The organism is Cyclobacterium salsum (assembly GCF_010119245.1).
Taxonomy (GTDB): Bacteria; Bacteroidota; Bacteroidia; order Cytophagales; family Cyclobacteriaceae; genus Cyclobacterium; species Cyclobacterium salsum.
Genome location: NZ_WNKG01000004.1, coordinates 230,686 through 288,356 on the forward strand (window position 1 = coordinate 230,686; position 57,671 = coordinate 288,356).

Sequence of the window (57,671 nt, forward strand, 5' to 3'; positions counted from 1 at the left end):
TCTTATTATCCGATCTATCTTTTGATTTCCTTTCGGGAGGGGGTGATTTCTTCTCTTCCGCCTTAAATGGCTTTTCTGCTGCCTTTTTTGGCTTATCTTCTTTCTCGGGCGCGTCCTTTTTTTCTTCCTTAGGAATCTCGGTGACGTTCTGTCTTCTGAATTTGGGCTTTTCTTCATTTGCAGCCCTCGTGTCTGTGGATACATTCGAACTACTGTCCACCGTTTCCTCTTCTACCTTTGTGGGTTTCTTTTTTGGAAGCGATTTCTCAGGCGTAATTGCCTGCTGGTCCAAAATGGCATAAACCAAATCTTCTTTTTTTAAAGACTTGAAATTTTTAACCCCCAACTCCTCTGCGATTTCTTTTAATTCAGACAATAGCCTGATTCTTAATTCTTCTATGTTATACATAAAAAACGTGTGAATGTAATTCTAGACTGTGTAAATGATGAAATGGTATGTATCTTGATTGGTATAAAAAGGTATACAGACAATACTAAAATCTCCAGGATGGTGATCTTCTGCTTTTCTTGACGTTACAATATTACATCAATCGCCACTAATACGCAAATTTTTAGCTAATTGTTATTTAAATCGTCATGGTCAACCCGCTGCACATTCCTTGCCAGAATTTTGGTTAAGTAGTTGCCTTATTCTTAATTTTAACTACCAAACCCATTTTCACAACATGGAACCAACCAAACCCCACCCCATTCAGTTGACCGCTTATTCCTTACTTTCCGTTGCGTTGGCGCTATGGCTCATGCATGTCGGCTCTTTTATATTGGTGCCTTTGATCTGGGGAGTGTTTTTTGCCTTTGCGCTTTATCCTATTACCGAGTGGCTGGAAAATAAGCGATTTCCCAGATCCATGGCCATCACGTTGAGCATTGCGATGATCAGTATCCTGGGTGCCGGCATTATTTACGTTTTGGTGAACCAAATGATCTTACTTATTGCGGATATTCCTGAGATAGGTACCCGGCTGAGCAACAAACTGACCCTTTTCCAGGCAGAAGTAAGTAAGGTGTTTGGGTTTACAGAAACAGAAGGATTGGAACGTTGGAATACTTTCAACTGGCTGCCACTCGACAATCTTAATAATACGATTTTCAGTACCGGTAAATCCCTGACCTTAATTGGTATAATTCCTCTTTACATTTTTTTATTGCTGTACTACAGGGATTTTTTTGTAGCCTTTTTGCTAAAAGCTTCTTCCAGAAGCAATGAAGCCATTTTAGCCTGGGTTAGCGATTCCGGAAAGGTCATTCATGCCTACCTGGTGGGCATGTTGAAAGTGACCTTTTTAGTCTCCATTTTGGCAGGGATCTATTTTTACTTTATTGGGATCAACTATTACCTGCTCTTTGCCCTCTTTATTGCCATTATGAATCTTATACCTTATATAGGAGTGATTGTTAGTTCCGTTCTGGTGATTCTGTATGTATTTCTTACCACGGACACCTTTTTACTTCCTATTATTACCTTGCTGGTATTATGGGGCATCCAATTGCTGGAGAATAATCTAATCACCCCACTGATCGTCGGATCTAAGGTGAAGGTAAATGTACTGGTAGTCGTATTAGCGATTTTAATAGGGGGTGGCATCTGGGGAATATCCGGGATGGTACTGTTCATCCCCTTGGTGGGAATACTCAAAATAGCCTTCGACCGCATTCCCGGTTTGCAGCCTTATGGCTACTTATTGGGAGATGATTTCCCCGTATTAGAAAACAACCAGAATTTTATCAAGCTCCTACGGAAAAAATGGAGCAAGAAATAAAACATGTGCGCACGAAAGGATTCGAACCTTCACACCCGAAGGCGCTGCCACCTGAAGACAGTGCGTCTACCAATTTCGCCACGTGCGCATGTGAATGCAAAAATGAAAAATAAATTGATTTTCCGCAATGAAAAAGGAATTTATTCCCGCTCTATCAGACCGTTTATTTTTTCATCCCTGCTATCAAACAAATCAACCCACTCAGAATCAATTCAATGCTTGCTTATTAGTTACCTGGCAAATGGTAGTTGGTCAAATAATGATTTATCTACCTTAAAAACAGTCCCGTGCCGGCTATCCACCGGAAAGTTTATTCGGTTGGATATATCAATCCAGTTTTCCAAATCGGAGGACATCACGGCACCCATGTCCTTCTCTATGTATTTATCAAAATAAACCAACCAATAATCTCCCACTTTGGTGACCGTTGGACCTTCGGCCCAGTAATTGCCGGTAATAGGCACTCCGGCAGGACCATAAGGCCCCGTTAATTTTTCGCTTTTGGCTATTCTTATGTTTTTTCGGGGAGGTTCTCTTGTCTCGTCTTTAACAAAAAGCAGGTATTCCCCATCCACTTCCTGGATCGTCCCATCAATGACATTGAATCCCGGTTCGTAGAAAAGCTGGGTTTCGGAAAAGGTTTCAAAGTCTTTAGTAGTGACATAATATTGCCGGTGATTGTATCCGTCTTCCTCCTCAGATTGAGTTTCCGGGTAGAGGCCACTGATGGTGGTCGACCAGTAAATCAAATACAGGTCCTCTTTCTTATCATAAAACACTTCCGGAGCCCAGGTATTTCTGGCATTCGGCTCGTGCGCCATCACCGGAATAAATTGCTGTTCCGACCAATGAACCAGATCATCCGAATAGGCATGCCCCAAGCCCTTTTCATTCCAACTAACCGTCCATACCATATGAAACCGCCCGTCTCTCCCTTTAACAATACAGGGATCCCGCATTAATTTATCCTCCCCCACTGTGGGGATTAGCAGTGAATTGCCCTTTTCAAGCGGCTTGAATTGGTATCCATCCAGCGAGTAGGCCAGGTGCAGGCCATCCTCTCCATTTCCAGTAAAATAGGAAAACATAAACACTTCCTGCTTCGCCTGATAAGCGGTGGAGCTGCAGGATGGAAGAAAAGCAACACAGCCCAGAATCAGGACAATGAGGGAAAGCCTTAAAAGAGTAAGCATCATTTTATGTTTGGATTTGCTGGGAATAGCCAGAAACAAAGATAACAAATAATTGGTCCCTGACTCCCGGCAGACACCTATTCATAATAACATGATAAAAATCAGTTGCCACCCATCTACAAATCAGCGCAGCTAATCCTTAAATCGCCCCTTTTATAAAATAGTATTGGGTAATAATAGCCTAAAACATCCCATAATATTCATAAGCAGGATAGTACAGGATAGAATATTTGTAAAAGGTATGGAAATTTATATTAAAATATCACAGTACTAATTTAGTTTTAAAATTTAAATTTATTAAATCAATTAATCAATAAACCTAAAAGTTATGGAAAAATTTTTCCTTGAAAAATTAAAGTACGGGATAGCCGTGTTCGCCTTTTCGCTGCTCATGATCGGCGGTCAGGCAATGGCCCAAGGGCAACGGACCGTGTCGGGGACAGTCCTGTCTCAGGAAGATCAGGAATTAATTCCGGGTGTTTCTGTATTGGTAAAAGGTACTACCCGCGGAACCGTCACCGACATCGACGGTGAATTCAGCCTGGAAGCAGCAAATGGAGAAGTGTTGGTCGTCAGTTTTATCGGCTACGAGACCCAGGAAGTAACCGTCGAATCGGGAATGGACCAGATAGAAATTTTCCTCAACTCGTCCTTTTCTGATTTATCAGAGGTCGTGGTAGTAGGATACGGAACCCAGAAAAAATCCGATCTGACCGGAGCCGTTGGTTCCGTGAGTTCCGAAGCACTACAGGAGCGACCGTCTGCCTCATTAAATCAGGCACTGTCCGGAAGAATCCAAGGTGTGAATGTATCGGTAAATTCAGGACGTCCCGGAGGCCGGGCAAATATACGTATTCGAGGCAACACCTCAGTAAGTATCGCAAACGATCCCTTATATGTCATTGACGGGGTGATTATCCATGCAGCCGGTCTGGCTAATGGTAGTACGCCCATTGACTATATCAATCCCAATGACATTGCCTCTGTAGAAGTGCTAAAGGATGCTTCTGCTACCGCCATATATGGCGCAAGGGGAGCCAATGGTGTCATATTGGTCACCACCAAAAGGGGTAGTACCTCCGGAGGAGTCATCACTTTTGACACGGATGTGAGTGTGGGAGTCCTCCCCAAAAAGATCCCCTTACTGAACTCCGAAGAGTTTTTGATGGTAGAGGATATCGCGTACCAAAATGCCCAGAAATACGACCCTTCAGGCTGGGAAAACGGCATTTACAGGGATCCTCAATTAAAAAGGACCGACCCACGTTTATTTGATGCCAACGGCAACCCCTTGCACGATACCGATTGGCAAGATGAGTCCTTCAGGCAGGCTGTCACCCAAAATTACCAATTGGGATTGACCGGTGGCAATGAAAAAGATTCCTATGGAATTTACGTAAACCACCGAAATGAGGAAGGCCTGATGCGTGGTTCTTACCTGAAGCGCTATGCCGGAAGGTTCGTTTTTGACAGCCAGATAAAAGATTGGCTAAAAGTGGGTGGTACGCTTAGTTATACGGATCAGAAAGAAAGCCAGGTAGACCCCTTGGGCGCCGGAGGCATCATTGCCATGCGGCAGGTACTGGAAGCCTTACCCATTATCCCGGTCAAATACGATGATGGCAGTTGGGCCGGAAACGAAGATTACCCGGGCATGGAGGGTGGCAACAACCCGCTTCATGTAGTGGAAGACCGGGTGTACATGGTGAATACCCAAACCATGCTTGGAAATCTGTACGCAAACTTTAGCCTGGCACCCGGACTCGAAATGCGTTCTGTTTTGGCCACCAATATCATTAATCAGCGAGTCGACTATTACGGAGGTCGCATGCTTAACTACATTGCCAGAAACCAACGGGGAGATGCGTCGGTCATGAACGACCGGTTGAATTCCTGGCAGTTCGAAAATTACCTGACTTACAATAAGGATATCGACGAAAACCAATCGATAAACGCACTACTGGGGATATCCTGGCAGCATGTGGACCGATTTAACAGTACCGCCAGATCACAGGATTTTCAGGATGATTATTTCAAGTTTAACAACCTCGGTGCTGGAGCCAATGTATTCCAGACGCTTTCCGGCACCTCGGCCTATGGATTGAATTCCTATTTCGGAAGGTTTAATTATAACCTTAAGGAAAAATACCTGCTGACCTTTACCGGACGGATAGACGGTTCCTCCAAGTTTGGAGAGGCCAACCGATATGCCGTTTTTCCTTCCGCTGCGCTGGCCTGGAGAGTTTCGGAGGAAGATTTCCTTAAAGACAACAGCATCATTTCTAACCTAAAACTAAGAAGTAGTTACGGGGTGACAGGTAACTCTGAAATCCCAGCCTACCAGGCACTTGCCGGTATGGGAAACTACACGGTGATTTTCAACAATTCCAGATCCATCGGTTTGGGTATCAACCGACTGGCGAACCCTGACCTGCGATGGGAAAAGACCTTCCAAACCGATATAGGCTTAGAACTTGGCTTATTCAATAATCGGCTCACGTTTGAATTGGACCTTTACCGCAAGCTGACTGAAGACATGTTGCTAAACGCTCCCGTACCATCCAGTAGTGGCTACACTCAGGTCACGCAAAACATTGGAAGTATGGAAAATAAAGGGGTGGAGTTTGCTTTGAATTCCGTAAACATGGTTAACAAAGATTTCCGATGGGATACCCACTTCAATATATCCAGAAACCAAAACGAGGTGTTGGAGCTAACAGGAGGCGCTGATATTTTCTCAGGATCCACCATCATCCGTGAAGGCGAGCCTGTGAGTTCATTCTTTGGGTTTGTCCATCAGGGAACCTGGGATACGGACGAAGCCGATCTGGCCGCTCAGTATTTTAAATTACCGGGAGACATCAAGTACGAAGACGTGAATGGTGACGGAGCCATCAATGATAATGACCGGGTAATCATCGGCCAGGGTATTCCGAAGGGATTCGGCACCCTGATGAATACCTTCCAATACAAAAACTTCGAACTGATGGTAGACCTTCAGTTCATGTATGGCAACCAGGTATTATGGAGAAGCAAGCACTCCGCAGAAGACCGGCAGGGAATTGCCAATAGTTTCCGAACGGTATTAAATGCCTGGACTCCGGACAATCAAAACACGAATATCGCACAATTGAGGCCCCTGACTGCTGGATACAACACCTTTAATGATTCGGACAGGGCACAGGATGGATCCTTTCTACGAGGTCGAAACCTGCTATTTGCCTATACGTTCGAGCCGGATTTGATTCAACGGATCAAATTAAACCGACTTAGAGCCTTCGTATCGGTACAGAATTTCTTCCTGAGCACCAAATTCCAGGGATATGACCCCGAGGTTTCCACCTCCGGATCGCCTTTTGACCAGGGAGTCGATCTGTATTCCTACCCGAAACCAAGGGTATTTATGCTGGGGGTAAACATCGCTCTGTAAAACGTAACGCTTGAAAAAAATGAAAATCATGAAAAAATATATCATAAAACTTAGCCGGGTATGTATCATCGGCTTTCTGATACTCACGGCCTGGGGATGTAACGAGTTTCTGGAAGAAACCGACAAATCCAATTTCACCCTTGAAAACTATTTTACCCGCCCCGAACATGCCACCAGCGTGGTGAATTCGATTTACCAAAGCCTGCAGCCAGTCATGCAAAGTGGTTTCGGCGGAGGTCCGTGGATGATGCTGGAATTTGCCACTGGACTGGCCAATACCGAATTGGGACAGGCTCAAAACAGCCTCTTTGTTCGTAACCTGATCAATAACTCGGACAACGGCTACGGCCAAACTTACTGGACCAGTTCGTATAGGGGAATTGCCAATGCCAATCTGGCGATTGAGAAAATACCGGAAATAGACATGGACAATGCGGACCAGAATCAATTACTGGGTGAGGCTCGATTTTTCAGGGCCTACTATTACTTCAATTTGATTCGGATTTTCGGAAATATTCCATTGATTACCACCTCCATTGACCTGACCAGCCCGGAACTTTATCCGGAACCGGCAAGTACAGAGGCCGTTTACAACCAGATTGTTGCGGACCTGGAAGTGGCGGAGAATTCAGGCTTGCCCTGGAGGAATGTAAGCGGCAGGGTTTCTATGGGGGCTGTTAAATCGCTCTTTGCCAGCGTGTACCTGACCATGGCGGGATACCCGCTTCAGGGTGGCGATCAGTATTACCAACTTGCCGCAGACAAGGCCGATGATGTCATCCAGTCAGGTGTCTTTGGCCTTTTTGACGATTACAGCAAGCTGCATTCGGTAGAAGATAAAAATCTGGGGGAGCACATTTTCATGACCCAGTATGCTGCCTTTACGGTACCCTCCTCCTGGCAGGTTTCCATCATCCCCTACAATAGGGGTATTTCTGCCTATAGCGCAGAAACAGGTGGAATATTTGCCAATCAGGAATTTGTCGAATCCTTTGAAGCCGGAGACAAAAGAGCCGAGGAAAAGGAGTTTTTCTACACGGAGTACAGTCTGGAATCTGACAGAAACACGATCATGGAGTTGGGAGACTATTACATCTGGAAGCATTTTGACGAAGAGGCACAGCTCAATACGACTAGCAGCGGCCTCAATTGGCCCATTTACCGCTTTGCTGAGATTCTCCTGATTTATGCGGAAGCCATGAATGAGGTGGACGGCCCCACCGCAGAAGCCTATGATGCCGTTAACAGCATTCGTGAAAGAGCCAATCTTCCCGACCTGGAAAACTTAAGTCAGGACCAGTTCAGAGAAGCTATATGGAGAGAAAAATGGGTGGAACTTTGCTTTGAAAATAAAACATGGTATGACATGGTGCGCTTAAGAAAGGCTTTTAATGTTGAAACGCTTCAATTTGAGGATTACGTAGGACATGAGTTTTCCTATGGACCAACGCTTCGGGAAAGGGAGCTGCTTTTCCCCATTCCTACAGCAGAGATCAGAAATAATGATAAGCTGACTCAGAATCAGGGATATTAAACCACAGCTTAGAAATAGATGAATTACAAAGGGGCGAAACGGGCAACAAAAACCCGGTTTGCCCCTTTTATCCTATATTAGCACATTAGATCCCCTTTCATTAGGGAATGTTCCAAACAATTTGCTTAATTTAAATCTCCAAACAACTTATTTCCCAGATGAAAGCACCGCGTGAAATCACCTCTACCAACACTCTTCTAAAACTGGCATTACTGATTATTTTTGCCTTTAGCAGTAGTCTCTCCATCGCCCAGCAGGAAAAATTGATGCTTCACTTTGAAGGCGGGAATGGCCCCGGTAATGGGAAGAACATCGTATTGATTGCCGGAGATGATGAATACCGCTCGGAAGAAGGACTTCCGATGCTGGCTAAAATTCTTTCCACCCATCATGGTTTTAACACCACCGTCCTTTTTCCCATCAATCCGGAAAACAACGAGGTAGTCCCCAACTATAAGAGCAACATACCTGGGATGGAAGCGCTGGAAGATGCCGATCTGGCCATCATTCTACTACGTTTTCGAGAGCTACCGGATGAACAGATGCGTTATTTTGATGAATTTCTCAAAGCTGGCAAACCACTGCTGGCACTTCGCACTTCTACCCATGCCTTCAATTACGGCAACGAAAGCACGAGTCCCTATGCGAAGTACCATTGGCAAAGCAAATCTCCCGGCTGGGAGAAAGGGTTTGGAAGGAAAATTCTAGGAGAAACCTGGGTGGCTCACCATGGGCATCATGCGGAAGAAGGAACCCGGGCCTTGCTAGACGGCATTCAGGCCGCAGCCAAAAACCCAATATTAAACGGGGTAAAAGACATTTGGGCGGCTTCTGATGTGTATACCGTCACGAATATTGGCGAAGATGCCACTGTATTAATTCACGGCGCTTCTACCTCAGGAATGACCCCTGAATCCCCCATCAACTGGGAGAAGTCCCTCATGCCGGTTGCCTGGACGAAATCCTATGCCCTGGAAGGAGGAAAAATGGGGAGGGTTTTTGCCAGCACCATGGGGGCATCGGTAGATTTGCTTAGTGAAGATTTACGGAGGTTAATTGTAAATGCCACCTATTGGGGTCTGGATATGGAACCGCAAATTCCGGAAAAAGCAAATGTGTCCATCGTAGGAACCTACGAACCTACCATGTTCGGATTTGATAATTTCCAAGAGGGAATGAAAGTATCCGATTTTGAATAGTATAGATAGAACCTGGTTTTTTTTACCCATTATTAACAACACATCATGAATAAAATTGGATTTAACGTACTAGCCTGGTCTGCAGTCGTTTCAGATGATTTAAAGCCCATTATTGAGCGATTAAAAACCATCGGATATGACGGAGTAGAATTTTTTGTGGGATCTCCTGACGAAAAAGCGTATCAGGAAATCGGAAAGTTTGCCCGCCAGACCGGCCTGGAAACGACCACAGTCTTCGTGTTGGGCCCCGATGAAAACCCAATAGACCCGGATGCCAAGGTCAGGGGCAAGGCACTGGAAAAAATTAAATGGACCATCGACCGCTCCCACGATCTGGGAGCCAAGGTTATCTGTGGCCCCTTCCACTCCGCCTTTTCCACCTTTGCGCAGCGATCCCCGACAGCGGACGAATACAATTGGAGTGCCGAAGTTTTACACCAGGCAGGAGACCATGCCCGGCAGGCAGGCATCACCCTTACTCCGGAAGCGCTTAACCGGTTTGAATGCTACCTTTGCAACACCATGGACCAACTAATACAGTTGGTTAGAAAAGTAGACCATCCCAATGTGAAAGCCATGTTTGATACGCATCATGCTAACATTGAGGAGAAAAAACTGGGCGAAGCCCTTCGAAAAGTAGCACCCTACCTGGGTCATGTGCATATCAGTGAGAATGACCGGGGAACACCCGGATCCGGCCATGTGCCCTGGGACGACACCTTTTCTACCCTGGCCGAAATCAACTTTGGGGGCTGGCTGACCATTGAAGGTTTTACCAGAAATGATCCCGATTTCGCCAATTCCATCGGTGTCTGGAGGGAGTTCTCGCAGCCCTGGGAAATGGCCGAAAACGGTTACCGTTTTATTAAGGAAATGGGAGAAAAACACGGATTATAACCCATTTTTCACAGCCGAAATAAGAATCTTTTACCAAAACCTTAAACCAATACCTAAAATGAATACCTTACCTTTTCGCTTCGGAGCCGAGGTCTACACCTGGTTTATGAGCAATAATGGGGAAACCTACAAAGGCCAGTTGGGCCATATGATCGAGGTGATCTCCAAAGCTGGCTTTACCGGAATACAGCCCATTTTTACCTGGATGGGGCCTTTAGCGGATGCCAATCTGTTGGAAAAAAAACTCAAGGAGCAAAACATAGAACTGGCAGCCGTCGCTCTCGCCCTGGATTGGAATGGGACCGAAGAGACTGAGGAAGAAAAAAAGATCGCTGACGAGGCTATTAAGCTATTGTCAAAATTTCCAGGATCGGTACTCTGTACCGTTCAGATCCCCACTGGTCGACACGACCTGGTACAGCGAAGAAAAAACCTCGTCAATATTGTGAACACCGTTTCTTCCCGAGCAACTGATCAGGGGGTAATCAGCAGCTTTCATCCTAATTCTCCTCATAGTTCCATCACCCGAACAGAGGAAGATTATCAGGTCATTCTGGAAAGCCTGGACCCCAAGGTAACCGGCTGGTGCCCCGATGTGGGGCATATTATCAATGGAGGCATGGATCCGCTGGCCAAGATGAAAGAATATAGGTCCCTGATCAATCACGTGCATTACAAAGATTGGGATGGAAATCCGGAATTCACCCTTATGGGGAATGGAAAAGTAGATTTTACCAGCATAACTCAATGGCTGAAAGACGAGCAGTTTAATGGCTGGATTATCTGTGAAGATGAGGGGCAGGAAGCCTTAAAAGATCCTGATTTTGTAACCCTCCACGATGGAAAATGGGTTCATGAGTCATTAATCCCTAGCTTAAAATAGATGATGTCAGTGGTACAAAGTAATGGAATTAACCTCCACTATGAGGAGAGGGGATCCGGCGATCCGCTATTATTAATCATGGGCATTACTGCCCCTGGGGCTGTGTGGGAAAAACACGTGGCGTATTGGGAAAAAAGCTTTCGATGCATTTTGGTTGACAACCGGGGAGTGGGATTATCCGACAAACCTCCGGGGCCCTACAGTTCGGCACAAATGGCCGATGACTGTGCGGGTTTGTTGAAACACCTGGGCCTTTCGGATGTACGGGTGGTGGGTGTCTCCATGGGTAGCATCATCGCCCAGCAGTTGGCCATTCGGCACTCAGAGCTGGTAAGATCGCTTGTTCTTATGTGTCCCTGGGCCAGATGTGACCGCAAGGCGAAGGACATTTTCAGACACATGATGGACTGCAAAGCCCGGCTTAGGCCGGAGGAGTTTAGCCTCTACGTACAACTGTTGATTTTTTCCAAAGCCAGCTTTGATGACGACTCAAATTACGAGGACATGGTAGCCGATCGGGAAAATGCGGCGTTGGATCCTACTCCCCAACCGCTGGTTGGCCTGGAAGGACAGGCGGAAGCCTGCATACACCACCAGGTGCTGGACCTGCTCCCAGACATACAGCAGCCTACCTTTGTACTGGGTGGTGAGGTGGATGCCTTTACTCCTCAGTGGATGACCCGGGAGGTTGCCGGAGCCATTCCCAATTCCCAATTACACATCTACCCCGGAAGCGGACATGCCTTCCATTGGGAAAATCTGGAGGATTTTAATAACCGGGTCAACCAATGGTTGCTGGAAAATTAAAATCGAATCGATTTGGTAATCGCTTTTTATTTTCGGCCTCCTTCGTTTTGTTTCGAGAAGAAAAAAGAAAGTATCCTTTAAATTAGAGCATTCCGCTGGTTAAGGCGTTTAAATTTGTTTCTCATACAGGATAGTGCAGGATACTTTTTACACTCAATACCCTACCTTTCAGCTATGATTGGATATGTAAGTATTGCCTTATCGTTGGTTTTTCTCAACGATGACCCCAAACCGGTAACGTTTGAAAAACAGCTGATCGCTATGGAGAGTGCCGAATCCGTAGGTGTATTTGATGTAGATGGAGATGGAGTCCCTGATCTTGTTTCCGGTAGTTATTGGTACAAAGGGCCTGAATTTACCAAAAGACAGCTTATCGGGCAGGTAAAACGGGTAAGCGAATATTTTGATGACTTTTCGACCATTCCCATGGATGTAAACGGAGATGGCAAAATGGACTACATTACCGGAGGTTGGTTTGGCAAAACCTTGTTTTGGGTAGAAAACCCCGGAACAAACGGGGAATGGACGGTACACGAGATTGCCAATACGGGCAATGTAGAAACTTCCCGGGCCTGGGACGTAGATGGTGACGGATACCTGGACATTGTTCCCAACACGCCCAATCAGCCCCTGGCCTACTATACCTTAAACAGAGATGCCGAAGGAAAGGGGACTCAATCATTTGCAAAGCACCCGGTCACCGATAAACATGGCCATGGATTGGGTTTCGGAGACATCAATGGCGACGGAAGAGGGGATTTCATCGTTCCCGAAGGTTGGTTGGAGGCACCCGAAGACCTGGAAACAGGAACCTGGAAACGTCACCCCGCCTTTGAATTAGAAGGAGCCAGTGTACCCATCCTGGTGGAGGATGTGAATGGAGATGGCTTGAATGACCTTATTGTCGGTCAGGGTCATGATTACGGGCTCAATTGGTACGAACAGCGGCGTGAGGGAGGCCAAATTACGTTTACGAAACGCCCCATTGATCCTTTTCAGTCCCAGTACCATACCATGGAATGGGTGGATATTGACAATGACGGGCAAATGGAATTGATCACCGGAAAGAGATACCGGGCTCACAATGGAAACGATCCCGGAGCAAACGATCATTTAGGCTTATATTATTTTAAGTGGAATGGAGAATCCTTTACCAAAAACATCATTAGTTATGGTCCTTTCGGGGAAGGCAAGGGGGCAGGGTTGTATTTTTCAGTGGAAGATCTGAATGGAAATGGGCTTCTGGATATCGTCGTTGCCGGGAAGGATGGACTGGTCGTCTTTCACAACAAAGGGTCCCGATGAGTGGCAACTCCTGGGAGGAAACCGGAAAAAATACGGATTCGAAACACTTAAAAACGTAACGTTAATTTAATCCTTAACCAACCCCTGTCCTATTCAAATGAATTAATTTAGGCCTCTATAAAAAAAGCCAACCACATGAAAAAATTTATCATCTTATGCTGGTCCCTTGCTATCAGCGTTCAACTCCTGGCCCAGGAGCAGGTATCGGGAATCGTATATGAAGACAGCAATAAAAATGGAAAGAAAGAACGTCGCGAAAAGGGTATTCCTTCGGTAGCCGTCAGCAATGGCGTTGACGTAGTACTCACAGATGAGGAAGGTAAGTACACGCTTCCACTTGAAAACGATCAAATCATTTTCGTCATCAAACCCACTGACTATGCAGTCCCTACCGGAATGGACAAGTTGCCCAAGTTTTATTATATTCATAAACCGGAGGGATCTCCGGAACTTCAATACGAAGGCGTAGCACCAACCGGAAAACTGCCCAAATCAGTCAATTTTGCCCTGTACGCCCAGGAAGAACCTGAGGAATTTACGGCCATGATTTTTGGAGATCCCCAGCCTTATACCCAAAAGGAATTGGAATTATTTGCTCAGGGAGTCGTGGAAGAAGCGAAAAATGAAACGGGTATCAGCTTTGGAATTAGCCTCGGAGACCTTTCCGGTGATGACCTGGACCTTCACCCCGGTTATGTTGAAATCCTCAAACAAACCTCCTGGCCCTGGTACAACGTCATGGGAAACCACGACATGAATTACGATGCCACCATAGATGCCCATGCGGATGAGTCCTTTGAAAAAACATTTGGCCCTTCTGCCTATGCCTTCAATTATGGAGGAGCTCACTTTATCGTATTGGAGGACATTTTGTATCCCGACCCCAGAGACGGTCAGGGCTATTGGGGTGGCTTCCGCAAAGACCAGTTGGACTTCGTAGAAAACAACCTCAAACAGGTAGACAAGGATCAGCTTGTTGTGCTTTCCTTTCACATTCCCCTGCTTCACCAAAATGAAAACTCCTTCCGGGACAGCGATCGGAAGCGTTTATTTGACTTACTGAAAGACTACCCTAACCGCCTGGCAATGTCCGCACATACTCATTTACAGCGACACAATTTCTACACGGCAGAAGACGGCTGGGAAGGCGAAGGAAGATTTCATGAATACAACGCCGGAACCACTTCCGGGGATTGGTATTCCGGAAAACTAAATGCGGAAGGTATACCCATCTCCACTATGAGGGACGGTACCCCTAAAGGCTATGCCCTACTGAACATAGCCGAAAACAGCTATTCCATCGACTACAAGGTAGTAGGTAAACCCCGGGATTATCAAATCGGGATATACAATCCCCGTGTAGTCGCCAATAACAGGGGAACTTCCTCCGGAATATTTGCCAATTTCTTTATGGGGGACAAAGACGACCTGGTAGAATATAAAATAGACAATGGAGAATGGCGCCCCATGAACTGGATAGAAGCACCGGATCCTTCTTTTATAGCTGATGTAATGGAATGGGATTTCATGAAGGAACTCGAACCGGGAAGAAGACCTTCTAATCCCGTCAACTCCACCCACCTCTGGAGAGGAAGTATCCCTACCAATCTTCCTGTAGGTACCCATACCATTACCGTCCGTGCAAAAGACATGTTTGGACGAACACACACCGCTACCAGTGAATATAGCATTGCAGAACCGGTACCTTATTAAAACCACCAACCGAATCTGCCTAAAAAAGGGGCCTCCCGGTAATGGGGATGGTCCCTTTTTTTAGTATGCCGGTGTTGTCTTCGCTTCAAACCTTACCGGCTCAATTTGCTTTTCGCGTCAAAAACGGCTGGTTTTGGGTTAGTGAATATCCATTACCAGGTTTCACTTCACTTCACCCCAAACTGGGCCAACTCCTCATCAATTTTTTTATTCCATCTTTCCTGAGCCCTTCCGTTTCGTCCATGGGCCGTTTCCCTGTCGTATTGTTCCTGTAGCCGGTTCATCTCCCGATAGGCCTCCAGGTAATGAAAGGAAACGTTGCGCTCATAATTATGTGGCTGGAGGTTCAGTTGCCGAACGCGCTCCTTAAGCCGCTCCACCACAATTTTCGCAATATCAAAATGCCGCTGTTCGTGGTTTAGCCCATAACTATTATTATCACCTTTTACCCAGGAAGAGCTTTTCAGCATATAGGTCTTGAATGTCAGGTCCACGATCACCTGTCCTTCTTCAATCCAGCTATTCCCTTCGTACCCGATACTGGCAAAAATGGAAGCTGCGTAATTGCTAAACCGGGGTCTTCCCGTGAAATCCTCCCAGGTAAGGGGCCTTTTGGGATCATAAAATACCGTGTCATCTTTCATATCCTGCTGATAATCCCGAATCCGAATCGTTACATCACGAAGCAGTTTTATGTCTTTATCTGATTCATTTTCAATCCAGTCATTGAAATACTTCAGGGAGTTATTGATGGACCTTTTGAGTACCGGTCCTATCAGGTAAAACTGGCGAACCCCTCTCTTATAACTTGCCCCTCCCTGGAAATCCAACAGGTGAACCAATTCTCCGTCCCGATCCAATTCAAATGAAAAATCAAGAAATACTTCACCGGAGACCACTCCGTTACCGGTATCCTGTAGAGACTCTACAATTTTCAGATCATTAACCCGGACGATTATGGGTCTTAATTGATCGTTTTGGGGAAGTACTCCAAAAAGATAATTCTCTAACGCGTTCATCGCTCCGCCTTCCAGGTCCACGGTTTCTAATTGGCTACCGCTCCTGGCATTTGGAACCAAAAATGCCACAGGAGACCGGTCGGTGCGGTCATCTATCAGGCCTTTGATATAGTATTCCTCCGGAACAAACAGTTGTGAGGTCACCTTCAGGGAAATAGGATCGATCGATGGCGACTCTTGCAGGGCTAGTCGGGGATAAGCCACTAACGAATGCAGGTAGATCAGGGTGAAAAATCCTGCTACCTTGCTGATAAACCGGTAAAGCTGCCACTTTCTCATGAGCGATTTTCCTTTCTACCTGCCCTAACGCCAATTGGGTCGGGCAGGTTCTGTATCCAGCCTAATGAAGCGGAATACCCAGGGATGCCGATATTGCTTCCAAATCGTTAACCACCGGCACCTGTAGGGGAATCCCTTCTTTCATCCGGATTTTATAAGCAGCCCATTCCGGATCTCCGGGGATCTTCACACTGGGATTTTCCGGCAGATGGGCCGTTGCTCTCATGGTTCGTATCCATTCATCCATCTCCTGCTTGAATGCCGCCAGGTCCCGGAAACCCTCCACATCCCAGGCTCCAAAAAAATGTCCGATCCCCTTCCCCACTTGTTTTGCTGATTGCGGAGAATCAATGGCGAAGGGAATGGCATAAGGACCCCAGTTCGCACCACTAAGGACCGCACTCATAATATCCACAATCCCTCCCAGGCAATAGCCCTTATGACCCGAACCCTCCCGGGTACTACCCAAGGGAAGTAAAGCCCCTCCGTTCATCATTCGCTCGGGGAGTTCGGTGGGCTGCCCCTTTTCATCCAGGCACCAGCCCAACGGCACCTTCTCTCCTGCCCGATGGGCAATTTCCAATTTGCCGTAGGCAACTGTACTGCTGGCAAAGTCCATCAGCACAACGGGCTCCTTTCCTGTAGGAAAACCCATGGCCAGTGGATTGGTTCCCAACATCTTTTCTATCCCGTTGAAGGGCGCTACCCCTTTGGTGGTATTGGTCATGGACATTCCAATAAAATCCTGTTTCACAGCCATCAGAGGATAATATCCGGCCGCTCCGTAATGGTTGGTATGACACACGGAAATAGAGCCCTGTCCATGAAGCCCGGCTTTGGTTATAGCCATTTCCATGCATTTGGGGCCGATGACCAAGCCCAGACCGTTATCCCCATCCAGGGTCGCCACGGCATGCTTTTCCCGGATTATCTTCAACCTTGGCCGGGGATTTATCTTTCCAACCTGCAACAAATCCACATAGGTCTTTAGTCGGGCAATACCATGGGAATCAATGCCATGCTCATCGCTATAAGCCAGGACATCCGTAGCCAGAAGGGCATCTGGCTCCGGTATACCGAAATGCGCAAAAACCCTGAAGGTAAACTGCCTCAAGTTCTCCGGGTCAAAATGTATCCGTTTCTCCTTGCTCATTATTTTGGGTTAACTAAAAACACCCGACTCCCCTTAGCGGAAAACCGGATGTCAGAGTAAGATGCTGCCTGTTTTGGTTTACTTTATCAGGGAAGCGGCTTGATCATGATATCCTTGTAATGGATTACACTTTTCGGATCATGTGCCTGCAAGGCAATGGTGCCGCTGCTTAATTTCTTTTGACTATCTCCAATGTCTCCTCTATGCTGTGCCTCGGTAAATTCATTAATAACCTCACCGTTCACTTTTACCGTTACCTGGTCTCCTTCCACGATGATATGTTGGGTATACCACTCTCCGTCCGATACAAAGGTTTCTTTTACATCTTTGAAACTGTACACGCTACCCGTTTTTCTCCAGTCTCCGTGGGTCTGATTAACCTGGATTTCATACCCTTTTTCGGGCCATCCACCTTCCTGATAGGCGGTATGGATAAAAATACCTGAATTGGCATTGGGCATGGTCTTAACCTGCATCTTCAGTTCGAAGTTTTCAAAATCATGATCTTCTACTTTACCGGTATAGAACAAATGGGCCCGGGGTCCATCGATCTTAATGACTCCATCTTCTATGGAAAAAGATTCCGGATTTTCACTGATGGTCCAGCCTTTGAACGATTTGCCATTAAAAAGCTTGATCCAGCCGTCTTTATCGGCTTTCTGTGCGTATAGGGAAATAGAAATGAAGGCAAGGAAAACAATACAAACTATTTTTTTCATCGGGATAAGAATTGGTTTATTGTTGTAGTAATGTTGAAAATTACTACAATATACGGTATTATTCAAGTATGTTCTTTGTTTCGGGTTTTTAAAAATTCCCTGCTGATTCCCGTACGAAAGAATATCGTTGCGAAATTCGAAAATGTAAAATTATAATTATCCTTTTCAGTAGTTCCAAACCGGAATTAAAATTATATGCAGTAAGGAAGCATAAACTCCATTTACTACCGTATAAATAAAAAATAATAGATTTTTGATTTTGGAATAGTCACTGTATTTTAGGGAAATTTTTAAACAGAACCGTAGTATGAGCCAGGAAGAAAAAACCAGTTATTCCAAGGAGGAACTTCAGGAATTTGAAGTTCTTATTAATGACAAGCTTGCCGTAGCCAAAGAGGAGCTTTTGCAACTGAAAAGGTCACTTAGCAAACAAAATGACAGTGGGACAGACAATACCGCATCTACTTCCAAAATTCTGGAAGATGGAGCCGATACGCTGGAAAGGGAAAGTCTTAGCCAACTGGCTGCCCGTCAGCAAAAGTTCATTATTAACCTGGAGAATGCCCTTCGGAGAATTAAAAACGGCACCTATGGGGTATGTGTCGACACCGGAAAGTTAATCAGTAAGGAACGGTTACGGGCGGTGCCCCACACCATGCACAGCATTGAAGCCAAATTAGCCAAAAAGTAAGTTGGATTTTCTGCATCGACATATTGAAGCCCTGGTATTCTGCTCTCCCGATCCCCTGGGCTTGGAAGAGATTCAAAAATGCCTGTCAGAAATGTTTGAATCAGAAATCCCGGTCGAACATTTGGAAGATGCCATTTCTGCCTTAGAGCAGAAGTACCAGGATGAAGCGCATGCATTCAGCCTGGAAAAATTAGCAGGTGGCTACCAATTTTTAACCAAGCCTGCCTATCAAACCAGTATTGCCATTCTGCAAAAACACCAATCCCAGAAAAGGCTTTCTACGGCCCAATTGGAAACCCTTTCTATCATCGCCTACAAACAGCCGGTCACCAAATCGGAAATCGAGCAAATCCGAGGCGTAAACTGCGATTATTCCGTTCAGAAGCTCCTTGAAAAGTCTTTGGTGGCTATCAAAGGAAAATCCGATGGTATCGGTAGGCCACTTCTATATGGCACCAGCACCCGTTTTATGGAATATTTCGGCATCGATGACCTGAATGAACTGCCACAACCAAAGGATTTTAAGACCGAAGAAAATGAAATCGGTGATCAAAAGGAATGAATTTTCATAGATAATAGTAACATCCCAAAAAAAAGCGTAATTTTGCAGCCGCTTTGACCAGGACAAGTCTCTAAAAGTCAGGGATTACTAATTACAACTAGCATAAAATACAGCAGAGATGCTGCAACGTTCATGAAAAAATTCAATTCTTCCAATGGAGATCCCTCCAGGAAATTCGACAAATATAAGCGCAATTCGGATAACAAGTCGCGCCCATCCGGAAACAAACCCCTGAAAACCGAAAAAAATGAACTCCCGGAAAAAAGGGAATACAAAGGCAGGGGGAAAAACGAGCGGCCCGTGTACGGAACCGTAGAGGAAAAAGACCAAAAAAAGAAGCCCTTCAGAAAGCCCTATTCACCAATTAAGAGAGCAGGAAAACCCGGTAAAGGTAAATCCGACAACCAACCGGAGTACAATTTGAATGCCATTCAGAAGACACCTCGACCAGAGGAGGCCGAAATCAGACTGAATAAGTTTATCGCCAATGCCGGTATTTGCTCCAGAAGAGAGGCGGATAGCCTGATCGAGAAAGGGGAAATTACAGTCAACGGAAAATTGGTGACCGAACTGGGTTTTAAGGTATCCCGAAAAGACAAGGTAACGTTCAAAGGAAAGTCCATCCGGCCAGAAAAACCCGTTTATCTGTTACTTAATAAACCGAAAGATTTTATCACGACTACAGACGATCCGCTTGAACGGAAAACGGTCATGCACCTGGTAGAAGGTGCCTGCGAGGAACGCCTGTTTCCAGTGGGTAGGCTCGACCGAAATACCACCGGATTGTTGTTTTTTACCAACGATGGAGAACTTTCCGCCAAGCTCACGCATCCAGCTTACGAAATCAAAAAAATCTATCAGGTAACGTTGGACAAACCCATTGCCAAAAACGATGTGGATGCCATACGAGAAGGGGTAACGCTGGAAGACGGTCTTGCCGAGGTGGACGATTTACAGGTCCTTTCGCTGGACAAAACCATTTTGGGACTAGAAATCCATTCGGGAAAAAACCGGATTGTGCGCCGAATCTTTGCTCATTTTGGATACGAAGTGACTGCCCTGGACCGGGTGGCATTTGCCGGTCTGAGCAAAAAAGACATCCCTCGGGGAAAATACCGGTTCCTCAATGAAAAAGAGGTAATCAACCTAAAATACCTGAACAAAGGTAAAAACAAAAAGCGGCAAAAATAAGCCGCTTTTTGTTTTTAGCAGGGATTTGGCTAACTTATTTCGAAAAGATGCCAAACCCTATGAAAGCCATTTGGAAAAATAAGATCCTTGCCCAGTCTGACGAGACATTGATAATAGAAAACAACCACTATTTCCCACCTGAATCCTTAAAAAGGGAATTTTTTGAAATTTCAGACACCACTTCCGAATGTCCCTGGAAAGGAAAGGCCAGTTATTATCACATTCGAGTTGGAGATGACAGCAACCGGGATGCCGCCTGGTTTTATCCCCAACCCAAGGAGGCTGCAAAAGAAATTAAAAATCACGTTGCCTTCTGGAAAGGTGTCAAGGTAGAAGAATAAGCCCTTATGGAAAAATTCGATGCCATCATTATCGGCGCCGGTCAATCAGGCATGCCCCTGGCTAAAAAAATTGGCGCGAAGGGCCTGTCAGTTGCACTTATAGAAAAACGAGCCATCGGTGGCACCTGCATCAACGACGGTTGCTCTCCCACGAAAACCATGGCCGCTTCGGCACGCGTAGCCCATCTGGTCAGTAGGGCAGGAGATTTTGGGGTGGACGTTGGAGCCTATACCGTCAATCAGAAAAACGTCAAAAAACGAAAGGACTATATCGTCGACCTGTTTCGGGGCGGAGCATCCAGAGGGTTGGAAAAATCCGAACAGATCACCATCATTATGGGAAAAGCTGTCTTTCAATCAAATCGAAGTGTTCGTGTAGAACGGGAGGGAAAATCAGACCTGGAACTGGAGGCAGATAAAATTTTTATCAATACAGGATCCGCTCCCCGAATTCCCGAAATCGAGGGACTGGCAGAATGCCCCTTTCTGGACAGCACGAGCATTATGGAGCTGGAAGAAACGCCCAAACACCTGATCGTGTTGGGAGGCGGGTATATCGGATTGGAGTTTGGCCAGATGTTCCGCCGTTTTGGAAGCAAGGTCACCATTATGGACATGGCTTCCCGGCTCGTTCCCAAGGAGGATACCGATGTTTGCGAAGAGATATCCCGTATTTTCAAAGAAGAACAGATCGATACTAAAGTAACTATTGAAGCCAAAAAAGTCAGCTTTACGAATGGGAAGATTACAGTAGCCTACGAAGATAAAGAGGGGAAAGGCAGCGTCAGTGGTTCCCACCTACTGGTAGCGACCGGCCGAACTCCAAGCAGTGCGACGCTGAGGCTGGAAACCATTGGAGTGACCCTGAGTAATAGTGGCCATGTAGTCGTTGACGAAAATTTTGAAACCTCCGTGCCGGGTGTTTATGCGCTGGGAGATGTGGCAGGAACTCCGCCCTTTACCCATATGGCCTACCACGATGCCTACCTGGCATTTAACAGAATTTATGAGGGAAATACCAGCCTGTCTAAAAAGGATCGCCTGGTGCCCTACTGTGTCTTTATCGATCCCCAACTGGCGCGAATCGGGCTAAATGAGGAGCAGGCAAAAGCAAAAGGCATCCCTTACCATACAGGCAAGTTTTGGATGAAACATGCCGGAAGGGCCCTGGAAACGGATGAAACAAAAGGCTTTTTTAAGGTACTGGTAGACCCTGAAACCCGGCAAATTCTGGGAGCCACCATCCTGAGTATGGATGGGGGTGAAATCATGGCCGTGCTGCAGATGGCCATGGTAGGCAAGGTGCCCTATGATCAGATCCAACACCTGCCCATTGCCCATCCAACCCTGGCCGAAAGCCTGAATAATTTAATGGGGCAAGTCAAAAGTACCGATTGATAGTTCAGGCCGAATGCCAATGGTAAGAAAACCTACCTTTGAAAAGTACCTTTATATCCTTTATCCTAATGAATGTAAACCCCTCCGTTTCTTCTATGAAATTATCTTTTTTTCTGCTGTCTTTATTAGTGCTTCAAGGAATTGCTCCTGGCCAGGCGCAATCCATTCACACCTTTAACGAGGGGCTCTATGTTGAAAATGTCCATCGCTATGGGCGGGAGGTCCGTTTTACAGATCCACTAGCCCATGCACTGGCGGTTGGAACTTTCCCCTCTCCGGCGGAAGGACAACCCTTTATCCAGGAAGAGGGTGAAGTTTGGAAATCCCTTTCGGCAAATGAAGAAGGAAGATTTACAGGACGAATCCGCAGCGGATACCTTTCCCTCAGCTATCATTCGGCCAAGTCCCAAAAGGCCTTGTTGAAAATCAGTGGAAATAGCATGGTCTATGTAAATGGCATCCCCCGAGCCGGGGATATTTATGGAGACGGTTGGCTGTACCTTCCCGTTTCCCTTAAAAAAGGTAAAAATGAGATTTTGGCGAGGTTTAACGGACTTTGGTCCGGGATCAGTGCCGAATTGCAGTTGGATCCAAAGCCCGTTACCCTGCAGGTCGCCGATGCCACCCTGCCAGACAAAGTTCTAGGTAGCGGGCAAGGCCAGATGACTGGCGCAGTGGTGGTCATCAACGCTACGGACCGGCGCTTGCAAAATGCAAGGATGGAGACCAACCTTAACGGTCGCCTACAAATGGTTGATTTACCAGAAATCCCTCCCATGACTTTCCGAAAGGTACCTTTTGAGGTGGATGCCAGTACCCTGACCGAAAAAGGGGAATACAACTGCTCCCTACAACTCCTTGTCGGCAAAACGGTCTCCGATACTCAGGAGATAACCCTGTCCGCACGGGATGAGGCCGAAGAACATTACAAGCAAACCTTTATCAGTCAGATTGACGGGAGCGTGCAATACTATGGAGTAGCCCCGCAAAAAGGCGGACCGGACGAAAATCCAGCACTTTTTCTCTCCGTTCACGGGGCCGGCGTGGAAGCCATTGGTCAGGCCCGGGCATATTCTCTTAAGGACTGGGGCGTATTGGTGGCCCCAACCAACAGAAGACCCAGGGGCTTCAATTGGGAAGATTGGGGGAGAATCGATGCGCTGGAGGTGTTGGAAATCGCCAGAGAAAAATACCGACCAGATCCCGAACGCATTTACCTAACCGGCCATTCCATGGGAGGACACGGTACCTGGTACCTGGGCGCCACCTATCCGGGCAAATGGGCAGCCATCGCCCCCTGTGCCGGCTATCCCACCCTCATGGGCTATGGTTCGGCAGACGGTAGAATTCCGGAAAACGCATCCACAGACACGGAAAAAACCCTGCTTCGGGCCAGCAATCCAAGTGATGTCATTCAACTGGCGCATAACTACCAGGCTTCGGGGATCTACATCCACCATGGAGATGCCGACCGGGTGGTTCCGGTAACTTATGCCCGGCAAATGCGTGGAATACTGGCGGCGTTTCATCCGGACTTCAGTTATTACGAATACCCTGGAGGTAGCCATTGGTTTGGCAGCGAAAGCGTGGACTGGGCACCCCTCTTTGACTACTTTCGCTGGCACCAAATTCCAGCAGATTCCGCGGTAAACACCATCGAATTTACCACGGCCAACCCAGCCGTTTCCGATTCCTACAAATGGGCGCGTATCCTGCAGCAAACGGTACCCCTGGAATACAGCCGGGTCAAACTTGAGCGAAACCCGGATCAAATGGCCATCAGCGGGACCACCGAAAATGTTTCCATCCTGGGCCTGGATGTCAGCAATTACCCACTGGATTCGATTATTAACCTGGAACTGGATGAAACGCAGTTGGAATGGAAAAAAAATAGCGATACCCTCTTGTACCTTCACAGAAGCCAGGAAACCTGGAAATTCGGTCAGGCACCCGACCCTTATGATAAAGGAATTTATCGGAATGGTACGTTTAAAGAGCCTTTTAATCACCGAATGATCCTGGTGTATGGAACGTCAGGAAGCAGGGAGGAAAAGGAATGGGCCTACAATAAAGCCCGTTTGGATGCGGAAACCTGGTATTACCGGGGCAATGGAGCCCTTGACATTATCGCAGATCGGGAATTTGATCTGGAAGTTCATGGGGATCGGGGGGTTATTTTGTATGGAAATGCCGATACCAACCGGGCCTGGGACCTGCTCCTGGCGCATAGCCCGATTCAGGTAAACCGGGAGGAAATCCGGGTAGGTGAAACGGTTTATTCCGGAGAGGATTTGGGAGCGTATTTTATGGTGCCGCGAAAAGACCATCCCCAGCGATCGGTGGCGGTGATCAGCGGAACGGGAAATGCCGGTCGACAGACGTTATTTGCCAACCAGTATTTTGCCGGGGGAAGTGGCTTTCCGGATTTCGTGATCATCCGGGCAGATCTGCCGGTGGTAGGTCTGGAATCAATTTTGGCCAGTGGCTATTACCAAAACGACTGGAGCTTACCGGAGGGTAAGTAGATAAGATGGTTTTTGCCTTGGTACGCGAAATGAAAAAAAGAAGCCGGTGTCATAATTATTCCGCAGTAATTTATGGAAGAACAATGGTCGCCCATTGAAGGGTATTCGCTTGTTCGGTTTGATCAATTTTCATAGGCGAAATTAACAGTAAATAAGTAACTTTAATCTCCTCGCCAACCTTGAAGCTGATATGGGCTCGAATAATTTGTTGCCCGGATTTAGATTGAAGAAGTGCAGGCAGGCAGCGGTATATCATGCGCTTTTGAGGCAGCCGCTCAGCATAGGGTATACCGAACGTATTATTAACCTCATGGCTATGGGAAGATTGCACTTAATTGAATTCGAAGATCAAAGGTGGTTTCCGGCTTTTTTAAGAACCTACATGACTGATTTTTTACAGTTCCTTTCAAACAAGACCGGAATGTTCAAGCCTATTATTCCCATGCTACAGAAACAACTTGCAAAAAGTCAAACAAAAACCATCGTCGATCTGGGATCGGGTAGCGGCGGTGCATTGTTGGGTTTAAGCAAAGATTTAACCCAGAAAATTCCCCAGCTAAACATTCGCTTGACAGATTTTTACCCAAATACCGACGCGATGGATCGCATCAATAGCGGGAACGTTAGGCTTAGTTATGAAAACAGACCCATCGATGCCAAAAATGTGCCTGCTGAACTGCATGGGCTGAGAACCCTTTTTTTATCCTTTCATCATTTTAAACCTACTGATGCCAGGTTAATTTTACAAGATGCCCTGGACTCAAAAAATCCGATCGCAATTTTTGAGGCACAGGAGCGTAGTTTGATAAGTATCCTGGCCATGCTGTTTTCGCCGGTAACCGTATGGCTAACCACCCCATTTATTCGACCCTTTTCCCTCGGCAGAATCCTATTTACGTACTTCCTACCACTAGTACCTGTATTTGTCCTCTGGGACGGCGTGGTTTCAGCCCTTCGAACCTATTCGGTAGCAGAAATGAGCCGGTTAGTAGCAGGTCTCAAAGGGAAAGAACAATTTGAATGGTCCATCGGTAAGATCGCCTCAGGACCATCAAAAATTTTGTATTTGAGGGGACTTTAAAACAATGAAATCGAGCCTGCCTTGGGCAGACAGATATGACACATGCGATACTCATGGGTGAGTTTGACAGTGAGTTTCTAAAAGTATCTTCCAATATTCGAAGAAGTATTATTGAGGCTGTATTCCGTCAGCGGGCAACGGTTCTATCCCCAGGTCCAGTGACAACCTGGCGAAGCCCATCTCGTCTTCTACATTTACAAACATCCAAAGCTTGCCGTCTTTTACGAAATGCTTTTGAGGTGGCATGCTGAGGTCCGGTATTTTGGACTCTGCCAGCATATCCAGGTTTTCATCAAAAATAGTCAGGAATACCTCCGCATTGGCAGCCGTAGGCCATTCAAAGCTCTCCGTATTTTGTTCTTCGAAAACCTCCTTGTGTGAAAACCGATAATATACCCTGTTATTTTCATCCCATACGGGAGGAGAAAAACTGATTTCTTCCCTTACCTGAACGATGGCTTCGATAAAAGCTTGCTGGCTGTCAAATTCGGTGGCGGGGACTTCTGTTTTTGCATTCTCGGTAAGCTGGCTTTGATAGGATCTTACCAGCAGGCTATCCTCTTCAGGAAGGTATTCGTAAATCTCATTGGTCAGGTTACTTCCCAACAATATTTTACCTCCCTCCCAGACCATAAAGGTTTGAGGACCGGACACCATATAGCTTTTACCATCTGTATACTGCAACTCAAATTGCTTTAGCCTGTCATAGTGGGGCAGTGAGATTCGTTTAGTCCAACCTTCCTTTAGGTCAACCCGCATCAGTTCGGTGGATTTCTCTTCGATGTTTCTTACATAACCTAGGTATTGGTCGTTCTCCTCAGCAAGATGCATGGAAACCCGAAAAGGCTGCTCCTCACCGATTTTGTCGGCACCCGTGCCTACTCCCTGAAATTTCAGTTCCTGCAACTTTTGGCCATTCAAGTCAAAAATCGCAGGACTTGGAAAACTGATGATCATCAGTTGATCATTGTCCAGGAGGAAAAACGAACGGAAAAAATCGCCGGTACCGTTTGGACCCTCTTTTTCAAAGGGATATTTCTGGACCAATCTCATTTCATCCAGATCAATTTTTTCAAGGGCATGATCATGATGGTTGAAGTTGTAGAGAAACCGATGATCCGGTGAAAGGTCCGATTGATACAACCGTCCGGACACAAACAACAATTCCTCGCCCGGGTCTATGAGCACCGTGTCCAGGGAATAATCCAACGAAGTTCTGCCACCGATATTCTCCAACCGTTCTTCGCTGGAACAGCCCAGGTGAACTGCGAGAAGTAGAATAATGGAAATAATGTTTTTCATGCCTATCAAATTTTAAACTATAAAGTTAAAATTTAAATACTAAAAACCTATTATTTCAAATAAAAATCAGGAGTAATTTTTTTATAAACGAATATTTTAAATAAATTACTTTGCATCATTGATTTTAACACCCTAAAATGGCGGATTCATTACCTACCCTTCGAAACGTGAAATTGAAAATACGGCCATTGCTTTTGGTGGGAGTTTGTCTAAGATATCGTCTCGCTTTAATGGTTGGATTATTATTCATTCTGCTTGGAGGCTGTAAGCAAGAACCCACATCTGTCCCGGGCCTGGAAAGGATATCCGTGGATCTTTCGCAGGTGCGTACCGGAAAATTATCAGAGTTTTTCGAACCCCATATAGAATACATTTGGCTAGAGGATGATTCGGAGGAGGCGCAGTTGACTTCGGGATTGCAAAAAATACTTTTTCATCAAGATAGGATTTACACCCTGGATATTTTCGGGTGCAAGTGTATCCATATTTTCAATAAGTCAGGTAAGTACATGTCAAAAATCGACGCCTATGGAGAAGGGCCGGGCGAATACCTGGACTTTGACGCCGCGGCGGTTGTAGACGGAGAACTAGTCCTCCTCGGAGTATATCCACGTAAGATTATGTGGTTTAGTCTGGAGGGTAAATTTCTACGAGAGTTGTCGTTTCGTGACCGAATAGGACCAGGCGTTTTTTCAGAATTTGACGATCGCTATTACCTGTACAATTACACACGAGAACCGGGGGACTATTTTGTCAGAAGCTTCGACAAATCCCTTCAGGATACGGTAACCTATTTCCCCTATGATCCGGCAAAACTTTACGGAGAGGTTTCCGGAAGAAGCTATCTTCAAAAAAGCAGCGAATATCTTTATTACGGAATGACCTATTCGGATACAGTTTATCAAGTTGACAATGGAAATTTTATTCCAAAGCTCGTATTGGACTTTGGGAAATATGCACAGGATCTGGATGAGATGAAGCGCCTAGACGATCCAAGGGAACGACTGGACTTTATCAATAACAGAGCCAAGCTATATTTTAGAGGCCAGTACCTTATTTCTGAGAAACAGCTATATACCATACTTATTTATGAAAAAAAGGGAATCAACGTATTCTTTGATCGGGAACAACAGCAAACCCATGTAATAAAGGACAGGATAATTGATGATATTGACGGGGCATACGATCCCTATTACCTGATCTATAGTTTCGAATCGGGAAAAGTCGGCCTAAAAGTTCCGGGCAGAGATCTCTATGAAGTACTTAGGGAGAAAAAAGCCAATATGGGAAAGGCGGAATTTGAAAACTGGGTAAAAGACCAGGGAAGGAATTTCGCAGAAACAGCCATGAAGGCACGAGAATCCGAAAACCCGGTATTGATTGTGTACAGGCTGAAGTAGCACAGTATAGAACCTACAAATTAGGAATCAACTCATCTGGCTGCATTTTTACGATATATAAAGGACAAAATATTACAAGACAGACAACTGATGAATCCCTCAGAGACGGATTGATCTTTTTGCGTGAATAGCTAGACGATTGTATGAATCCCATATAAAGGAATATTGATTAACCAGTCTTCTTCCCTATAGTCCGATAACGAGGTGCGAATATTGGTGACCGTTTTATATTTTTCCACAAATACTTTCAAACTTTTTGCTTTCAAATTTTCTTCCGCTTTCACTTCAATTGGAATGATCTGTCCCTTAAGTTGGATAATGAAATCGAGCTCGGCGGTCGCACTATCTGCTGACCAGTAAAACGGTGCTAATCCCAATGCCACCAATTGTTGCAAAACAAACTGCTCGGAAATGGCTCCCTTAAATTCTTCAAAAAATTGATTGCCTTCCAAAATTGTTTTGGCATCCAAGTCAACCATAGCCCCCAAAAGACCTATATCCAAAAGAAAAAGCTTGAAGGCTCCAAAGTCCTGGTAAGCTTTCAACGGCATTCCTGCTTTTGAAACCCGATTGACTTGATGAATTAGGCCGCAATCTTTTAACCATGCCAATGCCATCTCGAAATCTTTGGCCCTAGCTCCCTTTTTGACCTGACCGTAGATGAATTTTTTATTCTCTTTGCTGAGTTGAGCAGGAATGGCATTCCAAACCATCCGTATCCTTGGCACAATATCAAATGGGGCATGTTTTGAAAAATCTTGTTGATACGCGTCCATGATTCTGGTTTGTATAGATCTAACAAGCACCATGTCTTTTGTCTCAATATACGTCTGAACAGCCTCCGGCATTCCTCCAATGAAAAAATATTGTTTGAGCAGGTTTTTAAATTTTTGAGCAAAAGGCTTGACCATTTCCCATTGATGCGTTTGAAGTAGCTGATTTAACGATTCCTGGCCTACAGCATCCATAAATTCTTCGAAGTCCAGCGGATAAAGATCCATGAATGCTACCTTTCCAACAGGGAAAGAGGTTTCCTGATGCAGCGCCACTCCCAATAATGAACCTGCTGCTATCACATGGTAAGAAGGGGCATTTTCTTGAAAATACTTCAAGGATGTTAACGCACCTTTGGATTCCTGAATCTCGTCTAAAATCAACAAGGTATTTTCAGCATCTATTTTAATTCCTGTTTCAATCTGAAGGGCCATGAGCAAGCGTTCTGTATCAAAGTCTTGTTCAAAAACCTGCCTCATTGTCTGATTACTTTCAAAATTCACATAGGCAACCTGCCCGTAGTGCTCTGTACCAAAAGCTTTCATCAACCAGGTTTTACCAACCTGTCGCGCTCCTCTAATAATTAATGGTTTTCTTTTGGGGGAATTCTTCCAAGAGATAAGGGATTGGAATAATTTTCTTTTCATGTCCAGATGGTTGAAAATCTAATTTACACTTTTTCAAAGGAAAAAATGTAAATAAGCACATTTTTTCAAATGAAAATTGTACCTCCCCACATTTTCTTAAACTAACCTCCCATCTTCCTTGTCCGAATACGCATTACTTTCAGTTACGGGAGATTTCGAAAAGAATAAATAACGGGCCATTAGCCTGAACAGCTAATTTCCACCTGTCCCAACAAATTTCCTAAAGTTGTCCTTAACAGTTCTTAGGTTGTCCCGCCTTTGAGGCTTTCCCAAATCACTGAGATTTAGCTATTCACCAAAAAGTCTGGATTTTTGGTGAATCGGGTATTTTCACGTTAATCGAATCATCGGACTTCATGCCTCGTTATCAAAAACCTCCCCAGCGCCAAAACCTGTAGGGCTTCAACAACAATAACCGAGGGCCAAACCCGAGGCCTTCGAAAACCTGCTGTTCGGCATTTGCAATGTCGAACCCAGATAAACTGGGTTTGCAACCCTGGTCACGTGAACGCAAAAACACTGCAGCCGTAAATTAGTGAAACCTATCAGCTTGACTAAGACGCTTGAGCCTGTCGAATGCATCTATCGACTCATCGACCAATCCACTTATAGATCAAGGTCATAAATCTATTTTAAGCCGCAAAAAACCCAGTTCATCCTCCATATTCTCAAAAATCCAGATGGCACCGTCCTTTACAAAATAAGTCCGGGGAATAGTGGTTAATTGGGGTACTATCGACTCCGTTATCATCTCCAGGTTTTTGTCAAACACTGTCAGGTAAACCCGAACGTTTGTAGCAGACAGGGAAAACCAACCATCCTCTTCAACCGTTTCGACGTCTGCCTGATAGGAAAACCGGTAATATCGAGCATTGACTTGGTCCCAAATTAACCGCTCAAAATTAATCTCTGCCATTCCGGTTGCCCTTATTCGCTCCATCGCCTCATCACTATCTACCTGCTTGGGATAGTAAGGCGTTTTTTGGTTGGGCGTTAATCGACTTTCATAGGTTTTCAACAGCAAACTATCTTTCTCAGGAAGGTATACGTACAATTCATTGAACACATTATTGCTGATTACAATGCTTTTTCCTCCTGTCTGAAGTAAAACCTGCGACCCTAAAAAACCAATAATTTCACTCCCATTGACTTGGGTTACACGGTATTCTTCCAGCTTATCAAATGCTAGAAGATCCAATTTGGTTAGTGTAGAATGGGAGGCATCCACCTTTATCAACTCCATGAACTTTGCGCTCCAATCTGTTAAAAACCCTAAATAGTGGTTATCAGAACCGGGAATTACCGATTTAATGCGAAATCGGTTTCCTCCATCCAAAATACCCGACTGTTCCAGTACCTGCTGTATAGTTACTTCACTCAATTTCTCCCCTTCTAAATTAAAAATCGCTGCATGCTTTAGCGAACCTGCTACTAAAACGCTGTCTTCCCCCAAAAGAAAAAACGGTGTAAAAAAAGACCCGGTACCCTGAGGCCCTTCCCTTTCAAATGGTATTTTCTCAACGAACTTTAATTCATCCAGGTCAATTTTTTCCAAGGCATGGTCCGTAGGATTGTAATTATATAGAAATCTTCCGTCGGCTGACAATTCAGCGTAGCCCAAACTTGCCCTTAGGTATAGGATTTCATCTCCCGGATCCACCAAAACGGTATCCAAAGAAAAAGACAGTTGCCGTTCTTGCCCGATTTCCTGTTTTTCGGGACTTCCGCAGCCGACGATTAAAAGAAGAATGATAAAAAACCCGAATTTGCTCATGGTCAGGGGTTGAGTAGGCAATATAAAAATAAAATAGCTTTTTAAAAGGGGCTTTTAGCTTCCTTCTGCTCCATAATATTCTTTTTTAATGGCTTCACAAAATTCCAGTAGGGAATAATTTCTCACCCCTTCCCTAATGGGATAGCCTTCGTCCACTCGGGAAATAACCGCCCCCTTAGCGGCCTTCGTATCCTCCATGCTTATTGAAAAGCCTTTACTGATTTTGGGTGAAAGGGTATTTTGGATCTCAATGGCCCATTCCACTTTTTCGGATTTAACCAGTAATAGATCACACTCCGCTCCCTGATGGGTTCTGTAAAAATAGAATTGGTAATCCGGTCCTAGCACGTTGATTATCTGCTCTTAACCATGGATTGAACCAGCTTCCAAGTAGATATAAATCAAAAAGTGAATCTTCAAAACTAGTTTACCATGAAAATCGAAAATATGATTTTCGATTTTCATGGTAAATTTATGGCCTACTATTCTAAATGACAATGTATGTACGAGAATAGTTGATTTTCTAAAGCTCGTTACGTCAGGTTCAACCCCTACCGGGGTTGGAGCTAATCGGTATTCCATCAGCCGTGGGCTGCACCCACGGTTATTGTTGTTCAGGCCCTTCAGGCCTGGGATACGTTAGGTAATCGATAGAAATTGGTTATGAAATCGAGCAAGTTTTATCGCCCTCCTGTCCAATCATTTTACCAGAAATCTCGAATCAATTCCGAGCCAGTTTCTAGACAATCAAATCCTCCGATTTCTTCCCTCATTATCAAACTCCTCCCCGATACTGAAGCCTGAAAGGCTTCAACAGCAATAACCCTGGGCGAAACCCGGGGACTGCAAGAATCCAACCTTCACGCAACCCCGGCAGGGGTTGAACAGGGCGTTGCATACCAACTGTCCTATCCGGAAATAAGGACTCCTCTCCAACCCCCCCGGAAGGATATAATGGTGTATTAACCATAACCCGCTTTTGGCATTTGGAATAGCGAATTCAACTAAACAGCGTTTGCAACCTCACTAGCGAGGATGCTTTGGGTATAGGATTAAATCGGAATACTACCAATCTATTCGGGTCGAAGGCTATCAACCTATCCATCCTCGTGTAAAATCAGCAACCTTCATTCCTTCCGCTGTATCACATAATTCTTGATGGGACTGTGCATGCTGACCTCCTGCAATTTGCCATTCTCGTATTGGTAGTTGTTTTCGTTGCCTTCCACATAGGTATCGTAGGCCCCGTTTCCTTTGGCCGTAATGCTGGCAAACTGGCCGTGGTTTTCAGTAATCATTCTTTTCTTGCCTTTGGGTTCCTCAAAAAACAAGCGCACCGCACTGTAGTCGATTATTTCACTGACCTGATCATTGAATTCATACTTATAGGAATTGGCCCGGATTTCATAGATCCCATCTTCCAGCCAAATCCTGGACAGAAAATCTCCCCGGTTGGTCTTTTTTTCTACGGAGGATTCGATAAACTGCCCCTGATGGTATTTTACTTTGGTGGTATAATCCAGGTTGATCCGACCAAAAAACCAGAAGCTCACCTCACTTCTCAGCAAAAAGTACGTGGTATCGGCATTGGTTTCTTTGGTGGCCACCATGTCACCAATGTTGATGCCCAGAATGGAAATCTCATATTCATGCCTTTCCTGTGCCTGAAGCAGCAAAGGTGAAAAAGCTAAAATAAGGGCGGCAATTGCAACAAGGGGACTTTTTAACATGTAAAAGCTTATTTATAAATTCTGGTTAGACCAATAGGTTTTATGTAGACAACAACGAATAATATTCAAAATAAGCTTAAACTTACCAAAAAATACTTCAAAGATGGGATTTGGGATTGCAGATTTGTGATTTGGGGGTATTGAATCGCCCATACACCCATAATCACATTCCCCCGCTTATATGTTCTTCTTATATGGTTTCTCCTTTTTTTCAACCATATAAGAGATTATAAGGGTAAAGGCTCATTTTGGCGTTTTCTTCTGGAAAACCGATCATTAACTATTATTTAAAGAATAAATTGAAAAAGGGTCCTGATCTAAAAAACCCCTTATATGTCCTTCTATGCTTTATATGGTTCCTTTTTTCCATGAAATTAAGGGGAAATTCTCTAGGAAGCTTTTTCAAATCCTACTAGAAGAAAATACGAAATCATAACTCAATATTTAAGCGCACAAACCCCATCTCATCATCTATATTAACAAACAGCCAAAGCATCCCATCCTTAATAAAATGCCGTAAAGGTTTCTCGGTTAAAAAGGGAAGTTCGACCTCCTGGATCAAGTTCAATTCCTCATCGTACAAAGCCAGGTAAACATTAGCTCCGGCAGGCAGGGGAAAAAGTCCTTCCGTTATTTCGCTTTCATAATAATTCTCGTAAAATAACCGCCAATACAGTTTGTTCTGCCCATCGTAAACAGGCAATAAGTAATGAGGTCCCTCCATGAATTGCTGAAAGTACCTGGAAAACTCACCTGCAGCAGCAAAATCACGCCCTTTTGCCTTATTTTCGGACTCCATCCACTCACTATTGGAGAAAACCACCTTGATGGTATCGGCTTTCGGATCGTAAAGGTAAAATTCACTTCCGGTCTCCGCCCCAAACAAGACGCCGCTGTCTACTATTTCCAGGTACGTTTCTACTTCGTGATAGGCATAGTTATCCCCATCATTTAAGGAAGCGGTATAAGTTCCTAACCTATCCAATAAAGGTAACGAATAGCGGTGGATTTGATGTTGGTCCAGATCCAACCTGACAAACGAAGCCAGTTCGTTTCGAAAAGCTTTTGCAAGGCCATAAGCTTCCGCCTCACCGGAAGGATTCACCTGAACCCCTATAAGGGATTCCCTATCGCTAAGAACATCCCCGGAAAACTCCTTCGGATCCAGCTTCCAGGAACGGTCAAGTTTGCTACTTTGGTCAAAAACCATTGCCCCATTCCAGGTGCTGAAGAAAATAGCTCCTCTCTCCCAGCCCCTGAGGGAATGGATACCCCTTAGTCCGTCGGGACCTTCCTTTTCAAAGGGAATTTTCCAGTCCAGAACCAGGCAATCCAGGTCGATTTTTTCGAGTTGGTGTTGCTCCAGGTCAAAATTGTACAGGTATCGGCGATCCGCACTCAGTCCGGAAACATCAAGCCCTCGTTTTAGAAAAAGCAATTCATCGCCTGGATCAATTTGGACCGTATCCACACTGAATTTCAGTTCCCAAACCTCACTTTCCACTTGAGGGCCGCAAGAAACCTGCACGTAAGCGAACAGAACTACTTGCATCAAAAACACAAAGCGATTTCTCATTTGAAACAAATTACATTTTGACATGATTAGAAAAACCCGAAATCAAAAATCAATCGATAACCGCACAAACCCCATCTCATCTTCCATATTCTCAAAAATCCAGATCTTGCCGTTTTTGGCGAAGTGACGGCCAGGAACTTTGGTTAATTCAGGAACCAATGATTCCCCGATTAGCTCCAAATTTTCATCGTATATGGTCAGGAATACTTTGCACCTATCCGGAATGACATCAAAAACTGGCTTATCTGAATTCGGATGGTATTCACCTATATAAGAAAACCGATAAAACAGTTCTTCTTCAGTATCCCAAAATGGGGCATTGTAGTTAATTTCTTCGTTGATTGTTTGATAAATGGCATACATCTCTTCCTCAGAATTTACTTCATTGTGGTATTTTCCTGCCTTTTCAATGGGCATAATCTGACTATCATATGAAAAATGCTGCAAGGAATCACCTCCCTTATCCAAGACATACATCTCATTACTTACGCCCGTACTCAAGATGACCTTGTTCCCCTCAGTAACCAAATAAGACCCTGGAGAAATCGAACTTTTGGCAGGTCCATCCCGAAAGGTCACCCTAAACGGTCTTGTACGGTCCATAAGCGGTAATGGAATCCGGCTAATTTTTTGAGCATTTACATCTATCGTTGCAAGTTCGGTTTCATCTTTGTCGAAAACCGATATCAGACCATAAAATACCATAGCACCAGTAGAAAAACTTTTTATTCCGCCCAATTGCTCATTGGAGGAAAGATGTTCTGTTTTATCACCCAGTTTATTTAGTGGAAGGTCCATCACTTTTTTACCCTCCCAGGTAAAAATTCCCCCCACTCCACTGTAACTTCCAAAATACAGACTATCCGCGTTTAAGGGGAAAATGGTATGAACATTTCCACCAATTCCATTTGGTCCTTCTTTTTCAAAGGGAATTTTTTTCTCTAACCTGAGCTCGTTTAAGTCAATTTTTTCAAGGCTATTGTCTGAAGGGTTGAAGTTATACAAATACCTGCGGTCGGAGGAAAGAAAGGATTGGTGAATACCACGATTCAAAAACACAATTTCTTGTCCCGGACTCACCATCACCGTATCCATAGAAAACGACATGGTATTTCTATTTGCAAGCTTGGATTGCTGTTCAGGACTTCCGCATGAAACCAACAAAATTATGGAGAAAAGGAAAATAAAATCTTTCATCTCTTAAATAGTTAATTTTAAATAATTTGAGGTGTTGATTTAAAATGAAAAAAACATAATTGGAAATTGAGGATTTAGGATTATTGGAGACAGTTTTTTGGGCTGATTACATATGTACCTATTTGATTATGTTTAATTTAGGGAAGTATTTCACCTTCTTCTCATTTTCAATTTTAACCGTATTAATTAAAATTAAAACGAAATTGTATAAATATAAAAATCCCAGTACAGCAAATTTAACTAATGGGTTTCCCAGTACGGCTGGAGATATATCCCCAGCTTGACTAAGTCGATAATACATACTACCAATGAAATAGATGTAAGTTAATATCACTATAATGGTCCAGGATATCTGAAAATTCAGAATTTCCTTACTTATGTAATTTATATCCTTTATTTTTCCCTTTCTGGAAATCCATAATATTAATGGAATTAATATTCCTAAAAGAGGGAATAGAACAAACCCTAGCGAAGAAAGATTTAAAGCCATAAGAAAACCTTTGTCTTCAGTAATAGTCCAATCAATTATCTCATCCGGACTTGAATCCAAGGCACTAGCCAATCGTCTAAGCGTGTCTCCACGTGGTTCTGTTTCACCATTCTCAATTCGCTGGATGGTTCGGATGCCTAATCCTGAGTTTTCTGCTAATAGTTCTTGAGAAAGTCCCCTGCGATTACGTAATTCCCTTACCCTTTTTGCCAGAATTAAATTTTTCATCTTTTCTATACTTTTTATTATCGAGCAAAAGTATACTTTTCCAATTCACGTGATTACGCCCCTATAGCGTCATATTTACGCCATTTGTGTTTAATGCGTCAAAGCGATGCCATTTATGGCCATCTTAGTTTTATGATTCAAGATTGGATAGATCCGAAATCATAATTCAAAATTCAAGCGCACAAACCCCAGCTCATCCTCCAGATTGACAAACAGCCAAAGCATGCCGTCCTTGACAAAATGGAATCCGGGTGGTTTCGTTAAATCTTCAACAAGGGATTCTGCAATCACGTTAAAATCAGCATCAAATACCGTCAGGTATACGGATGATTTATACACTTCCTCCTTAATAGCAGGGCTTGCAAAGTTGACAGCTTTATGGGAAAACCGGTAGAATCGATTGTTTTTTTTATCCCAAACGGGAGCCATAAAACTGATTTCTTGTTGTACGCTTTGGGTTTCTTTCTTAAATTCTTCCTCTGTTTCTGTTACCTGGTTGTATTTGCCTTTTTTCCTATCTTCCGTAAGCATAGGTTTATAGTTGATCTTTTTTAAAGTATCTAAATCGGCATCGTAAAGCAGGATTGTATTATTTACCTCATTGGTAATGACGTAATTGCCTTTGTGCTTAGAAATATTGGCTGAGGGAAAGGACATTTGTACTCTAGAAGGACTACTTAGCACAAATCGAAAGTTCTCCAGTGCATCCAAAGGAATCGGAGTCTTCTTCAAATGTCTGAAATCGGAATCCAACACACCCAAGGAAAAGGTTCTTTCCCTGGCATTTCTAATCAAGCCCACCATCTTCTGCGGATCAAACATATAGGTATTCAGAAATTCAAAACGTTCGCCCTCAATCAACCGATCCCCGTCGAAATCTATCTCCGCAATGGGGAATTCAGCCACCTTTCTCCCTTTTAAGTCAAAAATACCAACTTTTACGTACCCTAAAAACGCCACCAATTCGTCTGATATCAGATCCATTCTATATACCATATCTCCAACTCCATCAGGACCTTCCTTTTCGAATGCCAGTTTATCTTCAAGCTTCCTACTGTTTAAATTGATTTTCTCAATGGTGTGGTCGGAAAGGTTGAAATTATAGAGATAGTCTCTTTTGGCCTCCAGCGAAGCCATCCGAAGCCCTGCATTTAAATACAGCAGTTCATTTCCCGGATCAATCATTACTGTATCCAGAGAAAACTCCAGGTTAGTTATTCCCTGATTTCCAACCTTCTCTTTTTCGCCACAACCGATAAGATAGCTGCATAAATAGATTACCAAAAACTTTCTCATTTTATAGCTAATTTCTTGGGAGGATGGTGGATTTATGATTTCCGATTGGGTAAATCCGAAATCGACAAGCGCACAAACCCCATCTCATCCTCCATATTCTCAAAAATCCAGATTTTACCGTCTTTGGCGAAGTGATAGGCTGGTTTATTCGTCAACATAGGCACTCTGGATTCAGCGATTTGATTCAAATCTTTGTCAAAAACAGTCAGGTATACCTTCGCCCCTGTAGGAGACGGGACCATGCGGTTTTCGGGCGTTTCGGCAGTATCGGAAAATTCAGCCATACTGGAAAAACGGTAATATAATTCGTTTTTTTCATCCCAATGGACAGCATGAAACCCGATTTCCTCGTGAATTCTCCTGTAAATCCCCTCCATTTCTTTCCGGTCACTGACCTTACCCGGATGATTGCCTTTTTTTTCATTGGCCGTCAGTTCGCTTTCAAAAGCCCTTTGGTCTAAGACCCCTGTGAGCGGATCATACACATAAAGGTCGCTGGACACCTCTGCACCTAAAATTACCTTCCCACCTTCGCATTTAACGTATTCTGAAGTCCCCATAACATAACCCATTTGACCATCATTGAATTCGATCTTAAAAGCACTGGTTTTTTCGAAAAGCGGTACATCAATCCTTTTAAAATGGTCTTTGCCCAAATCAAAAACCGCCAGGGCGGTGGTTTTTTGCTCCCAATTTGAAACCAAACCGAAAAACACCTGGGGCTGTCCCGGTTGGATAACAGGCATAAAAAGATGTTCCCCATCTACTATCCGTTCAGCCTCCGCTCCTACTTTCTTGAAGTCAAACTGCCGCTTTTTATTCCCATCCCAGTCCAGGAAATTGTCCTGGTTATAGCTTCTGAACAAAATGGAAGTTTCATCCACTAACAAAAAACCCATAACATACTGCCCCACGCCGTTTGGCCCCTCCTTGGAAAGGTTGATTTTGTCTTCAAACTTGAGTTCATCCAGATTGATTTTTTCAATGGAAAAATCGGTAGGATTAAAATTATACAGATACTTTTTATCCGGGCTCAATTGGGCTTGATTCAAACCAGAATTTAAGAATAGGATTTCCTGACCCGGATCTACCATGACCGTATCCAGGCTAAAATCCAGGCGGACTTCACCGTTTTTTTCCCGGGTATCACGGCCCTCACAGCCAATAAGTAAACTAGCGAAGAAAAGAAAAACGAAAAGCCTCATGTGGTTAAGATTTGATTTAGACTAAAAAATTAAGAATTTTCCGGGCAAATTAAAATAAATAGGTGTTAAAAAAGGGTAAATAAACCACACATTTAATTTTGGTCTCTATATATTACATGTTTCGTCATATATTACCCTGTAAATACTGCACATTTTCAATCAAAATACCCTGTATTTATTACATTTTATCTAATGAACTTACCCTATTACCTGGGTGGTAAACTGCCGGAATACCTAGACTGGTTTGTGGCTAACTATCTCACAAAAAAACGTTACACCAAATTTGTCAGCGATTTAGGATTAAAAATAAAACACGGCAAGGAATAATTTTACCATTAGAAGATATATCTCAAACACCCCCAGAATTACATTAAAACCCCTTATATGTCCTTCAATGCCTTATATGGTTTCTCCTTTTATTTAACCATATAAGAGATATAAGGGATTATAAGGGTGAAGTTTCCCGGGTTACTTTATTCACCAATTATCTATGCCTTCCGTCGGGTTATAAGATCCCAAAACAACCAAAATAACTAAAAAAATTCCTTATATGTTCTTCTATGCCTTATATGGTTCAGATTCCTTTTTTTAACAACCTACAAACCATCCGAAATCACAAATCGAAACTCAACCTTACAAAGCCCATCTCATCTTCCAGATTCTCAAAAATCCAGATTTGGCCGTCTTTGGCGAAGTGGTAGGACGGTGGCCGATCCAATTCAGGAACGGCAGTCTCTCTCAGCAAATTAAAATCGGCATCATAGATGGTGAGGTACACGCTGGCACCCGTAGGTTTGGGAAAAAGACCATCCGAAGGACTGGTGTTTGCAATGCCGTATTGCTGCTTGTAGGAAAACCGAAAATAAACCTTTCGACTTTCGTCCCAAATGGGCTTATTGTAGGAAATCTCTTCCGTAGCTTTCTTATACAGTTCTTGGAATAAGCCCCTATCGTTTATTTTTTCAGGAAAGACGGCCTCCTTTTCCCGGGGAATCCAACCGTTTTCGAAGGTCTTTTTATGAAATTCCTCTTGCCCCGGTTCACGTATATAGAGATCTGAACTTCCGTTTAAGCCCAGCAAAACCCTATCATTTACCACTTCCAGGTATTCTCCGCCGCTTATAAATAAAGCCGTTGTCCCATCGTCAAAGTCCGTTTGGTACTGTGTGGACTTCTCCAGCAAGGGGTTCCTTACTTTCCGATACGTTTTTTCTTCCGTGTCCCAGAACATTAGCTGCGGTTCCCGTTCTCCGGGAATGATATATACCCCGGCATAGGCCGACCGGGTCTCCGGCAATCGCAACGGGAACAGTACGTTTCCTTCTTCCCTTTCCGATGCATAGGCAGGGACTGTTTCCGGGCCTACATCGGCCAGTTTTTTGCCGTTGCTGTCAAACAGGGCATGATTGCCGTACCCGGACATCAAAAACCGATCCCCGTCCACCAGTCTCAGCCCCAGGGAATATCCCCCAATGCCATCCGGCCCTTCTTTTTCAAACGGTAGCAAGGTCTCCAGTGCCAAGGTAGTTAAATCGATTTTTTCGATGGTATAGGCCTGGCGATTCAGGTTGTACAGGTAGCGTTTGTCCTCCGTGAGGACCGCGGAACGCAAGCCGGCATTCAGAAACAGGATTTCTCCCCTGGCATCAATCTGAACCGTATCCAGTGTAAAATTTAAGTTTGGCGCTCGACCGTTCTCACCGGAGGAATCGTCGGATCCACAAGCTGCCAAAAACAGGAATACCAAGGAGAACAACAATTGCTTCATGAGCTGTAAGATGATTGAAATAGAAAAAATACGAAAAAAATGGCGGGCTTGAAAATTCCTCTCGACAAAAAAAATCCTGTCAAATGGAGTCATTGCCAGAGATCTTACGAAATGAAACGGTCGAGGTTATAGACATCGACCCTTGGGGTTTCCCAAACCCCGAAGGTCTTTTCGCGGGACGTACACGAAAAAAACCGTCGAGGTCCCAAAGACCTCAACGGTTATGGACATCGACCTTTGGGGTTTCCCCAACCCCGTATTCTTTTCGAAGAACGTACACGAAAAAAACCCTCGAGGTCTCGAAGACCTCAAGGGTTTTATAAGATTGCGGTTTTCCGACCCCGCCTTTCCAGGAGTGGGCAGAAAGTATCAAATCCCCTTCCCAACCTTGGCCAGGGCCTTTTGGTCGAACTGTCCTTCCAACTCAATCACGAGGTACTCGGCATCCTCATTGGAACGGATCAGCAGCACCAAACCCTTCATGCTGCGTTGTCCCAGGGCATAAATGGATACGCCGCTGTCTTTTTCTTCTGCTTCCATCATCAGTTCGTAGTTTTCCCGCTCGAGTCCCTGCGCCAACTTTCTGAAATCCAATCGTGCCTGATTTCCACTTACCGGCAGCTTGAAGAGCTTGACCCGTTCGATGCTCTCTGTGATGGCAGACAGGTTCGCTTCTTCAATGTCTATGTCCCAGCCCTTGGCAAAATCCAGGAAGTTACCCGCCAGATCCAGGTGGAAGAAGGATTCCTCCCCTTTGTATTGATTATAGAGCCGGTCCACGCTTTTACTCTGGCCAAATAGGCTTAATGGGAGTAAAAATAAAAGAGAAAGAGAGACAATAGCCAGTGCATTTTTCATGATTGTGTAGTTGAATGTGTAATCGATACGTAAATTTTTCAAAACTTATTCTTTGTTGCCCTGCCCGTATTCCTTCATACCTGGAAGGTTGGTTTTTTCAGATAACATGTTCAAGTCTTTATAGGTAAAATCCCCGAGCATGCTCATGAGGGTAAATTCTTCCATCGTCCCCGAAACCATCAGCAGTTCTTTTATCCGGCCAGCTTCTTCCCTTACCATAAATTTCAGAGAGCTGCCCTTGTCTTTGATGTCCATCAGCTCTTCGTATTGGTTGCGGTTAAGGAGGCCGATGGCCTCTTCAAACATGTTCAATCCATTCACCTGCTCGCCGGACAAAATCCGAATTCCCTTTACTTTGGAGATTAGGGTTAGCATGTCGTCTGCATCTTCATCGCCCTCTACGCTGTTGGAATTCAAAAAACCACCCGCCATCTGCATCATTTTAGGGCTGATATAGACCCGGGAAAAGCGCTCGTCCTCCACGTACTTGGAATAAAATTTTTCAATGGCACTTTCCTGTGCCTGCAGGCTACCAAGAACCAGCATCATGGGTATTAATAGGTTAATTGACTTCCTAATCATTTTGTAAGTCGTTAAGGTTGAACATTTGGTGGGGTGCATTCAGATATTTGAGATCATCCATGACCTCCAGTTGCCTTTCTCCTTTATGCAGATGCTGTTGGATCAGGCTAAAGGCCTCCATAACTTCAAAATAGGCTTGGGCCTGCGCTTCTTTTTCCTGCTGCACCTGATATTGCTGAATCATGAAGCCAAAACCGGCCAGCAAAATTACCGTCGCGGCTATTTTCATCCAGCTTCTCACAAATCCACGCTTTTCAGGGGGTAGCATCTCCCTGAAATCAGGATTAGCTGATATCGTCGATTTCAACTTTTTAATCGCTGCTACTTCCAGAAAAAATGCTTTTTCCTGCTCGTATCCCGGCACCTGCTCCAACAGCGCTTTCATCTCTTCTTCTTCCGACAGGGAACTCGCTCCCTCCCAGTATTTCTCCAGTAATTGATCTAATCTATCGTTCATCGTTCTTACATTTCATTAGAAATTCCCTGAGCTTCTTTCTGGCCCGGTGCAGGTTTACCTTTACCTGTTCGGGTGAAATCTCCAGGTAACCGGCGATTTCCTCATAGGTCAACCCTTCCACTTCCCGCAATTCGAACACCTCCCGTTGCTTAGCGGGCAAGGCATCCAAAAAGCGAAACACCAATTTCACCGAGTGGCTGTCTTCCTGGGATTCGACCGGATCTTCGTGAAGCGTTTCCTCCTGATTTTCCAGGGGTTCCATTCTGCTTTCGTTCCGAAACTGGTGAAGCACTTGATTTTTGAGGGTCTTCACCGTCCATCCCACGGGATTCTCCATCCGCTCGAGGCTGTGACGGTGTACCCATGCTTTCGAAAAGGCCTCCTGAACGGCATCGTTGGCTGCATCCCGGTCTTTCGTTCGGAGATACGCCATACGGTACAGTTTATTTCGTAGCGGCCATATCGTTGCTTCAAAAAAAGTGCTCATTCATGTATAGGATGAAGTCGGCAGGGAAATGTTACAGCTTTGGAGAAATTTTTTTTTCGGCATTCATTTTTCAAACGGGTTCAACCTTTTATAAAGTACTGAAAAACTGAACAACTGCCGTTCTGCCGGGTTGATTAATGCATTTATAATAGTATGCATCGGTACTATTTATTAATTTGCCACTGAAATGAAAAACGACAGCAGGACCGAATATAGCTTTAAAATTAAAAAAAAGGCAAAAAAAAAGCCCTGGTCGAAACCAGGGCCAGTGGTGATGAGTGGGCTCGAACCACCGACTCACGGATTTTCAGTCCGATGCTCTACCAACTGAGCTACATCACCGCTGAAAGTGTTGCAAAGGTAGGTATTTGTTACTTTTGTACAAACGATTTTAATAAAAAAATAGAGGCATACGAGTAATACATTCACTATGAGCAGCTTACCGCAAATCCTTTTTTTATTGGTTCTGGGCGCAGCAGGGTTTATTTTATATAAGCGAATCAGCTATATCCGAAAGACCATTCTGCTGGGAAGGCCCCTTGCCCGAAACGACCGACCCAAAGAAAGATGGAAAACCATGGCCCTGGTAGCCTTCGGTCAACAGAAAATGTTTAAGCGAATCGGACCTGCCTTATTGCACCTGATAATCTACGTTTCCTTTATCGTGATCAATCTGGAGGTATTGGAGTTTATCATAGATGGGCTGGCCGGTACCCACCGTATTTTCGCCTCAGCACTGGCAGGCTTCTATACCCTGGCCATGAATGTATTTGAACTGCTCGCTTTAGGGGTTTTGATTTCCTGTGTCGCTTTTCTGGTCCGACGAAATCTAATGAACGTTCCCCGGTTGAGTTCGGCCGAGCTGAAAGGCTGGCCTGGATTAGATGCCAACCTGATTTTATGGATTGAAATCTTGCTTATGATCGCCATTCTGACCATGAATGCTACCGATCAATTACTTGCCTATCGTGGCGTAGAAGGGTACATTCCATTAGGAGGGCTGTGGATTAGCAGCAGCATTCAGGGTCTCTTTGAGGGGTTGAGCAGCGGTACCCTGCTATTTTTGGAACGCTTTGCCTGGTGGTTTCATATCATCGGTATTTTAGGCTTTGCCATCTATGTGACCTACTCCAAGCACCTGCACATATTTCTGGCCTTTCCCAACACCTGGTATTCCAATCTGGAGCCCAAAGGAAAAATGCCGAACATGGAAGTGGTCACACAGGAGGTGAAATCCATGCTGGGACTACAGGCCCCTCCCGAAGCGACCGATCAGTCAGAAATAGGTAGGTTCGGCGCAAAGGATGTCACCGACCTTTCCTGGGTCCAGATCATGAATGCCTTTTCCTGCACCGAATGCGGCCGCTGCACGGCCGAATGCCCCGCCAGCATCACCGGGAAAAAACTTTCTCCACGTAAAATCATGATGGACACCCGGGACAGGGCAGAGGAAATCAGCCAATCTAAAGCCTCCGGGAAGGATGGAAATGACGATGGTAAATCGCTACTTGGTGATTACATCAGCCAGGAAGAAATCAACGCTTGTACCAGTTGTAATGCCTGCGTGGAAGCCTGTCCAGTAAATATTGATCCTTTGTCCATCATTTTAGAGTTGAGGCGATACACCTCTATGGAAGAAAGTGGCAGTCCCGCTCAGTGGAACGCGATGTTTCAAAACGTAGAAACCAGTTTTGCCCCCTGGAAATTCCCCCCGACCGACCGATTCAACTGGGCATCGAAACTAAATCAGGAAGAAAAGAAACCAACGAATAATGAGTAATACCTATCAAGTTCCCACCATGGCCCAAAAGGCTGCCGCAGGTGAAATGCCCGAAGTGCTTTTTTGGGTCGGATGCGCGGGCTCCTTCGACGAACGATACCAGGCCGTAACCCTTGCCTTTACAAAAATACTGAACAAAGTCGGGATCAATTTTGCCGTGCTGGGGGAGGAAGAAACCTGCACCGGGGATCCCGCCCGACGAGCAGGCAATGAATTTCTCTTTCAAATGCAAGCCATCAGCAATATTCAGGTGCTGGATGGCTATCAGATCAAAAAGATCGTCACAGCCTGCCCGCATTGCTTCAATACCCTGAAAAACGAATACCCAGCGCTGGGAGGCAATTACGAGGTAATGCACCATTCCCAGTTTTTGCAGGGGCTGATTCAGGAGGGGAAAATTGTAATGAAAGGGGGCGGAACCTTTAAAGGCAAACGAATTACCTTTCATGACAGCTGCTACCTGGGCCGGGCAAACGACGTGTACGAAGCACCTAGGGATGTGATCAAAGCACTGGATATGGAGCTGGTAGAGATGAAACGCTGCCGGAGCAAAGGCCTTTGTTGCGGTGCCGGAGGGGCGCAAATGTTTAAGGAACCAGAAAAAGGTAGCAAAGACATCAACGTAGAACGAACGGAGGAGGCCCTGCAAACTGGAGCAAAAACGATTGCTGTAGGCTGTCCGTTTTGCCTGACGATGATGGCTGACGGGATTAAAAACAAAGATAAAGAAAAAGACGTTCAGGTCCTTGACCTGGCGGAACTCATTGCCAAAGACCAGGGTTTGTCAGGGTAAGTAAAACCAGAGTTGTTGCCGTTGAGGCAACATTCTTTTGGTTAATTGCGTTTTTTAGTGGATCTTAATCCCTATTTTGTATCATAATAAATTCAAATTACGTTTAATTCTACAGGATCTGCCAAACAGGCAGGATCTATAGAAAGCGTTAACAACTAAACTAAAGGAAATCAGGCATGTATGTACCTTTTGAAGAAATGTCGGAAGAAGCCAGAGTATGGGTATACCAGGCAAATAGACCTTTTAAGGAGGAAGAAAAAACCTGGATCATTTCCAAATTGGTTAGTTTCTGTAATCAATGGAACAGTCACGGTTCACAGATGCCGACATCTTTTGACATCAAATTCGACCAGTTTATAGTGCTGGCCGTGGATGAGGGCCAGCTGGGAGCCAGTGGCTGCTCCATCGATAGTTCGGTTCGGGTGCTAAGAGAAATCGAAACGCAGCTTTCCGTCAACCTATTGGATAGCGGCAAAGTATCGTACCTGAGCGAGTCGGGTGTCAATGTGGCATTTTTGCCGGAAATCAAAACCCATATTCAGGAGGGTCAGTTGCAGCCTGGCAGTAAGGTTTTCAACCCCGGTGTCAATAAAATAGCCGATTTGAACAATGAATGGCTGATACCGGCTGAATCCAGTTGGTTGAAAAAATATTTCGCCCACTAATTTCGTTAGGGAACTCATTTCGTATGAAAAAAGCAACGTCTTCTGTCCTTCACCCCGCCTTCTGGCTGCCGCTGATGGTGGTCTTTCTCCAGGTATCCTGTACCAGTCTGCAACAGAAAGCCCAAAACCAATTTAGTGCTGGGGAATACCAGATGGCCATCAGTACCTTTTCCAAATTATTAGAAAAGGAGCCAGAAAATAACGAGGCAAACCTTTTTATCGCCGAGAGCTATCGGCTTTCTAACCGAATCGAAAAAGCAGCAACCTATTACCAGAAGGTTTCTGAGGATAACGCGACGTTTGAAAGTGAGTATTACAAGGGAAAAAGCCTAAAGGGGAAAGGGGAGTACGATTCGGCAAGAGTTGCTTTTGAGGCGGCCAAAACCCTGACCATGGACGATGAAAAAATCGCTCTTGCAGAAAAAGAGGTTAAAAATATTGATGCCCTGTCTGAAATTGAACCCATCTGGCCCAACCACGAACTGGAAAATTACGAATTGCTCAATACATCAGGCATTGATTATGCCCCCGTGCTGAGTGAAAACTACCTGTATTTTACCAGTTCCAGAGGTGCCGGAGATCTCTACCCGGCTACCGGTCAGGGCTACACCCGATTATTCCGGGCCAGGGCAGAGGGCATTAAGGTGGATGTACAAAATGTACAAACGTTACCGGAATTTCAAAATGAAACCGGATTAAACCAGGGTGCCATCGCAATCAGCCCTGATGGAAATACCATTATCTACGCCAGGGGAAATGCTGCCTCTAAAAGTGTCATTCCGGAGGTAAGCCTTTTTGCCTCCTATTTCAGAGGAGGGGGCTTTACCGAACCCATCTTTATGCCTGTCAACGGTGAACCTGAATACTGGAATTCCACTCCGGCATTCAGCGCAAGCGGAGACACCCTCTACTTTGCCTCCAACCGACCCGAAGGATATGGGGGCATCGACCTGTATCGGTCCACTAAGCTTGCGAATGGCGATTTTGGTAATGTGGTAAACATGGGGCCTGAAATCAATACCCCTGGTAATGAACTATTTCCCAGACCGCTTCCCAACGGCGAATTCTATTTTTCCTCCGACGGACATCCGGGATACGGAAAATTGGACCTGTTTGTAGCCAAAGAGGAAAACGGTTCGATTACAGTAAGGAACCTCGGCCCTAATTTTAATTCCATCACCGATGATTTTGGAATCTTTTTCACCGATTACCCTGAGGAGGGCTACCTTACTTCCAACAGACCCGGTGGTAAAGGCGACGATGATATCTATTATTTCAAAGATATGACACCTCCCCCCAAGGTGGTCAACGTATTGCTGAATGTGGTCACCAAAGAACGATTGGAGAATGGGGAAGAGCAGGTACTTCCCCAAACCCGGGTGGTACTGTATGATGATGACAACCAGACGATCGATGGTAATTTCTCCAGCCAAAGTGGGAGACTACGCTTTCCCTTAGAACCTGAAAAAGAATACACCATGATTGCCTCCAAAACGGGCTATTTTACGCAGAGCATTCCTTATAGTACGGTTGGCAAAACGCCAGCCCCGGAGGACCTCATCCAGGAAGTAACCAATATTACACTGGATACGACCATCCTTTTGGAACAGTTGGTTCTGGAAAAGGCCATTGTCCTCGAAAATATTTACTATGACCTGGACAAGGCAGAAATCCGGCCGGATGCGGCACAGGAGCTGGATAAACTGGTTAAAATCCTGAAAGACAATCCCGGAATCCGGATAGAGCTAAGCAGCCACACCGATGCGCGGGCAAGCGATGCCTATAACGAAGACCTGTCTCAAAGAAGGGCTGAATCAGCGGTAGAATACATTGTTTCCCAAGGTATCGATCCCTCCAGACTGGAAGCCAGGGGTTACGGCGAGCAGCAGCTGATTATCGAAAATGCCCAAACGGAGGAAGAGCACCAGGTAAACCGTCGAACCGAGTTTAAGGTGATAGAAATCACCGAGTAAAATCCGTATATTTGCGGCCTGTTTGTTTTTTCAAAGCCAAGGTTATGAACGAAAGGTATATGCAACGCGGGGTATCGGCCTCCAAGGAAGACGTACACAAGGCCATTTCCAATCTGGATAAAGGACTGTTTCCCAAGGCATTTTGTAAAATCGTCGAAGATATCCTGGGCAATGATCCTGACTATTGTAATATCATGCATGCCGACGGGGCAGGTACAAAATCCTCCCTTGCCTACCTGTACTGGAAAGCCACCGGAGACCTGAGTGTTTGGAAAGGAATCGCTCAGGATGCGATCATCATGAACATTGACGACTTGCTTTGCGTGGGAGCCATCGATAATATTCTGGTCTCCTCCACCATCGGCAGAAATAAAAACCTGATCCCCGGCGAGGTTATCTCAGCCATCATCAACGGCACCGAGGAAGTGCTTCAAATGTTGCGAGATCATGGCGTAAATGCCCTATTGACGGGAGGAGAAACCGCCGATGTCGGAGACCTGGTGCGTACTATAATCGTAGATAGCACGGTTACCTGCCGGATGAAACGGAACGATGTCATCTCCAATGACCGGATTGCCGCAGGTGATATGATCGTAGGGTTGGCCTCCTTTGGACAGGCCCGCTACGAATCCGAATACAATGGCGGCATGGGAAGCAATGGACTTACCTCCGCCCGCCACGATGTATTTGGAAAAAGCATTGCCAAAGCGTTTCCTGAGAGTTTCGACCCGCAGGTACCAAAAGAGCTGGTTTATTCAGGTAGCTTTGGCTTAACCGACCCCGCCCCCGGTACCCCCCTGGATATGGGCAAATTGGTCCTCTCTCCCACCCGCACCTATGCACCGATAATCGCCGCCTTGCTCAAAACGCACCGTTCTGAAATTCATGGCCTGGTACATTGCAGCGGCGGAGCTCAAACCAAGGTGCTGCATTTCATTGAAGACTTGCATGTAATCAAAGACAACCTCTTCGATACTCCTCCCCTTTTTAAGATCATTCAACAGGAAAGTGGCACTGATTGGAAGGAAATGTATAAAGTTTTCAATATGGGCCACCGGATGGAAGTATACCTCCAAGAGAAGGTAGCGGAAGAAGTCATTCAATTGGCGACTGAGTTTGGCGTGGAAGCCCGGATTATTGGTCGGGTCACCGATTACCAGGGAAAAAAGGTGACCGTTAGCGGCAAACACGGAACATATACCTATGAGGGCTAAGCCATGCCGCTGCTACGCCTTTCCATAATAGCCATTGCTAAATTTTTGCTGTACCTGGCCGGATTCTTTCTGCTGCTTATTCTGGCCACTGTTACGACCGTAGACTGGACACCCTATCAGGAAAAGGGATACTACAAGGAAACCATGGCTACCCTGGCCAGTCTGCCCGTGGCGGGCTCCGACCAGGGTTTTCTACTAGGGGGCTGGGCAAAGGCCAACATGACCCCGGCCACGCCGGCACCATTGGTAGCCTATCGGCCCAGAGGCAATTATGAATTCGTCCAGGACAGTAGCTTTGTCAAAGCAATAGTCCTCGGGAACAGCGATTTCAAGATAGCCTTTTTAAACTACGAATTACTCATTATTCACCCCAGGCTGGCAGAAACCCTGCGGAAAAAAATTGAAGAGCGTGCCATTCCGATAGACCATGTCTATTTTACCGCCACACACACCCATAGCGGGATGGGTGGTACCATTCCCGGCCCTGTAGGAAGCCTGGCGCTGGGAGGCTGGAACCAAGACCTGGTGGATCTGATTTCCGCAAGCACCCTCCAAGCCCTGCAGGATGCCCTAGTGCAAATGGATACGGTGCAACTTGACTATAGAAAAAGTAACGCCGGAAATTTTGTCACCAACCGATTGGTAGCAACCGACCCCGTGGACCCCTATATCCGTCAACTGACACTTAGGAATCAGGCCGGTAAAAGCGCAAGTCTGGTCACCTTCAGTGCACATGCCACCTGTCTGAGCAGTCGCTTTATGGGGCTATCAGGAGATTATCCCTTCTACTTTTCACAAAAACTCGAAGAACGACATGAACTTGTTCTTTTCGCAGCAGGAGCCGTGGGTAGTCATCGCCCCCACATTCAGGGAAATGATGTCAAGAGCGTCAAAACCTATGCGGCCGAACTGGATTCCATGGTAGACCAAAACCGGGAGGAAATCAGTGAACCAGACGAAAAGGGTGTTTTTGCTGCAAAACTACCTTTACAACTTCGCGAACCCCATTTTCGGATTAGCAATGATTGGCGAATTCGGCCCTGGCTTTTTGATTGGGCCATCGGGGATTACCCGGCTCATTTTGACCTGATAAAGATTGGCAATACCCTCTTTATTTCCTCTTCAGGCGAGGTTTCCGGCGTGTTTTACGAGGCCTGGGAAAAGCAAGCTGCCGATCTGGGGATGAACCTGTTCATTACTACGTTCAATGGGGGGTATATCGGATACATTACGCCAGACAAGTATTATCAGGAAGACTACTACGAGGTAAGGGACATGAATTTCTATGGCCCCTATAATGGTGCTTACTTTAAAGAGGTAATTGGCGAATTAATTGATTTGGGGGCAGGCTTGTAGCAAATGGCTTGAAAAAACCCTTGTTGAAAAGGGATTCGATGCACGGGCTCCCAGCCCCATTTCTGGAAAAAGGAAGTGTAATCCGGCAGGTCCTTTCGGGAATGCCGGGCGAGCAATCGAAATACTAAAATTAGGAAGGAAAGTAACCACTTCCGATTTGCTTTCGGAAAAAAATCCGTAAAGATCCATTTGGTTTCCGAATGAACCCTGCTATCCATTTCCTTAAACAATTGATCAATACTTTCATCGGGCAACACATCCAGAAAGTATTGGGAAATAATTACATCCGAATTTACCGGGGGAAGCTCCTCAAAGCGCGCCGAATGGATCCACTGAATCTGCCTGGAAGCATGCCGATCCACTTTTTGCTTACTTCGCTTAATCATGGATCCGGAGGCCTCCAGATAGAGAATTCTCCCGGTACTTCCGATTTGGTTCAGGATTTGGGGAAGAATGGCGCCGGTGCCGCCGCCCAATACCAGCACGGTATCCCCTTTTTGTATCCGGGCCAAAAATGCTTGCTTGCTTCGCTGAAAATCGGGACCAATTACCCTTTTGGCGAAAAACTCATAGAAAGGTGCCAGTAGAAAGTAGTGATCGGGAACTCGTTCTTTCGGCATAAAAATAGCTTATAGGATGAGCAGTAGCCACGGAAAGGAAAAGATAAGTTCCAGGCGCCTTCTGGCTTCTGTTATATTGACAGGCCTCTCCATGAAAAAAAGCACATGAGTTAGCATCATTAATGCCCATACCAACGTATAGCGGTGGAAATAGGAAGGAAGGTGGAAAAATAAAAACAGCCCGTAGATCAAGCCCACTACACTTAACGTTCCGAGCAAATTTCTGGTTTTTCGCTTTCCCAAAACCGTCATGATGGAATGATGCCCCTCGGCACGATCTAGTGCCCCATCCAGATAGGAAAAATATACCAGGTTAAACCAGGCCAGGATAAAATAAGCCGGAACATAGTACAACCAATTTCCGGAAATAAAACCAAAATCAAGCTGAATTACCGGCACCAGAATGATGCCTGCCACATAAAAAGTGGCAATGAGCCATTCTTTGGCAACGGCTAATTTCCTATTTCCCAATCGGATCCCGATCATCACCCCAACAATTAGGAAAAACAGGATCGTTCCGGCCGACAATAGTCTTTCATAGGTTAAAAAATGAAAGGAAAGAACTGCTCCCGCTAGCCCTGTAAGCACCAGTGCCGGTGCCAATCGCTTAAAATGTTGCTGGTGAAATCGATGCCTTTTGGAAAGCGCGATTTTAGAAACTTTTTTGGCATCCAAGAGGTGATCAAAGGTATAGATGGTCCATACCGCCAACGCCAACAGCAAGTAGTAATACCAGAAGAGGGAAATCCGCATCATATCGGCAAAAAAATACATGCCCGCACAGGCTCCCGAAACCACATCCAGCGAAAGCAGGTTGGATCTTTCGTACACGACCCTGAAAAATTGTTTAGGTATGCTCACGGATAAGCGATTAAAATGCAAATTAACAATTTGAATCCGCCATTTCATCGAAATAGTATGTAATTTCGCGATACTTTGATTTTTCGCCTAATGAAAAAAGTGATTTGTGCTCTCTTAATGCTTTGGGGCCAGGGAACCCATGCCCAGCAACCCGTAAAAATAGCCTGTGTCGGTAACAGCATCACCGAAGGACCCGGGAGAAACCATCCGGACAGTTATCCGCTACAGCTCCAAAAAATGCTTGGCCAGGGGTATCTGGTAAAGAACTTCGGCGTTAGTGCCCGAACACTGCTACGAAAGGGGGATTTTCCTTTTTGGAACGAACCGCAATTTGAGCAGGTAAAAGATTTCAAACCGGACATCCTTGTCATCAAACTGGGCACCAACGACTCCAAACCCCAGAATTGGGCTCACAAAGACGATTTCTTAAACGATTATCTGGAAATGATCCGCACTTTCAAAGAGCACATGTCGGAGGAAGGGAAGGTATTTGTATGCCTGCCAGCACCCGTATTTAAAGACAACTGGGGAATCACCGAGCAGCTAATCGTAGACGAAATGACTCCCCTTATCCGGGAAGCAGCCAGAAGAACGGGCGCAGAGATCATAGACCTCCACCATTCATTGAAGCCTTATACCTCGCTTTTCCCGGACGGCGTTCATCCGAATAAAGAAGGCGCAAAAATGCTGGCCCGGGCCGTGGCGGATTCCCTCCAGTAGCCTTCCGCCAAAACCGTCAGGAAAAAACAGTCAACTAACCCAACAAGCTAACCCTTGGCAAACCGGTTACCTGAAACCGGAATAGCAGAGGCCCTCTCACTGATTTTTCTCATGCGCTATTGGGATTATTCGCCTGGTGTTTCCAAATTCCTTTTTCCCTCCGTAACTTGTTGGGAGCATGGGAGAACACCGCGTAAATACCAGAATAAAACTATCGGAGAGAAAAAAATTTCTCAAAAACCTGATCCAGGATATCGATGCACTGGATCAAATGATCCGCGAAGGGCTCATTGAAAAAGACGTACAACGAATAGGTGCAGAACAGGAGTTTGCGCTAATCGACCGACACAACAAGCCGTCAAAAAATGGCCCTTTGATCCTCGGCAAGCTACAGGATGCCCATTTTACCTCCGAGTTGGCCATGTACAACCTGGAGCTAAACCTGGATCCAGTGGAATTAAAAGCGGAGTGCTTTTCTAACATGGAAAAGCAACTCCGCAAATACTTGCGAAAGGCCGAGCAAGTGGCGACTACCTTTGGGGATGCGGTAATTCTTACCGGCATTTTACCTTCCATTGACCTTCGCTCGGGCCAAATGGATTACATGACCCCCAACCCCAGGTATCAGGCCTTGGATGAGATCATCAAGCAATTGAGAGGTCAGGATTTTGAGTTGAATATTTCGGGGGTAGATGAATTGATATTAGCCCATACCAATATCCTGTTTGAAGCTTGCAACACCAGTTTTCAATGTCACCTCCAGGTAAGTGCGGAAGAATTTGTGGACCAATACAATTGGGCGCAGCTGATTTCAGGCCCTGTTCTTGCCGTATGCAGCAACTCTCCGTTGCTTTTTGGCCGGGAACTTTGGTCGGAAACCCGGATTCCACTATTCCAGCAAAGCATTGATATCCGTAGTAAAGGCTATCACCTGAAAGAAAAAGAACAACGCGTCTCCTTTGGCAATCAATGGATTCGGGAAACAACTGAAATCTATAAAGAAAATATCGCGCGATTCCCCCTAATTCTCACCCATAAGTCCACTGCCAATTCATTGGATGAGCTGGCAAAGGGGCAAATTCCCGACCTTCAGGCCCTCAAGCTTCACAATGGCACCATTTGGCGATGGAACAGGCCTTGCTTTGGCACAGGAAATGGCATTCCCCATTTGAGAATAGAAAACCGATACCTTCCTTCCGGTCCCACGATCATTGACGAAATGGCCAATCTGGTACTCTGGGTGGGACTAATGAAGGCCATGCCGGATCATTACCGAAAATCCTGGCACCGAAAGTCCTTTGAAGATACAAAAGGGAACTTTTACCGGGCAGCTACCTCCGGCATATTCAGCAGCATGGCCTGGGAAAATCAAATGGTGCCCGTCCAGAAATTATTCCTGGACGAACTGTTACCCATGGCAGAGCAGGGATTGTCCAAGGTTGGAATCTCCCAGGCAGAGGCTTCCAAGTACCTGGAGGTCATACGGAAACGGGTAAAAACCGGCCAGACAGGTAGCAGCTGGATGATTAAAAGTTACCGGAAAATAAAAAAGCTCATGAGCAGGGATGAGGCCATGGTCACCCTTACCGGTGCCATTCAACAACGTAGGAAATCTGATTTACCGGTCAGCGAATGGAAGGCCGCCAGCCCTGCTGAGCTCAAGACCATCCCGATCCAATACGACTGGATTGGGAATATCATGACCACCAACCTGATCACTGTTCAGGAGGACGATTTGGTTGCGCTGGTGAAGAAGATCATGAGTTGGAAAAACATCCACCACATCCCCGTAGAAAACAAAGAAGGAAAACTTACCGGTTTGATTACGGCATCGACGTTGAAAAAAAAGGGTGAAGTGGAAAATGAACTGGAGATAGCCAAAAACATCATGATATCTGACCTGGTGACCGTAGGACCTCATACCGACATCAAGTATGCCATGTTGCTGATGGTAAATAAAAAAATCAGTTGCTTGCCGGTGGTAGACGGAGACCAGTTGATAGGATTGGTGACGGATAAGGATGCCCAAAGCATTTGGGATAAACTTTACGAGAAAAACAATGCCTGAATCCCTTCTCACCACAAATAATCCCCGGATTTTATTTGCGCATCACCAGGATGAAAAATCACCTACCCTGGTGGTAATCGCTGGAATTCATGGCAACGAACCGGCCTCCGTAATGGCCATGGAAGACCTTTTCGGCGAACAAAATATAGGAAAGTTTAGCTTTCAGGGTAATGTAATGGTGCTCAAAGGCAATAACCAGGCCCTGAAACGAAAACAACGGTACATCGAAAAGGACCTGAATCGTATATGGACCAAAGAAAATTTGAACCTGGTCCGTATGAAAGATTCGGGAGAAGCCGGATTCAGCTATCCGGAATTGGAAGAATTGGCCTCCCTGGACCATTTGATTACGAGCATCATTGCAAAATACAATGCGGGTAAAATGTTATTTACCGATTTACACACCACCTCCTCCGAAAGTTGTGCCTTTCTCCCGTTCAACGACACCCTGGTCAATCGGTCTGCTGCCAAAAAATTTCCAGTGCCTTTGATTTTGGGCATAGAGGAATACCTGGAAGGCCCTCTGATGAGCCATATCAATGACCTGGGTTACCCTGCGTTGGGGTTTGAGGCTGGAAAACACGAGAATCCCGACAGCATTCGCAGGCACCAGGCTTTTGTCAAACTCTGCATGAATCACTTAGGGATCATCCAATTGACCCAGACCGAAAAAGAATTGGAGGAGGGCTGGCTAAGAAGTAATCTGGACATTCCGGAAGGTTTTTACGAAATTCTTTGCCGCTACCCCATCAGCCCGGAACAAGACTTTAGGATGAACCCCGGATTTTTTAATTTCAATCCCATTCGAAAAGGACACGAACTGGCACGGAACAATGGGGAACCCGTCATCAGCCCCTACCGGGGAATGGTTTTTCTTCCACTTTATCAGCAAATGGGGCAAGAGGGCTTTTTTATTGTAAGGCCGGTTTCAACATTTTGGCTTTGGCTTTCCAAAATAATAAGGAAAACATTTCTTCCGGAGATGCTGCCATTGCTTCCGGGAATTTCCAGAAAAAAAAACCACCAAAATCGCTACACCGCCAACCCCAAAATCGCCAGATGGCTCAATAAAGAAATTTTTCACCTGCTGGGATTCCGCATCGTTATGAAAGATCCGGATTCTTTTTGGGAACTAGTCAAAAGAGAATAAAGAATTGGCCGGAAACAAAAAAAGGACCGTTTCTCCGGGAAGTTAAACCTTAGTGAGTCATTTGGTGTTTACATTTTTAATGCTTCACTATACGACATATACGCTGAATCCCGCCGCTCCGTGGGTAACATTTGTGCACGGCGCCGGGGGCAGTAGTGCGATATGGTTTCGGCAAATTCGTGATTTCAAAAAATCATTTAACGTTCTGTTGGTGGACTTACGGGGCCATGGAAAATCAAAAAACCATGTCTACGAAAAACTAAAAAAATATTCCTTTGATGTCATCGGTAATGAGGTAGTCGAAGTACTCGACCATTTGAAAATCAAGCAATCCCATTTCGTTGGCATTTCCCTGGGAACCATCATTATTCGGGAAATCACCGAAAGGCATCCAAACAGGGTCAGCAGCATGATTCTGGCAGGAGCCATCATGAAACTTAATATTCGAGGGCAGCTACTGATGCGACTGGGTATTTTATTGAAGTCAGTGATTCCCTACCTGATGCTCTACAAACTTTTTGCTTTTATCATCATGCCCCGCAAAAACCACAAGGCTTCCCGGTATCTTTTTGTCCAGGAAGCTAAAAAACTCTATCAGAAAGAATTTATCCGTTGGTTTACCCTGGCGGCAAAAGTCAATCCCCTTTTAGCTTTTTTCAGAATCAGGGAAACATCCATTCCCACCTTGTATCTCATGGGAGAGGAAGACTATATGTTTCTACCATCCATTACCAAACTGGTTAAAAATCACCGTTCGGCCCGGCTCGTAGTGGTCCCCGCCTGTGGACATGTGGTAAATGTAGAAAAGCCGGAGGAATTTAACCGAATAGCACTTGCTTTTTTAGCCAAGTAGCAGCAGCTTTTTGTTTTAATTTGCACCCGACCGTCTTTAATAGAATCCCCGGCCTACATCAAAATAGACTACCATCCCTTCCTTTTCAAGTTCTATTTCCTAGCTTACACTCGTGCTAAAGCCAGCATGGACAGCCCTATAGAAAA

49 protein-coding genes and 2 tRNA genes (1 of these 51 running past the window's edge) are annotated in these 57,671 nt (G+C 45.2%); 27 read left to right on the top strand and 24 right to left on the bottom strand.

Annotated features, from left to right (window positions below; translation table 11 throughout):
* Positions 1-409: the 5' end (the start) of a transcription termination factor Rho gene (gene rho, locus GJS45_RS08295; protein ID WP_162341011.1), read on the bottom strand. The gene continues 1,358 nt to the left of window position 1, outside the view; only the first 409 of its 1,767 coding nucleotides appear in the window; the start codon lies at positions 407-409; its stop codon lies beyond the left edge, outside the window.
* Positions 410-686: 277 nt separating this feature from the next.
* On the opposite strand from rho, the gene GJS45_RS08300 reads away from it, so the two are divergent.
* Positions 687-1,781, top strand: coding sequence for an AI-2E family transporter (locus GJS45_RS08300; protein ID WP_162341012.1), 1,095 nt, complete (start codon positions 687-689; stop codon positions 1,779-1,781).
* Positions 1,782-1,787: 6 nt separating this feature from the next.
* Here GJS45_RS08300 and GJS45_RS08305 read toward each other — a convergent pair.
* Both GJS45_RS08305 and GJS45_RS08310 read right to left on the bottom strand, forming a co-directional pair.
* A tRNA-Leu gene (locus tag GJS45_RS08305) sits at positions 1,788-1,869 on the bottom strand.
* A 142-nt stretch (positions 1,870-2,011) separates the two neighbouring features.
* The gene (locus GJS45_RS08310; protein WP_235954681.1) at positions 2,012-2,977 is read right to left on the bottom strand and encodes a glycoside hydrolase family 43 protein; all 966 of its coding nucleotides are present in this window, start codon (positions 2,975-2,977) and stop codon (positions 2,012-2,014) included.
* A 388-nt stretch (positions 2,978-3,365) separates the two neighbouring features.
* On the opposite strand from GJS45_RS08310, the gene GJS45_RS08315 reads away from it, so the two are divergent.
* The 8 genes from GJS45_RS08315 to GJS45_RS08350 all read left to right on the top strand — a co-directional run bounded on the left by GJS45_RS08315 (position 3,366) and on the right by GJS45_RS08350 (position 14,742).
* The gene (locus GJS45_RS08315; RefSeq protein ID WP_394366581.1) at positions 3,366-6,404 is read left to right on the top strand and encodes a SusC/RagA family TonB-linked outer membrane protein; all 3,039 of its coding nucleotides are present in this window, start codon (positions 3,366-3,368) and stop codon (positions 6,402-6,404) included.
* 28 nt (positions 6,405-6,432) lie between these two features.
* Positions 6,433-7,938, top strand: a complete 1,506-nt coding sequence (locus tag GJS45_RS08320) for a RagB/SusD family nutrient uptake outer membrane protein (RefSeq protein WP_202928056.1) — start codon at positions 6,433-6,435, stop codon at positions 7,936-7,938.
* 158 nt (positions 7,939-8,096) lie between these two features.
* Entirely contained in the window at positions 8,097-9,137 is a 1,041-nt protein-coding gene (locus GJS45_RS08325; RefSeq protein ID WP_162341015.1) for a ThuA domain-containing protein, read from the top strand.
* Positions 9,138-9,182: 45 nt separating this feature from the next.
* Positions 9,183-10,034: a sugar phosphate isomerase/epimerase family protein gene (locus GJS45_RS08330; protein ID WP_162341016.1), complete on the top strand. Its 852-nt coding sequence runs from the start codon at positions 9,183-9,185 to the stop codon at positions 10,032-10,034.
* A 58-nt stretch (positions 10,035-10,092) separates the two neighbouring features.
* A complete protein-coding gene (locus tag GJS45_RS08335) occupies positions 10,093-10,917 on the top strand; it encodes a sugar phosphate isomerase/epimerase family protein (protein WP_162341017.1) in 825 nt (274 codons plus the stop codon).
* Positions 10,918-11,724 (top strand): alpha/beta fold hydrolase, encoded by an 807-nt coding sequence (locus tag GJS45_RS08340; protein WP_317165096.1) that lies wholly within the window; start codon positions 10,918-10,920, stop codon positions 11,722-11,724.
* A 174-nt stretch (positions 11,725-11,898) separates the two neighbouring features.
* Positions 11,899-13,029: an FG-GAP repeat domain-containing protein gene (locus GJS45_RS08345; RefSeq protein WP_162341018.1), complete on the top strand. Its 1,131-nt coding sequence runs from the start codon at positions 11,899-11,901 to the stop codon at positions 13,027-13,029.
* 135 nt (positions 13,030-13,164) lie between these two features.
* Positions 13,165-14,742, top strand: a complete 1,578-nt coding sequence (locus tag GJS45_RS08350; RefSeq protein WP_162341019.1) for a calcineurin-like phosphoesterase C-terminal domain-containing protein — start codon at positions 13,165-13,167, stop codon at positions 14,740-14,742.
* A 167-nt stretch (positions 14,743-14,909) separates the two neighbouring features.
* Here GJS45_RS08350 and GJS45_RS08355 read toward each other — a convergent pair whose 3' ends face one another.
* The 3 genes from GJS45_RS08355 to GJS45_RS08365 all read right to left on the bottom strand — a co-directional run bounded on the left by GJS45_RS08355 (position 14,910) and on the right by GJS45_RS08365 (position 17,912).
* Positions 14,910-16,040, bottom strand: coding sequence for a DUF922 domain-containing protein (locus GJS45_RS08355; protein ID WP_162341020.1), 1,131 nt, complete (start codon positions 16,038-16,040; stop codon positions 14,910-14,912).
* 61 nt (positions 16,041-16,101) lie between these two features.
* The gene (locus GJS45_RS08360; protein WP_162341021.1) at positions 16,102-17,193 is read right to left on the bottom strand and encodes an Ldh family oxidoreductase; all 1,092 of its coding nucleotides are present in this window, start codon (positions 17,191-17,193) and stop codon (positions 16,102-16,104) included.
* Between the two features lie 86 nt (positions 17,194-17,279).
* Entirely contained in the window at positions 17,280-17,912 is a 633-nt protein-coding gene (locus tag GJS45_RS08365; protein ID WP_162341022.1) for a 3-keto-disaccharide hydrolase, read from the bottom strand.
* 307 nt (positions 17,913-18,219) lie between these two features.
* On the opposite strand from GJS45_RS08365, the gene GJS45_RS08370 reads away from it, so the two are divergent.
* The 7 genes from GJS45_RS08370 to GJS45_RS08400 all read left to right on the top strand — a co-directional run bounded on the left by GJS45_RS08370 (position 18,220) and on the right by GJS45_RS08400 (position 25,701).
* Complete coding sequence (locus tag GJS45_RS08370; protein WP_162341023.1) at positions 18,220-18,603, top strand: TraR/DksA family transcriptional regulator; 384 nt, start codon at positions 18,220-18,222, stop codon at positions 18,601-18,603.
* Position 18,604: 1 nt separating this feature from the next.
* Positions 18,605-19,165, top strand: coding sequence for an SMC-Scp complex subunit ScpB (gene scpB, locus GJS45_RS08375; protein ID WP_162341024.1), 561 nt, complete (start codon positions 18,605-18,607; stop codon positions 19,163-19,165).
* 132 nt (positions 19,166-19,297) lie between these two features.
* Complete coding sequence (locus tag GJS45_RS08380; protein ID WP_162341025.1) at positions 19,298-20,356, top strand: pseudouridine synthase; 1,059 nt, start codon at positions 19,298-19,300, stop codon at positions 20,354-20,356.
* 59 nt (positions 20,357-20,415) lie between these two features.
* Positions 20,416-20,697, top strand: coding sequence for a DUF427 domain-containing protein (locus tag GJS45_RS08385; RefSeq protein ID WP_162341026.1), 282 nt, complete (start codon positions 20,416-20,418; stop codon positions 20,695-20,697).
* Between the two features lie 6 nt (positions 20,698-20,703).
* Positions 20,704-22,095 carry a mercuric reductase gene (locus GJS45_RS08390; protein ID WP_162341027.1) on the top strand — a complete coding sequence of 464 codons (1,392 nt, stop codon included), beginning with the start codon at positions 20,704-20,706 and terminating at the stop codon, positions 22,093-22,095.
* A 95-nt stretch (positions 22,096-22,190) separates the two neighbouring features.
* Positions 22,191-24,620, top strand: coding sequence for a carboxylesterase family protein (locus GJS45_RS08395; protein ID WP_162341028.1), 2,430 nt, complete (start codon positions 22,191-22,193; stop codon positions 24,618-24,620).
* Between the two features lie 190 nt (positions 24,621-24,810).
* Positions 24,811-25,701: a hypothetical protein gene (locus GJS45_RS08400; protein ID WP_235954682.1), complete on the top strand. Its 891-nt coding sequence runs from the start codon at positions 24,811-24,813 to the stop codon at positions 25,699-25,701.
* Positions 25,702-25,809: 108 nt separating this feature from the next.
* Here the strand turns inward: GJS45_RS08400 and GJS45_RS08405 are convergent, their stop codons facing one another.
* Positions 25,810-27,003 carry a DUF4221 family protein gene (locus tag GJS45_RS08405; RefSeq protein WP_162341029.1) on the bottom strand — a complete coding sequence of 398 codons (1,194 nt, stop codon included), beginning with the start codon at positions 27,001-27,003 and terminating at the stop codon, positions 25,810-25,812.
* Positions 27,004-27,233: 230 nt separating this feature from the next.
* On the opposite strand from GJS45_RS08405, the gene GJS45_RS08410 reads away from it, so the two are divergent.
* Positions 27,234-28,403 (top strand): 6-bladed beta-propeller, encoded by a 1,170-nt coding sequence (locus tag GJS45_RS08410; protein WP_162341030.1) that lies wholly within the window; start codon positions 27,234-27,236, stop codon positions 28,401-28,403.
* A 131-nt stretch (positions 28,404-28,534) separates the two neighbouring features.
* On the opposite strand, the gene GJS45_RS08415 is transcribed toward GJS45_RS08410, so the two are convergent.
* From GJS45_RS08415 to GJS45_RS08485, 15 genes are all read right to left on the bottom strand, one after another.
* Positions 28,535-29,824, bottom strand: coding sequence for an ATP-binding protein (locus tag GJS45_RS08415; protein ID WP_162341031.1), 1,290 nt, complete (start codon positions 29,822-29,824; stop codon positions 28,535-28,537).
* 619 nt (positions 29,825-30,443) lie between these two features.
* Positions 30,444-31,598, bottom strand: coding sequence for a DUF4221 family protein (locus GJS45_RS08420; protein ID WP_162341032.1), 1,155 nt, complete (start codon positions 31,596-31,598; stop codon positions 30,444-30,446).
* 54 nt (positions 31,599-31,652) lie between these two features.
* Positions 31,653-31,862 carry a hypothetical protein gene (locus GJS45_RS08425; protein ID WP_162341033.1) on the bottom strand — a complete coding sequence of 70 codons (210 nt, stop codon included), beginning with the start codon at positions 31,860-31,862 and terminating at the stop codon, positions 31,653-31,655.
* Positions 31,863-32,725: 863 nt separating this feature from the next.
* Complete coding sequence (locus tag GJS45_RS08430; protein WP_162341034.1) at positions 32,726-33,328, bottom strand: DUF6134 family protein; 603 nt, start codon at positions 33,326-33,328, stop codon at positions 32,726-32,728.
* Positions 33,329-33,758: 430 nt separating this feature from the next.
* Positions 33,759-34,880 (bottom strand): DUF4221 family protein, encoded by a 1,122-nt coding sequence (locus GJS45_RS08435; RefSeq protein ID WP_235954684.1) that lies wholly within the window; start codon positions 34,878-34,880, stop codon positions 33,759-33,761.
* Positions 34,881-34,946: 66 nt separating this feature from the next.
* On the bottom strand, positions 34,947-36,101 hold the full coding sequence (locus GJS45_RS08440) for a DUF4221 family protein (RefSeq protein WP_162341036.1): 1,155 nt from the start codon (positions 36,099-36,101) through the stop codon (positions 34,947-34,949).
* Between the two features lie 118 nt (positions 36,102-36,219).
* Entirely contained in the window at positions 36,220-36,819 is a 600-nt protein-coding gene (locus tag GJS45_RS08445; protein ID WP_162341037.1) for a helix-turn-helix domain-containing protein, read from the bottom strand.
* A gap of 159 nt (positions 36,820-36,978) precedes the next feature.
* Positions 36,979-38,115 (bottom strand): DUF4221 family protein, encoded by a 1,137-nt coding sequence (locus GJS45_RS08450; protein WP_162341038.1) that lies wholly within the window; start codon positions 38,113-38,115, stop codon positions 36,979-36,981.
* A 32-nt stretch (positions 38,116-38,147) separates the two neighbouring features.
* The gene (locus GJS45_RS08455) at positions 38,148-39,320 is read right to left on the bottom strand and encodes a DUF4221 family protein (RefSeq protein WP_162341039.1); all 1,173 of its coding nucleotides are present in this window, start codon (positions 39,318-39,320) and stop codon (positions 38,148-38,150) included.
* Positions 39,321-39,933: 613 nt separating this feature from the next.
* Positions 39,934-41,088: a DUF4221 family protein gene (locus GJS45_RS08460; protein ID WP_162341040.1), complete on the bottom strand. Its 1,155-nt coding sequence runs from the start codon at positions 41,086-41,088 to the stop codon at positions 39,934-39,936.
* Positions 41,089-41,457: 369 nt separating this feature from the next.
* Positions 41,458-41,946: a DUF4252 domain-containing protein gene (locus tag GJS45_RS08465; RefSeq protein WP_162341041.1), complete on the bottom strand. Its 489-nt coding sequence runs from the start codon at positions 41,944-41,946 to the stop codon at positions 41,458-41,460.
* A gap of 45 nt (positions 41,947-41,991) precedes the next feature.
* Positions 41,992-42,528 carry a DUF4252 domain-containing protein gene (locus tag GJS45_RS08470; RefSeq protein ID WP_162341042.1) on the bottom strand — a complete coding sequence of 179 codons (537 nt, stop codon included), beginning with the start codon at positions 42,526-42,528 and terminating at the stop codon, positions 41,992-41,994.
* A complete protein-coding gene (locus tag GJS45_RS08475; RefSeq protein ID WP_162341043.1) occupies positions 42,521-42,985 on the bottom strand; it encodes a hypothetical protein in 465 nt (154 codons plus the stop codon). Before GJS45_RS08475 ends, GJS45_RS08470 begins: the two co-directional genes overlap by 8 nt.
* Complete coding sequence (locus GJS45_RS08480) at positions 42,975-43,418, bottom strand: RNA polymerase sigma factor (protein WP_394366580.1); 444 nt, start codon at positions 43,416-43,418, stop codon at positions 42,975-42,977. Before GJS45_RS08480 ends, GJS45_RS08475 begins: the two co-directional genes overlap by 11 nt.
* Before the next feature lie 323 nt (positions 43,419-43,741).
* Positions 43,742-43,814: transfer RNA gene (locus GJS45_RS08485), tRNA-Phe, on the bottom strand.
* 88 nt (positions 43,815-43,902) lie between these two features.
* Here GJS45_RS08485 and GJS45_RS08490 point away from each other — a divergent pair.
* The 6 genes from GJS45_RS08490 to GJS45_RS08515 all read left to right on the top strand — a co-directional run bounded on the left by GJS45_RS08490 (position 43,903) and on the right by GJS45_RS08515 (position 51,253).
* Positions 43,903-45,252, top strand: coding sequence for a (Fe-S)-binding protein (locus GJS45_RS08490; protein ID WP_162341045.1), 1,350 nt, complete (start codon positions 43,903-43,905; stop codon positions 45,250-45,252).
* Positions 45,245-46,045 (top strand): (Fe-S)-binding protein, encoded by an 801-nt coding sequence (locus tag GJS45_RS08495; RefSeq protein WP_202928057.1) that lies wholly within the window; start codon positions 45,245-45,247, stop codon positions 46,043-46,045. Before GJS45_RS08490 ends, GJS45_RS08495 begins: the two co-directional genes overlap by 8 nt.
* 176 nt (positions 46,046-46,221) lie before the next feature.
* Positions 46,222-46,710, top strand: a complete 489-nt coding sequence (locus tag GJS45_RS08500; protein ID WP_162341046.1) for a hypothetical protein — start codon at positions 46,222-46,224, stop codon at positions 46,708-46,710.
* A gap of 23 nt (positions 46,711-46,733) precedes the next feature.
* The gene (locus tag GJS45_RS08505) at positions 46,734-48,683 is read left to right on the top strand and encodes an OmpA family protein (RefSeq protein WP_162341047.1); all 1,950 of its coding nucleotides are present in this window, start codon (positions 46,734-46,736) and stop codon (positions 48,681-48,683) included.
* Between the two features lie 44 nt (positions 48,684-48,727).
* Positions 48,728-49,897, top strand: coding sequence for an AIR synthase related protein (locus GJS45_RS08510; protein ID WP_162341048.1), 1,170 nt, complete (start codon positions 48,728-48,730; stop codon positions 49,895-49,897).
* 3 nt (positions 49,898-49,900) lie between these two features.
* The gene (locus GJS45_RS08515; RefSeq protein ID WP_162341049.1) at positions 49,901-51,253 is read left to right on the top strand and encodes an alkaline ceramidase; all 1,353 of its coding nucleotides are present in this window, start codon (positions 49,901-49,903) and stop codon (positions 51,251-51,253) included.
* On the opposite strand, the gene GJS45_RS08520 is transcribed toward GJS45_RS08515, so the two are convergent.
* A complete protein-coding gene (locus GJS45_RS08520) occupies positions 51,202-51,873 on the bottom strand; it encodes a class I SAM-dependent methyltransferase (protein WP_162341050.1) in 672 nt (223 codons plus the stop codon). The genes GJS45_RS08515 and GJS45_RS08520 overlap by 52 nt on opposite strands.
* A 9-nt stretch (positions 51,874-51,882) precedes the next feature.
* On the bottom strand, positions 51,883-52,734 hold the full coding sequence (locus GJS45_RS08525; RefSeq protein ID WP_162341051.1) for a UbiA prenyltransferase family protein: 852 nt from the start codon (positions 52,732-52,734) through the stop codon (positions 51,883-51,885).
* 90 nt (positions 52,735-52,824) lie between these two features.
* On the opposite strand from GJS45_RS08525, the gene GJS45_RS08530 reads away from it, so the two are divergent.
* The 4 genes from GJS45_RS08530 (at position 52,825) to GJS45_RS08545 (ending at position 57,525) form a co-directional block, all read left to right on the top strand.
* Positions 52,825-53,454, top strand: a complete 630-nt coding sequence (locus GJS45_RS08530) for a DUF459 domain-containing protein (RefSeq protein ID WP_162341052.1) — start codon at positions 52,825-52,827, stop codon at positions 53,452-53,454.
* 178 nt (positions 53,455-53,632) lie between these two features.
* Positions 53,633-55,522 (top strand): CBS domain-containing protein, encoded by a 1,890-nt coding sequence (locus GJS45_RS08535; RefSeq protein WP_162341053.1) that lies wholly within the window; start codon positions 53,633-53,635, stop codon positions 55,520-55,522.
* Entirely contained in the window at positions 55,515-56,672 is a 1,158-nt protein-coding gene (locus GJS45_RS08540) for a succinylglutamate desuccinylase/aspartoacylase family protein (RefSeq protein ID WP_162341054.1), read from the top strand. The genes GJS45_RS08535 and GJS45_RS08540 overlap by 8 nt, the downstream gene beginning before the upstream one ends.
* A 52-nt stretch (positions 56,673-56,724) precedes the next feature.
* Entirely contained in the window at positions 56,725-57,525 is an 801-nt protein-coding gene (locus GJS45_RS08545) for an alpha/beta fold hydrolase (protein ID WP_317165097.1), read from the top strand.
* Positions 57,526-57,671 lie beyond the last annotated feature (146 nt).

Coding starts and splice junctions, on each gene's coding strand:
- GJS45_RS08445 (WP_162341037.1), bottom strand. CDS start 36,819: ATGAAAAATTTAATTCTGGCAAAAAGGGTAAGGGAATTACGTAATCGC.
- GJS45_RS08430 (WP_162341034.1), bottom strand. CDS start 33,328: ATGTTAAAAAGTCCCCTTGTTGCAATTGCCGCCCTTATTTTAGCTTTT.
- GJS45_RS08455 (WP_162341039.1), bottom strand. CDS start 39,320: ATGAGGCTTTTCGTTTTTCTTTTCTTCGCTAGTTTACTTATTGGCTGT.
- GJS45_RS08510 (WP_162341048.1), top strand. CDS start 48,728: ATGAACGAAAGGTATATGCAACGCGGGGTATCGGCCTCCAAGGAAGAC.
- GJS45_RS08420 (WP_162341032.1), bottom strand. CDS start 31,598: ATGAGCAAATTCGGGTTTTTTATCATTCTTCTTTTAATCGTCGGCTGC.
- GJS45_RS08410 (WP_162341030.1), top strand. CDS start 27,234: ATGGTTGGATTATTATTCATTCTGCTTGGAGGCTGTAAGCAAGAACCC.
- GJS45_RS08390 (WP_162341027.1), top strand. CDS start 20,704: ATGGAAAAATTCGATGCCATCATTATCGGCGCCGGTCAATCAGGCATG.
- GJS45_RS08400 (WP_235954682.1), top strand. CDS start 24,811: ATGGGCTCGAATAATTTGTTGCCCGGATTTAGATTGAAGAAGTGCAGG.
- GJS45_RS08515 (WP_162341049.1), top strand. CDS start 49,901: ATGCCGCTGCTACGCCTTTCCATAATAGCCATTGCTAAATTTTTGCTG.
- GJS45_RS08380 (WP_162341025.1), top strand. CDS start 19,298: ATGAAAAAATTCAATTCTTCCAATGGAGATCCCTCCAGGAAATTCGAC.
- GJS45_RS08475 (WP_162341043.1), bottom strand. CDS start 42,985: ATGAACGATAGATTAGATCAATTACTGGAGAAATACTGGGAGGGAGCG.
- GJS45_RS08490 (WP_162341045.1), top strand. CDS start 43,903: ATGAGCAGCTTACCGCAAATCCTTTTTTTATTGGTTCTGGGCGCAGCA.
- GJS45_RS08365 (WP_162341022.1), bottom strand. CDS start 17,912: ATGAAAAAAATAGTTTGTATTGTTTTCCTTGCCTTCATTTCTATTTCC.
- GJS45_RS08435 (WP_235954684.1), bottom strand. CDS start 34,880: ATGCAAGTAGTTCTGTTCGCTTACGTGCAGGTTTCTTGCGGCCCTCAA.
- GJS45_RS08530 (WP_162341052.1), top strand. CDS start 52,825: ATGAAAAAAGTGATTTGTGCTCTCTTAATGCTTTGGGGCCAGGGAACC.
- GJS45_RS08360 (WP_162341021.1), bottom strand. CDS start 17,193: ATGAGCAAGGAGAAACGGATACATTTTGACCCGGAGAACTTGAGGCAG.
- GJS45_RS08325 (WP_162341015.1), top strand. CDS start 8,097: ATGAAAGCACCGCGTGAAATCACCTCTACCAACACTCTTCTAAAACTG.
- GJS45_RS08415 (WP_162341031.1), bottom strand. CDS start 29,824: ATGAAAAGAAAATTATTCCAATCCCTTATCTCTTGGAAGAATTCCCCC.
- GJS45_RS08520 (WP_162341050.1), bottom strand. CDS start 51,873: ATGCCGAAAGAACGAGTTCCCGATCACTACTTTCTACTGGCACCTTTC.
- GJS45_RS08310 (WP_235954681.1), bottom strand. CDS start 2,977: ATGATGCTTACTCTTTTAAGGCTTTCCCTCATTGTCCTGATTCTGGGC.
- GJS45_RS08320 (WP_202928056.1), top strand. CDS start 6,433: ATGAAAAAATATATCATAAAACTTAGCCGGGTATGTATCATCGGCTTT.
- GJS45_RS08495 (WP_202928057.1), top strand. CDS start 45,245: ATGAGTAATACCTATCAAGTTCCCACCATGGCCCAAAAGGCTGCCGCA.
- GJS45_RS08315 (WP_394366581.1), top strand. CDS start 3,366: ATGATCGGCGGTCAGGCAATGGCCCAAGGGCAACGGACCGTGTCGGGG.
- GJS45_RS08450 (WP_162341038.1), bottom strand. CDS start 38,115: ATGAGAAAGTTTTTGGTAATCTATTTATGCAGCTATCTTATCGGTTGT.
- GJS45_RS08460 (WP_162341040.1), bottom strand. CDS start 41,088: ATGAAGCAATTGTTGTTCTCCTTGGTATTCCTGTTTTTGGCAGCTTGT.
- GJS45_RS08335 (WP_162341017.1), top strand. CDS start 10,093: ATGAATACCTTACCTTTTCGCTTCGGAGCCGAGGTCTACACCTGGTTT.
- GJS45_RS08405 (WP_162341029.1), bottom strand. CDS start 27,003: ATGAAAAACATTATTTCCATTATTCTACTTCTCGCAGTTCACCTGGGC.
- GJS45_RS08300 (WP_162341012.1), top strand. CDS start 687: ATGGAACCAACCAAACCCCACCCCATTCAGTTGACCGCTTATTCCTTA.
- GJS45_RS08440 (WP_162341036.1), bottom strand. CDS start 36,101: ATGAAAGATTTTATTTTCCTTTTCTCCATAATTTTGTTGGTTTCATGC.
- GJS45_RS08340 (WP_317165096.1), top strand. CDS start 10,918: ATGATGTCAGTGGTACAAAGTAATGGAATTAACCTCCACTATGAGGAG.
- GJS45_RS08395 (WP_162341028.1), top strand. CDS start 22,191: ATGAAATTATCTTTTTTTCTGCTGTCTTTATTAGTGCTTCAAGGAATT.
- GJS45_RS08350 (WP_162341019.1), top strand. CDS start 13,165: ATGAAAAAATTTATCATCTTATGCTGGTCCCTTGCTATCAGCGTTCAA.
- GJS45_RS08480 (WP_394366580.1), bottom strand. CDS start 43,418: ATGGCGTATCTCCGAACGAAAGACCGGGATGCAGCCAACGATGCCGTT.
- GJS45_RS08345 (WP_162341018.1), top strand. CDS start 11,899: ATGATTGGATATGTAAGTATTGCCTTATCGTTGGTTTTTCTCAACGAT.
- GJS45_RS08470 (WP_162341042.1), bottom strand. CDS start 42,528: ATGATTAGGAAGTCAATTAACCTATTAATACCCATGATGCTGGTTCTT.
- GJS45_RS08385 (WP_162341026.1), top strand. CDS start 20,416: ATGAAAGCCATTTGGAAAAATAAGATCCTTGCCCAGTCTGACGAGACA.
- GJS45_RS08500 (WP_162341046.1), top strand. CDS start 46,222: ATGTATGTACCTTTTGAAGAAATGTCGGAAGAAGCCAGAGTATGGGTA.
- GJS45_RS08540 (WP_162341054.1), top strand. CDS start 55,515: ATGCCTGAATCCCTTCTCACCACAAATAATCCCCGGATTTTATTTGCG.
- GJS45_RS08330 (WP_162341016.1), top strand. CDS start 9,183: ATGAATAAAATTGGATTTAACGTACTAGCCTGGTCTGCAGTCGTTTCA.
- GJS45_RS08465 (WP_162341041.1), bottom strand. CDS start 41,946: ATGAAAAATGCACTGGCTATTGTCTCTCTTTCTCTTTTATTTTTACTC.
- GJS45_RS08505 (WP_162341047.1), top strand. CDS start 46,734: ATGAAAAAAGCAACGTCTTCTGTCCTTCACCCCGCCTTCTGGCTGCCG.
- GJS45_RS08535 (WP_162341053.1), top strand. CDS start 53,633: ATGGGAGAACACCGCGTAAATACCAGAATAAAACTATCGGAGAGAAAA.
- GJS45_RS08370 (WP_162341023.1), top strand. CDS start 18,220: ATGAGCCAGGAAGAAAAAACCAGTTATTCCAAGGAGGAACTTCAGGAA.
- GJS45_RS08355 (WP_162341020.1), bottom strand. CDS start 16,040: ATGAGAAAGTGGCAGCTTTACCGGTTTATCAGCAAGGTAGCAGGATTT.